Origin of the sequence: Stenotrophomonas sp. SMYL86 (genome assembly GCF_036320025.1) — a bacterium.
Lineage (GTDB): Bacteria > Pseudomonadota > Gammaproteobacteria > Xanthomonadales > Xanthomonadaceae > Stenotrophomonas > Stenotrophomonas maltophilia_A.
Genome location: NZ_JAWIRU010000001.1, coordinates 496,798 through 553,227, shown reverse-complemented (window position 1 = coordinate 553,227; position 56,430 = coordinate 496,798). Strand labels below are relative to the sequence as shown.

Genomic DNA, 56,430 nt, shown 5'->3' with positions numbered 1-56,430 from the left:
CGGTCACTGGCGTCTCCAGCCGGTACATCTCACGTCGCTGCAGATGGACCAGTTCGTCCGGCAGAGGGGCACGGAAGGCGACGTGGCCGTCGTTGTCCACACGCTGCAGTGCCTGCAGGCGGAACCGCACCAGCACACGTTCGAGCTGGGCAAAGCACAGCAGATGGTCGGCCTGTTCGGCGGCGCGGTTGGACGCCTCCTGCGGGCTGCCATCGAGCAGCAGGGTGTCGTCGTCCTCGTCGAGTTCGAGCAGCGCGGTTGGGAACGAGCGGTCGCGGCCGTCGATATGCGCATTGATCAGTGATCGCTGGTCGATCAGCGATCGCAACAGCTGCCGCAGCTGGCGCGGATTACGGACCAGGAAACGTTCGTCAGCGGCATCAGCCGCGTGGACATCATGCACTGCAGTGTCGTTGCCGTCGGACATGGAATCTACGGTCAGGGGCGGGCGCCAGCACGCGTTGGCGCGAGGCTCGAAGGGGATATCGGCCACTGTGCCCGATTATGAAGTGAGAATTGCATCACTTTCCATGCGTCAGGGGTCGGATCCCTTTCCCGAAGGAAAGGGATCCGACCCCGGGTACATCAGAACTCCTGCCAGTCGCCGTCTGCGGCCAGCGCCGGCTGGGCCGTCGCCGTGCGCAGCGTACGCGCCGGGACCGGCTTTGCGGCCGGTGCGGCGGCTGCGACCTGGCGCGGTACCGGTGCCGCCAGTGGGCGTGCCGGGATGGCCGTCGTGCCCTGTGATGCCAGCCGGAAGCGGGCCACGGCTTCACCCAGCTGCACGGCCTGGTCTTCCATTGCACGTGCGGCAGCGGTGGCTTCTTCCACCAGCGCAGCATTCTGCTGGGTGGTCTCGTCCATCTGCACCACGGTCTGGTTGACCTGCTCGATGCCGGCACTCTGTTCCTGCGACGCTGCGGAGATCTCGGCCATGATGTCGGTCACGCGCTGCACCGAGGCGACGATCTCGCCCATGGTGCTGCCGGCCTGGTGCACCAGGCTGGAGCCTTCGGCGACCTTGCCGACGGAGTCGTCGATCAGGCCCTTGATCTCCTTGGCGGCCGCAGCCGAGCGCTGGGCGAGGGTGCGCACTTCGCTGGCGACCACGGCGAAGCCACGGCCCTGTTCACCTGCGCGGGCAGCTTCCACTGCAGCATTCAACGCCAGGATGTTGGTCTGGAAGGCGATTCCGTCGATGACCGAGATGATCTCGGCGATCTTCTTCGACGAGGCTTCGATGGCCGACATGGTCGTGACCACCTGGCCGACCACTTCACCGCCCTGCGAGGCGACGCCATGTGCGCCGATGGCGAGCTGATTGGCCTGGCGGGCGTGCTCGGCGTTCTGGCGCACGGTGGAGGTCAGTTCCTCCATCGACGCGGCGGTTTCTTCCAGATTGGCGGCCTGCTGCTCGGTACGGCGCGACAGGTCGCTGTTGCCTGAGGCGATCTCGCCAGCGGCGAGGGTGATGCTGGACGCGCTGGCCTGGATCTGGCCGACGATCTGCGTCAGCTGCGCGACGGTGGTGTTGGCGTCGTCACGCATGCGTGCGAACACGCCGTTGAACTGGCCGTCCATGCGCGCGGTCAGGTCGCCGGCGGCGATCGACTGCAGCAGCTGCGAGAGCTGGCCGAGGTTGCCGTCGGCGACCTGCATCATGCTGTTGAGCTGCTCGATCATCACGCGGAAATCGTGATCGAAACGCTGCGCATCACCGCGCTGGCTGAAGTCGCCGGCTGCGGCGGCCGAGGCCAGCTGCTGGATCTGCGTGTTGATGGCCAGCAGGCTGGCCTTGGCCGCATCCATCGACTCGTGCAGGATCGCGCGGCTGCCGGGCAGGCGGCGTGCGTCCGGGGTGAGGTTGCCGGTGGCGTACTGGTTGAGCACGTCGATGGCATCGCGGATCGCGTCGAGATGTTCGAAAATGACCGTGTTGATACCGCTGGCCAGCTGCCCATAGACGCCCGGGAAGTCTTCCGGAATACGGTGGCTGATGTCTGGACCGGCGTGCATCTGCGCCATCAGCTGGGTCTGCTCGGAGAAGCGGCGCAGCATCGCGGTCATTTCGGTGGTGGCGGCCAGCATCTTGCCGGCTTCGTCCTTGCTGGTGGCCTGGGTGCTGACGCTGAGATCGCCACGGGCAACTGCCTGGATCGCGTGTAGGGCCTTGCCGAGCGGGCCGGTGACGGCGCGCGAGATGACCGTTGCCAGCGCGGCTGCCACCAGCGACAGCAGCACGATGCAGCCGATGATGGCGATCATGCTGGCGCGGTGGGTGGCATTTGCATCGGCGATCTTGGCATCCATCAGGCCGGCGATATGGGTGCCGAGGGTCTTCATCGCAGCGAACAGGTCACGGCGGGCCGGGCGCGACTGTTCGTCGGAGATCTGCCGTGCCAAGGTGCCGTCGCCTGCCGCGACGGCTTCGCGCATGGCCTTGTTGGCAGCGAAGTAGCGGTCCAGCTGTACGTTGGCCGCAGCGTACAGCTCGCGCTCCCTGGCCAGGGCTGGCAGTGCCGAGTAGGCGGCCAGTTCGTCATGCACGGCCTTGGCGGTGTCGTCCATGCGCTTGTAGTAGTCGGCCACCTTGTCAGGCTGGTCGAGCATGCTCAACAGAGCCAGCTCGTAGGTGCGGAACTCGCCGAGTTGCGAGCGCGCCTCACCGAGATGCTGCACCGAGGGAATATCGTTGCTGGCCATCTCGCCCAGTTGCTTGTTGGCCTCGTTGAGCCGCAGCAGTGCGAATGCGCCGAGGACGAGGGTCATCAAGGTGGTGAGGGTGAACCCCACGGCCAGCTTGCGGGCGATGGGCAGATCGTGGAACCACTTCATGCAGGGTGCTCCAGGTGGGCAGGGCGCCGGCGTCGTTGCGTCGGCTGGGGGTGGTTGCAGAGCGAACGGTGGTGCCCGGTGGGGGTTCGGTGACGGCCGTCAAAGCGAAATAGCGGCGCAGTTCGGATGGACTTTATGGACGCAGATCACATTCGGTTGCGTAGGGATGACGTCGCGAAAGTGGTGCCATGACAGGGCTTTCGCTTGAACGGCAAGGTTGCGCCCGAAACCTTCGTGCAGACGAAGTTCACGGTATGCCTGGCGAAGCGAGCGCGGTCAGATCGTGGCCGTGCGCGCAAACGAAAACCGCCGCCCCGAAGGGCGGCGGCTCAGTGCACGCATTCAACGTGGATCAGGCGGCCTGCGGCATCCGTAGCGAACGCACCAGACCGCCGATGTCGACGATCAGGGCCACGCGGCCATCGCCAAGGATGGTGGCACCGGATACCCCGCCGATGCGGCGGTAGTTGTTCTCGATGTTCTTCACCACCACCTGCTGCTGACCGACCAGCTCGTCCACTTCCAGCGCAATCTTCTGGCCATCACCTTCAACCACCACCACCAGCGATTCGCTGCCCGGTGCGCGGTTGCCGTAGCCGTAGTACTCGCTCAGCGACAGGATCGGCAGATACTCGCCACGCACGCGCAGCACGCGGCCTTCGCCGGCCATGCTGCGGATGTCCTCGGCCTGCGGCTGCAGGGCCTCAAGCACATAAGCCAGCGGCAGGATCAGGGTTTCACCGGCCACCGCCACGGTCATGCCGTCGAGGATAGCCAGGGTCAGCGGCAGCCGGATCAGCGTGCGGGTGCCAGCGCCGAGGCTGCTTTCGATCTGGACCTCGCCCCCCAGCGCCTGGATGTTGCGGCGGACCACGTCCATGCCGACGCCACGGCCGGACAGGTCGGTGACTGCATCGGCGGTGGAGAAACCCGGCTGGAAAATCAGGTCCCAGACCTGCGAATCGGTCGGGTTGTCCGGCACCGCCAGACCGCGTTCGGTGGCCTTGGCCAGGATCTTGGCACGGTCCAGGCCGCGGCCGTCGTCGCTGACTTCGATGACGATATGGCCGCCCTGATGCGAGGCTGCCAGGGTGATCGTGCCGGTCTCGTCCTTGCCCGCACCGCGACGTACGTCGGGCATTTCCAGACCGTGGTCGATCGAGTTGCGCACCAGGTGCACCAGCGGATCGGCGATCTTTTCGATCAGGCCCTTGTCCAGTTCGGTGCCTTCGCCGACGGTGCGCAGGCGGACCTGCTTGCCGAGGCGGCTGGACAGGTCGCGGACCAGGCGCGGGAAGCGGCGGAACACCGCATCGACCGGCAGCATGCGCACGCCGATCACCGCTTCCTGCAGGTCGCGGGTGTTGCGTTCAAGCTGGTCCAGCCCGGCGAACAGGCTCTCGGCGTGGACGGGGTCCAGTGCGTGCGAGACCTGCTTGAGCATGGCCTGGGTGATGACCAGTTCGCCGACCAGGTTGATCAGTGCATCGACCTTGTCGACGCTGACCCGGATCGAGGTTTCGGCTTCCTGGCCGCCAGCGCTGCTGGCAGCGGCGGCGGGTGCCGCCGGTACAACGGCAGCCGGTGTGGAAGGGGCGGGTGTGGCAGGTGCCTCGGTGGCCAGGCTCGGCGGCGCAGCCGGACGGATGTCCAGTTCGCAGTCGTCCAGCACCCAGGCGAAGGTGTCTTCGATCTTGCTGCGCGGCACCTTGCCGACCAGGCCCAGGTCCCACGCCAGGTGGGCCTCCAGCGGGTCGAGCTGGGCGAAGCCGGGCAGGCGTTCCATGCGCGCGGCGACCTGCAGCGAACCCAGGTGCTCAAGTTCGCGGATGATGCGCAGCGGGTCGTTGCCGCTCATGAATAGCGATGGCGCCGGGGTGAAGCCGATCTGCCAGGCTTCCGGCGTATCGTCCACCTTGGCTGCGGCGGCCGCGGGGGCGCTCGCTGCGGCCTCCCCGGAAAGAACCGCCTCCAGGCGCGCCTTCACCGCAGCAACTGCGGCGGGATCGGCGGCCTGGCCGTGTTCGGCTTCGCGCAGCAGGGCGCGCAGCACGTCCACCGAGGACAGCATGGCGTCGACGGCGTGGCCTTCCAGCGCCCGCTTGCCGGCACGCAGCTCATCGAGCAGCGTTTCCAGCACATGGGTCAGGCCGGCGATCGCATCGAAGCCGAAGGTGCCGGCGCCGCCCTTGATCGAGTGGGCGGCGCGGAACACCGAATTGATGATCTCCGCGTCCTGCTGCCCCGATTCCAGGGCCAGCAGGCCAGCCTCCATCGCGTCGAGGCCTTCGCGGCTCTCCTCGAAGAAGGTGGCGTGGAAGCGTTGCAGGTCCATGCTCATGGCAGTGGTGGTCCGGAAGCGAAGAGGGGGAGCGGTGGCGGGCGATCAGCCCAGCACTTTCTGCACGGTGGCGACCAGCTGTTCCGGATTGAACGGCTTGACCAGCCAGCCGGTGGCACCGGCGGCCTTGCCTTCGGACTTCTTGTCGGCGGCCGATTCGGTGGTCAGCATCAGCAGCGGCGTGAACTTGTAGTCCGGCAGCTGGCGCAGTTCGCGGATCAGCGCGATGCCGTCCATGTTCGGCATGTTGACGTCGGTGACCACCGCATTGAAGCGCTGGCCCTTGGCGCGACCGAGCGCGACCGCGCCGTCTTCAGCTTCTTCGACGGCAAAACCGGCCGAGGTGAGGGCGAAGGACACCATCTGGCGCATTGACGCCGAATCGTCCACCACCAAGATACGTGCGCTCATGCAGCGTTCTCCACAGATTTCAGGTTGTCATGGGTTACGTCCAGGCCCAGGGCCTGGGTGACGCCCAGCAGGCGCGCGGCGTCACGGAAGGTTGCAGTGCAACCGTGGAAGCCGGTGCCGAGGCCTGCCTCGCGGCGGGCCTGCACGAACGCACACAGCACCTGCACGGCGGCCGTGTGGATGCGGGCGACCTGGCTGGCATCCAGGGTCAGCTCGCCTGCCTGCGCCACCAGCGGGGCGAGGCGGTTCTTGAGCTCGGTGGTGCTCTCGATGCCGAGATCCCCACCCAGTTCGACAGTGCTCATCGTTGCTCCGGACAAACGGTTCCGTGATCCATAACGGCACCCCGGTGGGGTTCTTTAGGGGAATCGACGCGGTGCGTCGATGCGGTCGCTGTTGAAAAGGGGACGGAGGGGATTAAGTCGCAACTGGCTCGGCGGTTTGCGCCGATGCGGTGCCTGTCGGGGACGCAAGGCGTTGATCCGTTGGATCAATACCTTACGTCCCCACTGCGTGGTCGCGGTTGCCGAGGGTGGCTGCGGGAGAGCCTGGTCGATTGCGACTTAATCCCCTCCGTCCCCTTTTTCCGCTCAGCTCAGCAGCCGGGTGGCATCCAGCAGGATCATCGGGCGCTGGCTGACCCGGGCGACGCCACGGAACAGGTCGTTGGAGATCTGGCAGATGCGCGCGGTATCGGGTGGCTCGATCTGCGAATCGGTGAGGTTGGCGACATCTTCCACTGCCGACACGCGCAGGCCGATGGTCTCGCCGTCTTCCTCCAGCACCACGATGCGGGTCTGTGAGTCGTCTTCGGCGGCCGCAGCGCCCAGGTGCAGGCCAAGGTCCATCACCGGTACCACCTGGCCACGCAGGTTCATGATGCCCAGCATGGCCGGCGCAGTGCCGCGCAACGGCAGCAGCGGCACCGGCAGCACCACTTCCTGCACTTTCAGCAGTTCCAGTGCATAGGCCTGGGTGCCGCAGCGCAGGCGCAGCCAGCGCGAGGTGCGCTCGCCGGCGCGTCGGTTCTGCGGATGCGGGCTGCTGGCGGGCCGATGTGCCTGTGCCTGCAGCTCCTGCCAGCTGCTCGGGCGGTTGCCTGCTGGCGCGTCCACGGCCACGCGCGGGGGCGGTGCGGCATCGGTGCGCGCAACTGGAGCGGGTGCTGTGACCACGGCCGCTGGTGGCGCAGGAACGTCCTCGCCGCCGGCAGCGGCCTCGAACGCGGCCTCCAGGCCGGGGCTGTCGGTGTGGGCGAGTCGATGGCTGTCGGCCGGATCGGTCTCGTAGATCACTTCGTCCGGCAGGTCGTCCCATGTAGGTTCCGGGCCGGACTTGGCGGTGGCGGGAGCAGGGGCCGTCTCGTGGATCACCTCGTCAGGCAGGTCATCCCAGGTCGGTTCGCGCTCGGGGGCGGCGACAGGCATCGCGGCGGCCTCGAAGGCGGCCTCCAGTGCTGCGTCGTCCTCTGCCGCTGCAGCAGCAACAGTCTCCGTTTCGTAGATCACTTCGGCGGGCAGATCGTCCCAGGTGGGTTCGCGCTCAGCCGTTGCGGCCGCGTCGAAGGCGGCTTCGAGTGCGGCGTTGTCGACGGCAGGCGCAGCGGCGACGGTCTCGGTTTCGTAGATCACCTCGGCCGGCAGGTCATCCCAGGTCGGCTCGCGTTCGGCGTCGGCTGCAATTGCTGGGCACGCTTCGTCGCTCGCCGGCGGCGGCGCAGCCGGTGGTGCCACGGCGATCGCTTCGCCCAGCAGTTCGTCCAGGTAGTCGTCCAGTACACCGGTGCTGTTCATGCGGCCTGCTCCAGGGCGCGGGCATCCTCGCCGAGGATCCAGTTCAGCGCGCGGCGATAGGCGGCCAGGCCGCGGCCCGGGTAATCCTCACCAACGCTCGGCAGGGTCAGGCCGGCGGCGTTGCTGATGCGGGTGTCGATCGGAATCGCGTCTTCCCACACACGGGTGCCGTGACGATCCTGCATCGTGCGCAGCGACTCGTTGCCGGCGCGGGTGCGGCGGTCGAACAGGGTCGGCAGGATCGAGATCGGCAGCGGGCGGCGGCGCGAGCGTTCGACCATCTCGCCGGTGCGGACCATGCCATCCAGGCCATGCAGGGCCAGCGGCTCGGCCTGGGTGGGGATGATCAGGCGATCGGCTGCGGCCAGCGCATTGATCATCAACAGGCCGAGGGTGGGCGCGCAATCCAGCAGGATGTAGTCGTGCTGGCCCTGGTGGCGCGCAAGCGCATTCTGCAGTGCCAGGCCAAGGCCAGGCTGGTTGGCGCTGCGGCGTTCCAGCGTGGCCAGCGCGGACTGTGCGCAGACATAGTCCAGGCCATGGATGCTGCTGGCATGGCACAGGCTGGAAAGATCGGCGGGCGGGGCGCCGAACAGTTCCAGCACGCCAGCCGGCGGCGGGTCCACCGGTACGCCGAACGCGCGGCTGAGCGAGGCGTGCGGATCGAGGTCGATCAGCAGCACGCGATGGCCAAGTGCGGCCAGTCCGCGGCCGAGGGCGAGGGTGGTGGTGGTCTTGCCGACTCCGCCCTTCTGGTTGGCGACTGCCCAGATGCGCATCGGATTACTCCTTCATTGCCGGGGGAACGGCGGCGCCGACGCGGCTGCCAGCCGGCACCGGCGGCAACTTCACCGGTGCGATGGGGGAGGTGGGGGCGGTAGCCGGAGTTGCCGCGGCTTGTTCGGTATCGGTGTTCCGGGTGGCACCGGTGGCTGCGTTCAGGCGCTGGCCGAGCGGGTCCACCGAGTGCGAGGTGTCGGCCAGGATTATGACCATCACCCGGCGGTTGCGGTTGCGGCCCTGCGCGCTGTCGTTCTCTTCGCGCGGGCGGAACTGGCCGTAGCCGACCATGGCCAGCCGCGACGGCTGCACGCCCTGGTCGGCGAACAGGTGCACCACGCTGGCCGCGCGCCCGGCCGACAGTTCCCAGTTCGACGGGAAGGTGGCGGTGGCGATCGGTACGTTGTCGGTGTGGCCTTCCACGCGCACGCTGTTGGGTACGTCGCGCAGGACCTCGGCCAGGCTGGCCAGGGTCTGCCGCGCATGCACGTCCAGCGCCGCCGAGCCGGTGGGGAACAGGATGTCGCTGTTGATCTCGACTTCGATCCACAGCTCGGTGCGGCGCACGCTGATCATGCCGCGGTCGATCAGCGGCGCCAGGGCGGCGGTCAGGCGGTCGGCGATGCTGTTGAGCTGGCGCTCGGCGCGCGCGATCTGCTCCTGGTTGTGCACCGAAACAGGCATGCGCATCTGCGAGGCCATCGACGGCAGCAGGGTCGGGTCGTGCGACGGCGCAGGCGCCGAGGGCCCGATCTTGGTGCCGGACTTGATCACCGAGGGGCTGTCCCAGCCGCCACCCTGCACCTGCTTGTTGCCGACCTGTACCGGATTGATCGTGCGCGGCGCGCCCCCGAAGGCATCGGTCAGTGCGTCGGCCATGATCCGGTACTTGCCTTCGTTCACCGAGGAAATCGCGTACATGACCACGAAGAAGGCGAGCAGCAGCGTCATCAGATCGGCATAGGGGATCGCCCATGCTTCGTGGTTGGCGTGCTCTTCGTGGTGCTTGCGGCGGGCCATGTCAGTGCAGGAAGCCGGAGAGATTGGTTTCGATGTTGCGCGGGTTTTCGCCCTGGGCGATCGAGATCAGGCCTTCGATGACCATTTCGCGGTCGCGGGTGTTGTGCGAGATCACACTCTTGAGCTTGGCGGCCACCGGCAGGAACAGCAGGTTGGCCGAGGCGATGCCGTAGATGGTGGCGGTGAACGCTGCGGCGATGCCGTGGCCGAGCTTGCTCGGGTCGGCCAGGTTCTTCATCACTGCGATCAGGCCAAGCACGGCACCGATGATGCCCAGCGTCGGTGCATAGATGCCCATCGCTTCGAAGACCTTGGCACCGGCCTGGTCCTGGTGTTCCTGGCTGCCCAGTTCGATTTCCAGCATGTGCCGCATCGATTCGGGTTCGACGCCGTCCACCAGCAGCTGCAGGCCCTTGCGCAGGAACGGGTCCTGCTGCGCTTCCACCTGCGATTCCAGGCCCAGCAGGCCCTGGCGGCGGGCGATGTTGCTCCACTCGACGATCTGCTGGATCAGTTCGCGGCGATCGCTGTGCGGCGGGCGCACGACCCAGCGCACGATCTTGAAGGCATGCTTGAACACCGCCGGCGAGGTGTGCAGCAGGATCGCGGCGACGGTGCCGACGATGACGATCACGAATGCCGCAGGCGACCACAACGACGCCAGGCCGGCGCCCTTGAGGATGCTGCCGCCGACCAGCGAGGCCAGGGCGAGAAAGAGTCCAATGAGGCTGAGTCTATCCATGGTTCCGGTATCGGCGTGTATGAATGGGACTTGAGACACCGGTAGATCGCGTACAGACGGTGGTCACAGTTTTCGGGGCGCCGGGCATGGCCCGGCGGGGTTCATCGCAGCCCGTCCACGTCCAGGATCAGCGCCATGCGACCATCGCCGATCAAGGTTGCACCGGCATAACCGCGCAGGCCGCGCAGCGCTTTCGGCAGCGGCTTGATGACCACTTCCTCACGCCCGCGTACCTGGTCCACGACCAGCCCGAAGCGCGCTTCGCCAGCCTGCAGCACCACGATGGTCAGCAGCGGCGAGGCGGCCGGCGTCACATCCAGCCACTGGCGCAGATCGACCAGCGGCAGCGTGTGCGAGCGGCGGTCGAGCACGGCACGGCCATCGAACCAGCCCAGCGAGGTGCGCGGCGCGTGCAGCACTTCCATCACGCGGGCCAGCGGCAGCGCATAGACGTCCTCGCCGGCCTGCACCAGCAGGGTCGGCAGGATCGCCAGGGTCAGCGGCACGCGGATCAGGAAGCGGCTGCCACGGCCCAGTTCCGACTGGATCTGGATCTGGCCGCTCAGTTCACGGATGCGTGACTGCACCACGTCCATGCCGACGCCACGACCGGAGATGTCGGTGACCTGCTGCTTGGTCGAGAAGCCGGGCAGGAACACCAGGTGCAGGCACTCCTCGCTGCTCAGGCGCGCGGCGGCTTCCGGATCGATCAGGCCCTTCTCGCGCGCCTTGGCACGCAGCTTTTCCGGGTCGATGCCGGCGCCATCGTCCTGCACCTCGATGCTGACGTAGTCGCCTTCCTGCTGTGCGGACAGGCGCACATGGCCCATCCGTGGCTTGCCCTGTGCCTCGCGCAGGTCGGGCATTTCCACGCCATGGTCGATGGCGTTGCGGACCAGGTGCACCAGCGGGTCGGCCAGCGCTTCGACCAGGTTGCGGTCGAGCTCGGTCTCGGCGCCGATCAGTTCCAGGTCCACTTCCTTCTTCAGCGAGCGGGCGACGTCGCGGGCAACCTTGGGGAAGCGCGAGAACACCTTGCCCACCGGCTGCATGCGGGTGCGCATCACTGCCGACTGCAGGCGGGCGGTGGCGATATCCAGAGTGGACACGGCGCGGTCCAGCTCTTCATCGCGCAGGCGTGCACGCAGGGTCTTGAGCCGATTGCGTGACAGCACCAGTTCGCCGATCAGGTTGACGATCGCGTCCAGGCGCTTGGTGTCCACGCGCACGGTATGTTCGGCCTCGGCCAGCGGCTTGGCGGCCGGCTTCGCCGCCGGTGCCGGTGCGGCGACCGGGCGCGGCGCTGCGATCGGTGCCGGTGCCACCACGGCCGCAGGCTTGGTGCCCGGTGCGGCGCCACCGTGCAGCTGGTCGAGCAGGGCTTCGAACTCGTCTTCGCTGATCAGTCCGTCGTCGGCCTTCTTCGCTGGCGCGACCGCGGTCGGCGCGTTGCCACCATGCAGCTGGTCGAGCAGAGCCTCGAATTCGTCGTCGGTGATCAGGTCGCTGCCGCCCGCGGTGGGTGCTGCTGCGGCGGCGGGTGCAGCCACGGCACCGCCGTGCACGTCGAACTGTGCGATCAGGTCCGGCGGCGCATAGCCCGGCTCGGTGCCGGAGGAAACCGCGTCCAGCATCGATTGCAGGTAGTCCAGCGATTGCTGGGCCGCGTCGAAGTGGTGGGCCTGCAGCACGGCCTGGCCGGCACGTGCTGCGCCCAGCGCCTCTTCAGCGGCATGGCACAGCTCGACCATGGCGGTGACGCCGAGGAAGCCGGCGCCGCCCTTGAGCGTGTGGTAGCCGCGGAACACCGCGTTGAGCTGATCGCTGTCCTGCGGTGCCTGCTCCAGCGACACCAGCTGTTCGCCGAGGCGATCCAGGATCTCCTGCGCCTCGATGATGAAATCGGCAGTGATGTCGTCGGATACCGCGCTCATGCTTACAGCCCCAGATCCGACAACAGGTCGTCGGCGTCGTTCTGCGAGACCGCGTGGCGGTCCAGTCCCTTCAGTGCCGGCCCGGCCAGTTCCGGGTCGGTGCGATGCTGTTCCGGCGGCAGGCCGAGCGCGCCGAAGCCTTCGTGCACGCGGCGGACGATGCCGACCACGCGACGGATGATCTGCCCGGTCAGGTCCTGGTAGCTCTGGGTCAGGGCGATCTCGGTCAGGTTGTGGCGGATGCGCTCGAGCTGCGCGTCCTGGCCCGGCTGCAGGCCTTCGGCGCGCAGCTGTTCGGTCAGGCTGCGGCATTCCTCGGCCAGGTCCAGGGTGCGGTGCGTGGCCTGTTCGGTCATCGCCACCACGTGGTCCAGTCGCGCGCAGGCGTCGTCCAGTTCGCCGGCTTCGCTCGGCACGGTCGGCAGTTCGCCCAGCGCCTGTCCCAGCTCGCGGGCCAGCCGCGAAAGGCCGCTCATCATCGGCTGCGTGCGCAGCGCGACCAGCCCGTCGATGCGCTGCCGCCAGGCGGCCTCGTCACCGGACTCGAGTGCGTCCAGGGCTTCCTGCAGGCGCAGGGCGAGGGCGTTCTTGTCGACCGTGGTATCCATCAGGCGCTGGCCGCCAGGCGTTCGAAGATCTTGCCGAGCTTCTCTTCCAGCGTCTGCGCGGTGAACGGCTTGATGATGTAACCGTTCACGCCGCTCTGGGCGGCTTCGATGATCTGCTCGCGCTTGGCCTCTGCCGTGACCATCAGCACCGGCAGGGTCTTCAGCTTGGCATCGGCACGGATCGCCTTGAGCAGCTCGATGCCGGTCATCACCGGCATGTTCCAGTCGGTGACCACGAAATCGAACGGCTGGCTCTGCAGCAGCGACAGCGCGGCATGCCCGTCCTCGGCTTCGGCGGTATTGGTGAAGCCCAGATCGCCCAGCAGGTTCTTGACGATTCGACGCATGGTCGAGAAGTCGTCGACGATCAGGATGCGCATGTTCTTGTTCAAAGCAGAATTCCTTTGTTGTTCATTCCGGGCGGCCGGGGGCAGCCGCCTCGGGGATGTTCATTCTTCGAGGCCTGCGTCGGCAGCCTCGAACAGCTTCAGCCGGCCACGCAGGCGCAGTACCGCCTGGCCGTGGATCTGGCAGACCCGCGACTCGCTCACGCCGAGCACCGCGCCGATCTCCTTCAGGTTCAGTTCCTGCTCGTAGTACAGCGAGAGCACCAGTTGTTCGCGCTCGGGCAGGTGGCCGATGGCCTTGCCCAGCTCGCGACCGAACTCGCCGCGCTCCAGTACCTGCTGCGGGGTCGGCCCGCCCTGGGCGACGGTGTCCAGCTCGCCCTGGTCCTCGATGCGCGATTCCAGGCTCAGCACCTGGCCACGTGCAGCGTCTTCCATCAGCCGCAGGTACTCGGGCAGCGGCATCTCCATCGCGGCGGCCACTTCAGTGGCGCTGGCGGCACGGCCACTGCTCTGTTCCAGGCGGCGGATGGTGGCGGCGGCATCACGTGCACGGCGGTGCACCGAGCGCGGGACCCAGTCACCACGGCGGATCTCGTCGATCATCGAACCACGGATGCGGATCGAGGCGTAGGTCTCGAAAGAAGCACCCTGGTCGGCGTCATAGCTGCGCGAGGCTTCGATCAGGCCCATCATGCCGGCCTGGATCAGGTCGTCGACCTCGACGCTGGCTGGCAGGCGCGCGGCCAGGTGGTGGGCGATGCGCCGCACCAGGTCCGAATGCTGGGCGATGACTTCGTTCGCCGCCGAGCGCTGCACTTCCCTGTACTGGGCTGCGCCTTTCATGCCGTCACCCCACGCTGCTTGAGGATGCGTTCGAGGAAGAACTCGACGCCGCCACGCGGTTCGGTCGGCGCCTGCCAGCGCGCGGTACGGCGCGCGATCTCGGTGATCGCCAGCGCCGCCGGGCTGGACGGATAGGCCTTCACCACCGGCTGCTGGCGCTGCACCGACAGGCGCAGCCAATCGTCCTGCGGCACGCAGCCCAGGTAGTTCAGCGAGACATCGGCAAGGAACTTCTCGCAGACGCGGGTCAGCTTTTCGTACAGCACGCGGCCCTCGTTGGGGTCGCGCACCATGTTGGCCACCACCTGGATGCGGTCCACGCCACGCTCGCGCGACAGCACCTTGATCAGTGCGTAGGCGTCGGTGATCGAGGCCGGCTCGTCACAGACCACCACCACGGTGTCCTGTGCGGCCTGGCAGAAGGTCAGCACGCCATCGGTGATGCCGGCGGCAGTGTCCACCACCATGATGTCCAGCTCGCGCTCCAGCTCGGAGAACACGTTGACCAGGCCAACGTGCTCAGCCGGGGCCAGCTCGGCCATGTGGCGGCGGCCGGACGCGGCCGGGACCACCAGCACGCCGTTCGGGCCTTCGACGATGACGTCATCCAGCGTGCAGCGGCCGGCGACCAGGTCGGCCAGCGTAAAGGTGGGGTTCAGGCCCAGGATCACGTCGATGTTGGCCAGGCCGAGGTCGGCGTCCAGCAGCAGCGTGCGCTTGCCCATGCCAGCCAGTGCCACGGCCAGGTTGGCCGACACATTCGTCTTGCCCACGCCGCCCTTGCCGCCAGTGACCGCAATGGTGCGCACAGGGCCGAGCGGCTCGCTGCGGGTGGCCGACAGCGGGAAGGTCTTGGTCAGCTTGGCGTACTCACGCGACGGCATGGTTCAACTCCGGGTTGCAGGGCATATCGGCCGCGCGGCGCAAATCTTCAAGGCGAAGTACAAGATTGGCTGCACTGGCCCGGTGCAGGTCCTCCGGGACGTCCTGGCCATCGGTCACCCAGGTGATCGGCAGGGCATGGTCCACGGCCACCGACAGGGCGTTGCCGAAGCGGCCGGTCTCGTCCAGCTTGCTCAGTACCAGGCCCTGCAGGTTGGCCGCGCCGAAGCGACGGACCACCTCGTCCATGTCGCCGAAGCTGGTGTTGGCCGGCAGCACCAGCAGGGTGCGGACCTGGCGGGCGGCACGCAGCCACTGCAGCTGGGCGGCCAGGGCGCGGTCGCGCGGGCCCAGGCCGGCAGTGTCGATCAGCACCAGCTTGTAGTCCTTCAGACGTTCCAGCAGCTGGTCCAGGTCGGTGCCGCTGTTGGCCTCGTGCACCGCGATGCCGAGCTGGCGGCCGTAGCCGTACAGCTGCTCGCGGGCACCGATGCGGGTGGTGTCGGTGGTGACCAGGGCCACGTCACGCGGCGCGTGCTTCTCGGCGAAGCGCGAGGCCAGCTTGGCGATGGTGGTGGTCTTGCCGGCGCCGGTCGGGCCGACCAGTGCGATCACACCACCTTCTTCCAGCGGGTCGACCGGGGCGATCGGCAGCTTGCGCGAAATCAGCCCCAGCATCAGGCCGCGGCCTCGATGGGCCTCGGTCTCCAGCGGGATCTGCATGGCCACGTCGCGGGCCAGGCCGGCATCGAAGCCATACTCGTCCATCAGGTCCAGCGCGGTGGCGCGCACCGGGCAGCCGCGCAGGCGCTCGTCGGTGAAGCGGTTCATCTCGCGCTCGATCACATGGCGCATGCCGGCCACTTCCTGGCGCAGCTGGCGGATCTCGGCGTCGTCCTGGGCCACCAGGGTTAGTGCCGGGGCTGGGGCCAGCACGGGGGCAGCGCTGGTTTCGTCGCTGGCTTCGACCGGTGCCGGTTCGCTGGCAACGATCCCAGGCTGCGCTTCGGTCACGGCAGCGGTCGGCAGCGGCGGCGGCTGCACAGCCGGGGCCGAGTTTTCGTGATGCGTCTCGTGCGGCGGGTCGATCTGGAAGCGGGCGCGGTTGGCCGGTGCGGCGGTGCTGGGCGCCGGTGCGACGATGGCTTCGGCGAACGGAGCGAAGATCTGATCCGGCAGCGCCGGTTCGTTGACGGCGGCGCGTGCCAGGGTGGCGGCGAAGCCGGTGCTGCCGCGGGTCGGCACGATCTCGTCGGCGCTGTCCAGGGTGCGGCCGGTGGCGCCGACCGCAGCGCGGGCGAGGGCAGCCACGGCCGAGGTGGTTGCGGCGACCGGTTCCGGTGCCGGGGTATTGCTGCGGCGGCGGGTGACCGCGGCGATCACCGCGTCGGCGGCGGTGCGCGGCTTCGGCGCCGGCGGCGGAGCGATGTCACGACGCGAGGCTTCCAGTGCACGCTGCACGGCGCTCTCGTCGTAGTTGGCGGCGGCGACGATCTCGATGCCTTCCTCGATCCGGCGGTTGGACAGGATCACGGCGTCAGGACCATGTTCCTTGCGCACCAGGTTCATGGCCGAGCGCATGTCGGCGGCGACGAATCGTTTGATTTTCATGCTGTGGTCACGGGACGAAGACGGCGGGGTGGCGGTCGGAGAACTCGGGTGGTCGGTGGTCTGCACGGTGCGGGTTCCCCTTGGTATCTGTCTGTTGCGTTGGTTCGAAAGTGGTGTCTGTTTTCTGGCGCATCGGAGGGCGGCGTCAGCTGATCGTTCCGACCAGCTTCAGGCGCTTGTCCTCCGGCACCTCGCTGTAGGCCAGGACCGACAGCGACGGAACGCTGTGGCGGACCAGGCGGGCCAGCGCGGCACGCACCGGGCCAGGTACCAGCACGACCGCGGGCTCGTTGCGGGCTTCCTGCTTGCTGACGCATTCGGCCAGGCTCTGGTGCAGTCGCTCAGCGAGTCCGGGTTCCAGCGCGGCGCCGTTGCCCTGCGTGGACTCCTGCAAGACACGTTCCAATTGTGGGTTGAGCGTGAACACCGGCAGCTCCGCCGACATTCCGGCGATCTCCTGCACGATGAAACGACCCAGTGCGGTGCGCACCGCGGCAGTCAGCACGGCCGGGTCCTGGCTGTTCGGAGCGTGTTCGACCAGTGCTTCGGCGATCTTGCGCAGCTGGCGGATCGGAATGCGCTCGATCAGCAGGTTCTGCAGCACGCGTACCACCGCCGACAGGGGCAGTGCCTTCGGCGTCAGATCTTCGACGAGCTTGGGTGCGCTCTTGGCCAGGTTGGCCAGCAGGTGCTGCACTTCTTCGTGGCCGAGCAGTTCCGGCGCGTGTTCGCGGATGAGGTGCGAGAGGTGGGTGGCGACCACGGTGGCTGGATCGACCACGGTATAGCCCAGCGTTTCAGCCTGGGCACGCTGGTGCGGTTGGATCCAGGTGGCATCCAGGCCGAATGCGGGGTCCTTGCCGGCGATGCCTTCCAGCGCGCCGAGCGCGCTGCCCGGGTCCAGCGCCAGTTCGCGGTCGGGGTGGATCTCGGCGGTGGCCACCGGTACGCCGTGCACCAGCACGCGGTAGCCGTTGGCCGGCAGTTCCAGGTTGTCGCGGATGTGCACCGACGGGATCAGGAAACCGACGTCCTGGGTCAACTTGCGGCGCACGCCCTTGATGCGTGCCATCAGTTCGCCGCCCTGGTTGCTGTCCACCAGCGGAATCAGCCGGTAGCCGACCTCCAGGCCCAGCGGATCGACCGGGCGCAGTTCGTCCCAGCTCAGTTCGGCAGTCGGAGCCGGCGCGGCCGGGCGGCCGAGTACGTTGAGCGCGGCAGCGTCATTGCCTGCGGCTGCCGGATCGGTGGCCGCGGCCTTGCCCTTGCGGTAGACCTTCCAGGCGATGAAGCCGAGGATCGCGGACAGTGTCAGGAAAGCGACGTTGGGCATGCCCGGCACCAGGCCGACCACGCCGATGATGCCGGCGGTGATCGCCAGCGCACGGTACTGCCCGAACACCTGGCCGGTCATGGCCTGGGCCATGTCCTGCGAACGCGAGGCGCGGGTGACCAGCATGGCCACGGCGCTGGAGACCAGCAGCGCCGGCAGCTGCGCCACCAGGCCATCACCAATCGACAGCAGGGTGTAGGTGGCAGCGGCATCGCCGAACGGCATGCCATGCTGCAGCACGCCTACGGCCAGGCCGCCGAGCATGTTGATGAACAGGATCAGGATGCCGGCAATGGCATCACCACGGATGAACTTGCTGGCACCGTCCATCGCGCCGTAGAAGTCGGCTTCCTCGCGCACTTCCTCGCGGCGCAGCTTGGCTTCTTCACGCGTCAGCAAACCGGCGTTGAGGTCGGCGTCGATGGCCATCTGCTTGCCGGGCATCGCGTCGAGGATGAAGCGCGCGGTCACTTCCGAGACGCGGCCGGCGCCCTTGGTGATGACCACGAAGTTGATGATGGTCAGGATCGCGAACACCACGATGCCGACCGCGTAGTTGCCGCCGATCACGAACTCGCCGAAGGCGGCAATGACCTTGCCCGCGGCGTCATGGCCGTTCTGGCCGTTCAGCAGGATGACGCGGGTGGAGGCGACGTTCAGCGCCAGCCGCAGCATGGTGGTGATCAGCAGCACGATCGGGAAGATCGTGAAGTCCAGCGGGCGCTTCACGTAGACCACCGCCAGCAGCACCATCAGCGAGATGGCGATGTTGAAGGTGAACAGGGCGTCGAGCACCGGCGCGGCCAGCGGCACCACGACCATGGCCAGCAGGGCCAGCACGATCAGCGGTGCGCCAAGGCCCTGGCGGATCATTTCCAGCGCGCGGCGGGTGTTGAAACCGGTGGAGGGCTGGGCGCTCACGGGCGGCCTCCCTTGCCGAATTCATCCACCTGGATGTGCGGGGCGTCCGGCATCGGGCCAGTGCGCCAGGCGCGCAGCTGGTAGACGTAGGACAGGACCTGGGCGACGGCCGAATACAGTCTCACGGGGATTTCCTTTCCGAGTTGGCCTTCCCGATACAAGGCGCGTGCCAAAGGCGGGGCGGAGACGATCGCCACCTTGTTGCCGTCGGCCACTTCACGGATGCGCAGGGCGGTCTCATCCACACCCAGGGCGACCACTTTGGGGGCGTTCATGGCGCCGCCCTCGTACTTAAGGGCGACCGCGTAGTGGGTGGGGTTGACCACCACCACATCGGCAGTGGGCACCGCCTCCATCATCCGGCGGTTGGCCATCTGCTGCTGCAGCTGGCGGATGCGGCCCTTGACCTCGGGGCTGCCCTCGCTTTCCTTCATTTCCCGGCGCAGCTCTTCACGCGTCATCTTCAGCTTGCGCATCCAGTTCCAGCGCTGGTAGGGCGCATCGATGGCAGCCAGCACCAGCATCGCGCCGGCGGTGGCCAGCAGCAGGCGCAGGGTGAAGCCGAGGCCGTCGGTGATGGCGGTCTCCAGCGGGTGGTGGATCAGCCCGCGCAGGGTGTCGAAGCCGGTCCACACCACCAGCCCGGCGGCAACGCCGACAAAAGCCACGCGCAACAACGACTTGGTGAACTCGGCGATGGCTTCCGGGCCATACAGGCGCTTGAGCCCGCTCATCGGGTTCATGCGGTTGAAGTCGGGCATCATCGCCTTCTGCGACCAGCGCAGGCCGCCCATCACCAGCGGGGCGACGAAGCTGGCCAGCAGGCAGACCAGCACCAGCGGCGCGATCACCAGCATGAACTGCAGCAGCAGGTCGCCGAAGTGGCCGAACAGTTCCTTCGGGTTCTGCCGCAGGCTCTGCTCTGGGCTGAGTGCATGCTTCATCCAGGCGCTTGCACCGCGGCCGATCGAGCCGCTCATGGCCATCACCGCCAGTACGCCGGCGCCGAACACGGCGGCCGTGCCGAGCTCGCGCGAGCGCGGCAGGTTGCCCTGTTCACGGGCGTCGCGCAGGCGTTTTTCGGTAGGTTGTTCGGTCTTTTCGCCGGCGGATTCGTTCTCGGACATCACGGGCACTGCGGCAGGGGATGCCGGGGTGCGTGCAAGAAGTGTTCCGTGATGGGTTCATGTGCCAACCAAGGTTGGCATCTACCAGAGCAGGTGCAGGTGGGAGCGCAGCCTGGATCTACCCCGGCGGGTGCTGCGTCGGCGGGCTCTGCGCCAGCTCCACCCGAGGCCGGGGCAGGTCATGCAGCTGCATGAAGCGCGCCGCATCCACCGGGCGGCCGAGCAGGTAGCCCTGCAGGTAGTCGCAGCCCAGCCGCTCCAGGTAGGCGCGCTGCGCGGCGGTTTCCACGCCTTCGGCCACGATGTCCATGTCCAGCGCGTGGCCCAGCGCCACGATCGCCGAGACGATCACCACGTCCTCGGCGCTGTGCTCCAGGTCGCGTACGAAGGCGTGGTCGATCTTGATTTCGGTGGCCGGCAGCCGCTTGAGGTACAGCAGGCTGGAATAGCCGGTGCCGAAGTCATCGATGGAGATGCCCACGCCCAGTGCCGAGAGCGCCTGCAGCAGGCGCAGGCTGGTATCGGTATCGCGCATCACCGTGCTTTCGGTGATCTCCAGCACCAGGTGACGTGGGGCAATGTCGTAGCGTTCGATCACTTCACGCACATCCTGCAGCAGGTGCGGCGAGCTGAACTGCACCGGCGACAGGTTCACCGACATCGACCAGCCCTCGTGGCCGGCATCGTGCCAGCGGCGCAGCTGCTGGCAGGCCTGGTCCAGCGCCCAGCGCCCGATCTCATTGATCGCACCGCTGCGTTCGGCCAGCCGGATGAAGCGGTCCGGCGGGATCAGGCCATGCTCCGGATGGCGCCAGCGGATCAGCGCTTCGGCACCGGCCACCTTCTGCGTGGCTACCTGGATCTTCGGCTGGTAGTGCAGGAACAGCTGCTCGCTGCCGATGGCCCGGCGCAGGTCGGCCAGCAGCCGGAACTGTTGTTCGGCGCTGTCATTCATCCAGTCGGCGAACAGCACGAAGGCGTTGCGTCCGGATTCCTTGGCCTGGTACATCGCTGCATCGGCAAAGGCCATCAGCTGCCGCTCGCTGGCAGCATGATCCGGACAGATCGCCACGCCGATGCTGGCGGTCACCTGCAGTTCGTTGTCGGACAGCAACGGCCCGCTGCCGACCGCCTGCAGGATGCGCCGGGCCAGCGTCGGCAGGTCCTCGTCGTGCTCGATGCGCACCACCAGCACGAACTCGTCGCCGCCCAGCCGCGCCAGCATGTCGTTGGGCCGAAGCAGCTGGCGCGTGCGTTCGGCCACCGCAACCAACAGTGCATCGCCGGCCTGGTGGCCGTAGGCATCGTTGACCTGCTTGAAGCCATCCAGGTCCATGAACATCACCGCGAAGCGGCTGCCGCCCTGTTCGGCCTCGGCCAGCGCCTGCACGATGCGACGCTGCAGCAACAGGCGGTTGGGCAGGCGGGTAAGCGGGTCGTGCAGTGCGGCCTGGGTCAACTCCTGCTGGGCGTCGGTCAACGAGGTGCTCAGCAGCGAATTGCGCAGGCGGAGCAGCTGCGCCTCCACGCGCTGGTCCAGCCATGACACCACCAGTACCACGGCCAGGATCGCCACGGTCAGCACCACCACCAGCATGGCCAGCCATTCGTTCTGCAGGCCATCGCCCACGGCAGCGCCACACACGCTGCCTTCCGGGAAACGCGCGGCGGCCATGCCGGTGTAGTGCATGCCGACGATGGCCAGGCCGAGCAGGCCCGCCGCCGCCAGGCGATCGCCGATGCGGGTGCGCTGCGCGCGCAGCCGGAATGCCACGTACAGCGCGGTCCAGGAGGCGGCCACCGCCACCATCAGTGAGAACAGCAGCCAACCCGGGTCGTAGTCGATACCCGGCTGCATGCGCATGGCCGCCATGCCGACGTAGTGCATGCCGGCGATGCCGGTGCCCATCAGCAGCGCGCCGCCGGCCAGCCGCGGATGGGGCAGGGTGCGCAGCGAGACCAGCCACAGCGCGAACACTGACGAGGCGATGGCCAGCGCAAGCGAGAGCAGGGTGATCGGAAGGTCGTAGCCCAATGGAATGGGCAGATCGAAGGCCAGCATGCCGATGAAGTGCATCGACCAGATGCCCAGGCCCATGGCGAAGCCACCACCGAGGCGCCACCACCACGCCGCGCCCTTGCCGGGTGCAGTGACCGTGCGCCCGGCCATCGCCAGCGCGGTGTACGAAGCCATCACGGCAACCAGCAGCGAGATCGCCACCAGCCACGGGTTGTACGTGCCTACCAGCATTCGTCAGTCTCCCGGACCTGCCTGTCGACGGAAACCACGGTGGGGCATGCATGAGGCAGGCCGACGCACGGCGCCGGCCACGTGCGGCATCCCCCCGGTTGCCGCGTATTCACTCTAACGCGCAGACCCGGGGGAAGGGCAAGCAGTAAAACGTGATGATCCGGTCAGTGTGTGACCGTGTCCGCAGCCTGGAAGGCGGCATCGAACAGGCGCTGTACCGGCGGACCCATTTCCCCGGCCAGCAGCGCCAGCAGGAACAGGCCCAGCAGCAGCGACACTGGCAGGCCGAGCTGGATCGGGTTCAGCGCTGGGGCCGCACGGGCCAGGACGCCGAACGCAAGGTTCACCGCCAGCATTGCCACGGTCAGCGGGATCGCCAGGGTCAATGCGCCGCGCAGTACGGTCAGCAGGAAGGTTGGGGCGATGCTGAAGAAGGCGTGCGGGTCCGGCAGCGGGGCGCCGATCGGCAGCGCCCGGTAGCTGTCCACCACCAGCGAGATCAGCGCCAGGTGCCCGTTGGCGGTGAAGAACAGCAGGCCGAACAGCAGATAGAACCACTGGCCGATCACGCCGGAGGTGCCGCCACGCAATGGGTCACTCATCTGCGCGAAGGCCAGGCCGGTGCCCTGGGCGATCAGTTCGCCGGCCATCGCGCCGGCCTCGAACACCAGCCGCAGCAGGAAGCCGATGGATACGCCGATGGCCAGTTCACGGGCGATGGTAAGGACCGTGGCGGCATCGAAACCGGTCCAGTCCGGTACCGGCGGCAGCAGCGGCGCCAGCGCAATGGCCAGGGTGCCAGCCAGCACCACGCGCACCCGTGCGGGAACGGCACGGGTACCGACCATCGGCATGGCCATGGCCACTGCGCCGATGCGCAGCATGGTCCACAGCACGGTGCCGATCATGCCGAAGGCCTGCAGGCCGTCGGCAGCCATCTGGGTGGCGGCGTCCATCGAAGCGCGTGTCCTAGCCGATCAGGTGTGGAATGCGCTGGAACAGCAGCGTGGTGAACTCCACCAGGTGGCCGATCAGCAGGCTGCCCAGCGCGAACAGCACCGCGGTCAGCGCCGCCGCCTTGGCAACGAAGGCGATGGTTGGCTCATTGAGCTGGGTCGCGGCCTGCACCACGCCCACCACCACACCGACCACCAGCACGGTGAGCAGCAGCGGGCCGGCCACCCACAACACGGTGATCAGGCCGCCACGCAGTTCGGTCAGGGCAAGTTCGGGAGTCATTCGGGTTCCATCTGCTCATGTAGCGTCGAGCCGCGCTCGACTGTGCTTCTGTAGAGTCGAGTCATGCTCGACTGCCTCTCGATCACGCCGGATTGAAGCTCGCCGCCAAGGTACCGACGGTCAGCACCCAGCCATCCACCAGCACGAACAGCAGGATCTTGAACGGTGCCGACACCAGCATCGGCGACAGCATCATCATGCCCATCGACATCAGCACGCTGGCAACCACCAGGTCGATGATCACGAACGGGATGAAGATCAGGAAGCCGATCTCGAAGGCGGTCTTCAGCTCGCTGGTAACGAACGAGGCGACCAGCACCGGGAACGGGATCGCATCGGGGCTGGCGTAGGTGCCATGCCCGGCGATGCCGGCAAAGGTCATCAGGTCGGTCTCGCGGATCTGCGCCAGCATGAAGCCGCGCAGCGGCGTGGTGGTCAGCGTCCAGGCGGTCTGGAAGTCGATCTCGCCGTTGAGGTAGGGCGCCATGCCGGTGCTCCAGGCCTTGTCCCAGGTCGGCAGCATGATCATCGCGGTGAGGAACAGGGCCAGGCCCAGCAGCACCTGGTTGGACGGCGTCTGCCCGGTACCCAGCGCCTGGCGCAGCAGGCCCAGCACGATGATGATGCGGGTGAACGAGGTCAGCACCAGCAGCATCGACGGGATCAGGGTGATCGCGGTCATCAGCAGCAGGGTCTGCAGCGGCAGGCTGACCGGCGCACCGCCGATCTTGCCGACATTGATGTCCGGCAGCGGCGTGGTCGGGGCACCGGGGGCGGCGAAGGCCAGTGCCGGCAACAGGCACAGGGCGAGCATCAGCAGCCACGGCATCAGGGTGGCAAGACGGTTACGGGTGACACGCATGTCAGGGATCCTTGCGCAGCCGCTGCTGCAGCAGCTGGGCGAAATTCGGCAGGTTCTTGAAGTCCGGCACGCGCACCGGCGCGGGCGGCGGCAGCGGTTCGGGCAGGGTGTGCAGGGTGTTGATACCGCCAGCGGTGACGCCCAGCAGCAGCTGCTGGCCGTTGACCTCGACCACCACCACGCGCTCCTTGGCACCGACACTCAGGCTGGCCACCACCTTCATGCCGTCGGCCGGGCGGAAGCCGCTGCCGGGCAGGCGCTTTAGCAGCCAGCCGAGGCCGATGACCAGCGCCAGCACTGCCAGCAGCGCCAGCACCGCGCCGAACAGGCTCGGTGCGGCGGCTGCGTGCTGGCCGATCTGCGGGCCGACCGGAGCGGCGGTCTTGCCGACCGCCAGCAGTGTGGAGGCCAGCAGGCTCAACGCAGTCTCCGGATCCGCTCGCTCGGGCTGACCACGTCGGTCAGGCGAACGCCGAAGCGGTCGTTGATCACCACCACCTCGCCGTGGGCGATCAGGGTGCCGTTGACGAACACATCCAGCGATTCGCCGGCGCCGCGTTCCAGTTCCACCACCGAGCCCTGGTTGAGCTGCAGCAGGTTGCGGATCGGCAGGCGGGCACGACCGACTTCCAGGGACAGGGTCACCGGCACGTCGAGGATCACGTCCAGGTTGAGGTCGGCGCCGGCCCCTTCTTCGGCCTGCAGGGTGCCGAACTGGGCCGGGGTCGGTTCGAGGGCGTCGATATCGTTCATTGCGGGTCTTCCTGGATGACGGGTGCGCGCGGGCGGGTGCCCGGCGGATGGGTAGCGGTGATCTTCACGGCGTTCATGCCGTTGGCGATGCCGAACTCGCCGGTGAACACCGGGATGTTCTCCACGCACAGCGGCACCTGCGGGCTGAGCTCGATCGGCAGGATGTCGCCGACCTTCAGCTGGGTCAGGTCACGCAGGGTCATGCGCTTGCTGGCCAGTACGCTGGACAGGGTCACCTCGGCGATGTTGAGCTGTTCGCGCAGGGTCTGGCCCCAGCTTTCGTCGCGATCATTGCGGTCGCTCTGGATGCCAGCGTCGAGCAGCTCGCGGATCGGCTCCAGCATCGAATACGGCAGGGTGACGTGGATGTCGCCGCCACCGCCGTCGAGCTCGACGTGCAGCCGGCACACCACCACGTACTCGCGCGGCGTCACGATGTTGGCGAAGTGCGGGTTGATCTCCGAGTTGATGTATTCGAAGTCGACGTCCATCACCGGTGCCCAGGCCTCGCGCAGGTCGGCGAAGGTCTGCTTCAGCAGCAGGTGGATCACCCGCATTTCGGTGGCGGTGAATTCGCGGCCTTCGATGCGGGTGGGGTAGCGCCCGTCGCCGCCGAAGAAGTTGTCGACGATGGCGAACACCAGGGTCGGTTCGAACACGATCAGGCCGGTACCGCGCAGCGGCTTGAAGCGGATCAGGTTCAGGTTGGTCGGCACATACAGCGAGTGCATGTAGTCGTTGAACTTGATCAGCTCGATGCCGCGCACCGACAGTTCGGCCGAACGGCGGATCAGGTTGAACAGGCCGATCCGCCACAGGCGCGCGAAGCGCTCGTGGACCATTTCCAGGGTCGGCATGCGACCACGGATGATGCGGTCCTGGCTGGCGAAGTCGTACGAACGTGCTTCGCCTGACGGCGGTTCCGCATCGGTCTCGACCGCGCCACTGTCCACGCCGTGGAGCAGGGCATCGATCTCGTCCTGGGACAGCAGATCATTCATCGGTGGGCCCTTACTGGGTCACGAAGCTGGTGAACAGCAGATCGTCGGCGCCGTTGCTGCCGGTCTCGGCCTTGAGCACTTTCTGCACTTCGGCCAGCGAAGCGGCCTGCAGCTTCTGCTTGCCGGCGATGTCGGCGATCTGGTCGGGGCTGACCTGCGAGAACAGCATCAGCAGGCGTGCGCGGATGGCCGGGGCATGCGTCTTGATCGCTTCCAGTGCGGCCGGGTCGCGGGTCATCAGCTGCACTTCCAGCTGCAGGTAGCGCGGGCCGTCGACCGGGCCGTTGAGATTGACCACGAAGGCCGGGTCCAGCGCGAAGTACTGCGCCGGTGCCGGAGTACTGGCCTTCTTCGGGGCCTGCGCGGTCTTCTCTTCGTGCTTGGACTGGGTGAAGAACCAGACGCCGCCACCGGCGGCAGCGGCGGCGAGCACGGCCACCAATGCGGTGATCAGGATCGGACTGCGCGGCTTGGCGGCCTTGTCCTTCTCGGCGGTCTTCTTGGTTTTGTCAGCGGCTGCGGCCACGGGGTGAAGCTCCTGAGGGTTGCTTCACCGGGATATGCAAGGGGTGTGCCGGAGCCGGGGCAGAGGGGTGCGACGGAATTCCGTCGGGGTGCCGGTGGGGCCGTGCGGAGCACGCTCCGCACCCACCAACGCGATACGGGTAGCTGCTGCTCTATTGCCCCGGTGCCCTGGTGGGTGCCAACCGTCCCGATCTGGTGGGTGCCAACCTTGGTTGGCACGTCTGTCAGGCGTATGCGTCCAGCAACCCGCGCTGGCGGATCAACTGCGCGGACGACACGCTGGCCTCGCCCGGCGACGGTTCTCCGTCACCCGCGATGCCGCCGCCACTGGCCTGGCCTGACGCATTGCCGTCACCACCGGGCGCCTGATGACCAACATCAGCATGAGCCAGCTGGAAGCCCTGCTCGCCGAGGAGTTCGCGCAGGCGCGGCAGGCTGCTTTCCAGTGCCTGGCGCACATCCACGTGTGGGCTGCTGAAGCTGGCATGCACCTTGTCGCCGTTCAACTGCAGGCGCACATCGACCGGGCCCATGTCGTCCGGACTCAACCGGATGTGGGCGTGGCCGATCTTCTGGTCGGCCAGCCAGCCAAGGCGCGCGCCGACGGCCTGGTCGAAACCATCGTCACCGAGCACCGGCTTCGGAGTCGGCTCGCCATTGAAGATGGCGTTGCCGGTAGCGAGTGCAGCTTTCAGATCCTGCACAGCCGCGTTGCCCGGCGCATGCAGCAGCGGCGCTGCGGCACGGTCGCCGATGTGGGGTGCGTCGCTGCCTTCGCCACGCTCGTTGCGCTTGCCGGGCAGCACCAGTTCAGGCAACGGCAGCGTGGCTGTCTGGTCGGTGCCGCTGCTGGTGGTGGACGATGTGGCAGCCGCCGCTGTGGATGGCAGGGCTGCGGCGGCCGGCAGTGCGGCGGGGGCGGGTAGTGCGTTGCCGTCTGCGTCGGTAGCCGTTGCAGCCATTGTTGGCAGAGCGGCGGCAGGATCGGCAGGCGCCGGTACCGCCAGCACCAGCCCAGCCAGGCCGAGTGGCGGCCACGGGGCTTCCTCGGTCGCCGCCGGGGTGTCCTTTTCGGCAACCGGCTTGGCCGGTGATGTGGGCACCGTGGCGGCGGTCTCTTCGGGGGCGGCAGCGCTGTCCGGCCTGCGCTCGGCGCCGGCCTGGCCAGTACTGTCCGATGCCGGTCCCTGCGTGGACGGCATGGGCGAGTTCGAGGGTTTCGAGGGTGCATCGGCACCCGGCGAGCCACCCTGCAGCAGTTGACTGAACCCCTTGTTGCCATCACCGCGTGGTGCGCGTGGTGCGCTGCTGCCGGAATGCTGTGGCTGCGCGTTGGCGCTGCTGGCCAATGGCGCGGGCATCACGAGCGGCCTCCCTGCTCGGCGCCGTCCTGATCTTCGGCCTGTACCAGGCGGGCGCGACGCGCGCCAATGTCGTCCATCTCGCGCTGGTCGCGGCGGTCCGTCACCACCTTTTCCTGTGCGCGGTAGCTGGCGGCCAGCTGTTCCAGCACAGCTTTGTCACGGCTGGCCAGGATCAGGCGGGCGCGCTCGGCTTCCACCTTTTCGCGGTTGCCGTTGACCGTGGCCTGCTGCTGCTCCACCGCACTGTCGAGACGGTCGAGGAAGGCGCGCCGGTTCAGCAGCTGCGCCGGGCTGGTCGCTGCCATCTGCGCGTTCGCATATTCCTCGGCATAGCGGCGCAATTCGTCCAGTCGCGATAGATGGGTATCGAGCACGCGCTGGCGTTCGGCCAGATCGCGGGCGACTGCGTCCTCGTGTTCCTGGGCCCGCTTGAGCAGGGGATCGATGCGCTTGGACTGGTTCATGGCTTAACTCTCTTGTTCCACCAGGCGCTGCAGTGCCGCCTGGCTGTGCGGGAGATCTGCGGCCTTGGCGACGTCCTGGCCGAGGAACTCCATGATTTCCGGCCAGCGTTCCAGGGCTTCGTCGGTGGCCGCGTCGTTGCCGCGCTGGTAGGCACCGATGGCGATCAGGTCGCGGTTGGCCGAATAGGCCGAGACCAGCCGCTTCAGCTTGCGGATGCGCAGGCGCCACGGTTCGTCGGCGATTTCCGTGACCACGCGGCTGACCGACGATTCAACGTCGATGGCCGGGTACAGGCCACTGTCGGCCACGCGCCGCGACAGCAGGATGTGGCCGTCGAGGATCGCGCGCGCTGCATCGGCGATTGGATCCTGCGGATCGTCGCCTTCGGTCAGCACCGTGTAGAACGCGGTGATCGAGCCACGGCCCTTGGCACCATTGCCGGCACGCTCGACCAGCGCCGGCAGCTTGGCGAACACCGACGGCGGATAGCCGCGGGTGGTCGGCGGTTCGCCCACCGACAGGCCGATCTCGCGCTGGGCCTGGGCGAAGCGGGTCAGCGAGTCCATCAGCAGCAGCACGTTCAGGCCCTGGTCGCGGAACCATTCGGCGATGGCGGTAGCGCGATAGGCACCATGCAGGCGCGCCAGCGGCGGCCGGTCGGCGGGACTGGCCACCACCACGGCGCGGCGCAGCCCTTCCTCGCCCAGCGTGGTCTCGACGAAGTCGCGTACTTCGCGGCCACGTTCACCGATCAGGCCGACCACGATCACGTCGGCGGCGGTATAGCGGGTCATCATGCCCAGCAGCGTCGACTTGCCGACGCCGGAACCGGCGAACAGGCCGACACGCTGGCCGCGGCCGATCGGCAGCAGCGCGTTGATCGCGCGCACGCCCACGTCCAGCGGCTGGGTGATCGGTTCACGCGCCAACGGATTGATCGAGACGCCGGCCATGCCGACATGGCCCTCGGCGCGGATCGGGCCCTTGCCATCCAGCGGCACGCCGTCGCTGTCGATGACGCGGCCGAGCAGGCCTTCGCCCACTTCCACGCCGCCACGGCGCGCGGACGGCACCACCCGGGCATTGGGCAGAAGGCCGTGCAGTTCGGCGCTGGGCATCAGGTAGGTGCGCTCGCCGGCGAAGCCGACCACTTCGGCATCGACCCAGCCACCATCGACCACTTCCACCTTGCAGCTTGCGCCCAGCGGTGCCTCGCAGCCGACCGCTTCCAGCGTGAGCCCGACCGCGCGGCGCAGCACGCCTTCGCGGATCAGGCCGCGGCCATGGGCGGTATCCACACGCAGGCCATCGAGGCGACGGGCCAGGCGCAGGTTGCGGGCCATGGCCCAGTCGGCCGGTGGCGGAGACGGCTGCTGATCGGGGTTCATGCATTGGCTCCGGTCTGGCGGATCACCGCGTCCAGCGCGCCGCGCAGGCGGGCTTCCAGGGTGCCGTCGATGCGCACGGCTTCGGCGTGCACGCGAAGATCGCCGCGGCTGAGGCTGGTGTCTGGCACCAGGCGCTGTTGTGGCGGCAGGTTCAACAGCGGGGCGAGGGCGGCGATGTCGTCCGGGTGCAGTCGCACTTCCACTTCCCGGGTGCTGCCACCCACCGCGTCGATGGCCTCACCGACCAGCTGTGCCAGCAGTGCCGGGTCGGCTTCATAGGCGCGGCCGACCAGCGCACCGGCGATGCGTACCGCCAGCTCGCCCAGTGCGCCGACCACTTCGTTCTCCAGCCGCACCAGCGGTCGGCTGAAGTTGTCCAGGATGCCTTCGATCTGCGCGGCGAGGCGACGCACCTCCGCCTGGCCCTGGCCGTAGCCTTCGGTATGGCCGTGCTGGAAGCCTTCCTTCTCTGCGCTGTCCTGGATGGCCTGGATTTCCTCCAGGGTCGGCAGCTGCAGCGGCGGCTCCGGCTCGTGTTCCGGGTCCGGCTCGGTGAGTTCGAACGCATCCGCCTGATCCAGCACCGGTTCGGGCTGGGCCAGCAGGTCCGGGGCAAGCCAGCGCACGACGTTGCTCACAGCATGGCCTCCGCGCTGCCACCGATGGTGACCGTGCCTTCATCGGCCATGCGCTTGACGATGGCCAGGATCTCGCGCTGCGCGCCTTCCACGTCGGACAGGCGCACCGGGCCACGGGCTTCCATGTCTTCCAGCAGGATTTCGGCCGCGCGCTGCGACATGTTGCGGGTGATCTTGTCGCGCACCTTGATGTCGGCACCGCGCAGGGCCAGGCCCAGGCGCTCGCCGCTCACTTCGCGCAGCACCAGCTGCATTTCGCGGTCGTCGAGGTCGACCAGGTCGTCGAACACGAACATCAGGTCCTGGATGCGGTTGCTCAACGGCGCATCGATGCGGGCGATCTCGCCCAGGATCGCCTGGTCCTGGCCGCTGTCCATGAAGTTCAGGATGTTGGCCGCGCACTGCACGCCGCCGATGTTGGACGACTTCAGGTTCTGGTTGCCGGCGAACTGGCGCTCCATGATCTCGTTGAGTTCATTGAGTGCGTTCGGCGGAATGCCGTCGAGGGTGGCGATGCGCAGCAGCACGTCCACGCGGGTACGGTCGGGCAGCAGCTTCAGCGCGTCGGCGGCCTGGTCGGTCTCCAGGTGCGCCATCACGATGGCGATGATCTGCGGGTGCTCGTTGCGCACCAGGTCGGCCACAGCACGCGGGTCCATCCACTTCAGCGCGTCCAGGCCGGTGGTGTTGCGGCCGAGCAGGATGCGGTCGATCAGGTTCCCGGCCTTCTCGCTGCCCAGTGCCTGCACCAGCATGTTGCGGATGTAATCGTCCGAGCCCACGCCCAGCGAGGTCTTCGAGCCCAGCTCCTGGCCGAACTGGTCCATCACCCGTTCCACCTGCTCGCGGGTGATGTCGGTCATGGTGGCCATGGCGATGCCGATTTTCTGCACTTCCTTGGGTTCCATGTGACGCAGCACTTCGGCCGCATCCAGCTCCCCCAGCGAAAGCAGCAGTACGGCGGCGCGCTGCACGCCAGTCAGTGCGGCCTCAGTCATTGGCCACCCAGCCCTTGACCACCTGGGCCACGCGCTTGGAGTCGGTCTTCACGGCTTCACGCGCCATCCGCAGTCGTTCCTCATATGAATCCACCGGCAGGGCCAATGCATCCGGCCCGCCCAGGCTGGCCCGGTCGGCGCCCAGCGCCGGCAGCGGCATGCCATCGTCATCGACCAGCTGCACGTCCGCGGTATGCGGCTCCAGTGCCTGTTCGTCGTTCCTCTTGTTCTGGCCGGTGATCGCGCGCAGTGCAGGGCGCAGCACACCGAACAGCAATGCCAGCACCACCACGGCACCCAGCAGCATGCGACCGGCGTCGTGCACCCACGGCAGCTCCCACCATGCCGGGCCTTCGACCGGCGTGGTGTCACGCACGAACGGGGCATTCATCACCGACACGGTGTCGCCACGCTCGGCGTTGAAGCCGACGGCCTGCTTGACCAGCGCCTCGACGCGGGTCAGTTCGGCGGCCGACAGCGGCTGCGGGCTCATCTTGCCGTTGGCACCGGCGCGCGGGACGTTGTCCACCAGCACCGCCACCGAGACGCGCTTGATGCGGCCAGCCGGCTGGCGGGTGTGCTGCAGGGTGCGGTCCAGCTCGTAGTTGCGGGTCGCATTCTTGCTGCTTTCGGTCGGGGCCTGCGCAGTGGCCGGTGCGGCCTGCTGGCCCGGCGGGCTGTTGCTGGTCGCGCCCGGCACGCCCTGCGGGCCCGGGGTGCTGGTGGTGTTCTCGCTCATCTGCTCGCTGCGCAGCTTCTGCGGTTCACCGTTGTAGAGCTCACGGGCTTCCTCGGTTACCGAGAAGTCCATGTCCACGCTCACTTCCGGATTGACGCGGCCAGGACCGGTCATCGGCTCCAGCAGCTCGCGGATGCGCTGGTTGAACGAGGTTTCCTGGCGGCGGACCTGCTCGAACTGGGCCGCATTGACCGCCGCTTCGCTGTTCGGGTCGGTGATGCTGAGCATGCGTCCGCTCTGGTCGACCACCGTCACCCGTTCCGGAGCGAGGTCCGGAATGCTGGCCGCGACCATGTGCACGATGGCGTCGACCTGGCTGCGTTCCAGCTGCTGGCCGCCACGCAGTTCCAGGGTGACCGAGGCGCTGGCCACGTCACGCTGCCGGGTGAAGGCGCTGGGCTTGGGAATGGCCAGGTGCACGCGCGAATCGCGCACCGGGCGCAGCGTGTTGATGGTGCGCGACAGCTCGGTTTCCAGCGCGTGCTGGTAGCGTGCGCTTTCCACGAACTGGCTGACGCCGAAGCCCGGGTCGCGTTCCATCAGCTCGAAGCCGAGCTTGCCGCTGTCGGTCAGGCCGGAGCCGGCCAGCTTCAGGCGGGCGTCGTGCAGGTTCTTTTCCGGCACGGTGATGCCACCGGTGGCCGGGTCGAGCGCGAACGGGATCTGCGCGGCGCGCAGCAGGTCGGTCGCTTCAGCGGTGGCCTTCTGGTCCAGGCCGGTATACAGCGGGACCATGCCGGGCTTCTGCGACCAGAAGAACACGGACAGCCCGGCCGCTACGGCCACGGCGATCATCGCCATCAGTCCGAGCCGACGGGTGATCTGCAGGCTTTGCAGCCGATCGAACCACTGGCCCGCCTTTTCGGCGTTCAGGGATTCCTTGGAGAGCGACAGGGCCATGCGGTTCTATCCTTACAGCGGCATGTTCATCACGTCCTGGTAGGCCTGGACGAGACGGTTGCGGACTTCCACGGTGGCGCGGAAGGCGATCTGGGACTGCTGCGAGGCGACCATGACCTTGGCGAGGTCGGCGCTGGGGTCGCCCATTTCGAAGGCTTTTGCCAGGGCGCCGGATTTCTGTTGCGCGTCGTTGACGCCGGCAATCGCACCACGCAGGGTTTCGGTGAAGCTGGCCGGCTGGGCCTGCGGTGCATCCAGCACCGTGCCCGGCAGGGCGTTGCTGCGCGGCGTTTCGCCCAGCGGGTTGAGCGCCGGCTGTCCCATCTGGGTCTGATAGGAGCGGATCTGCGAAAGGATCGACGTGACGGAGTGGGACATCTGCAACGGTTCCAGAAACAGGGGATGGGGTTGTCTGCTGGAGCAGGTGCAAGTGCCGTGCCGAAACCGGTTTTCGATTCAGTGAAGTGAGGGTTTTGGGTGTGCTGGCAGGGCTGCGCCCTGCACCCGCAGAGGCCACGTCAACATCAACGTCAAAATCGGGCTATCCGTGGGGTGGCGGGGTGGGTCCGGTTACGGGGGACGCTGCAAGTACGTCCATGTAAGCTCGGTCGCCGCATCCATGCGGCTCACGCCCCCGCAACCGGACCCACCCCGCCTTCGACAATGTCCTGCGATCTGACGGACGAGCATGGACTGCCCATGGTGGGTGTCGACCTTGGTCGACACGTTCTGGTCGGCACGGGCTCTTACCCCATTGAAGGCGCCATTTAACCGGCGTCGGTTTTCTGGCCTATGGCTGCAGGGTCCAGCGGCCGGAATTCTGGCGCTGGCGGGGTGCGATGGGGCCGTCGTGCTGGGTGTAGATGAAACGGCCCTGGTGATTGGTTTGGCAGGTCAGCAGCAGGGTGTAGTGGGCCGGTCCTGCGGGGTGGGCTTCAGTCATCTCGATTTCCGCGATATGCGGGGCCAGGCGCTGGTAGCGGTAGCTGCCGCCGATGCGGAGGTCGGTGCCGAGGATGTCCAGCACGTACTGGCTGCCGGCAAAGCTGACCTGCACCATGCGTCCGGCATTGGGGTTGTCCGGTGCGTACAGCGGGTCGCTGAGGTTGGTGAACTGGCGCTGGTCCAGTGTGGTGGGCAGGGTGCAGTCGGCGGCGCTGGCCAGGGGCGGGCAGAGCAAGGCGGCGAGCAGGGTGAGGCGATGCATGGTGGGACCTCGTTGGGGTGTCCTTGCCATGCTCCGCACTGCGGCGGTGATGTCTTTAGGAAAACGTGCAAATGCAATGGGGCCAGATCTCTTTCCGCAGGAAAGGGATCTGACCCCAGGTACTGGAAACACCAACGCCCGGGCAAGCCCAGGCGTTCGTGCCCCCTTCATGCTGGTCGCGAGGTTCAGCCGGCCAGTTCGGCCTGCTCGCGTTCGATGCCGTACTTGCGCAGCTTTTCCACCAGGGTGGTGCGGCGCAGGCCGAGCAGCTGGGCGGCGTGGGCGACGACGCCCTGGGTGCGTTCCAGTGCTTCGTTGATCAGGCCCAGTTCGATGTTGGCCATGTGGTTGCGCAGGTCCATGCCTTCATCGGGCAGCGCCGCCGGTGCTGCGGCGCGATTGACGGCAATGCCGTGCTCCAGCGCCGGTTGGTTGCCGCCGCCCGGGGTGTGGAACGAGAAGCTGCGCAGGTCGAGGCGTTCTTCGCTGGCCGTCGGCTGTACCGGTGCCGGTGCGGCCACCGCTGCCAGTGCAGCGTCGCCACGGTAGCGGGCCGGCAGGTCCTGCACGCGCACCGATCCGCCCGGGTGCAGCACCGCCAGGCGCTCGACCAGGTTGGTCAGTTCGCGCACGTTGCCAGGCCACTCGTAGCCGGCCAGGGCCTGCAGGGCTTCCGGGGTGAAGCGCACTTCGCCACGGCCGGTGCGGGCCAGCTGTGCGGCGATGGTTTCCACCAGCGCCGGCAGGTCTTCGCGACGCTCGCGCAGGGCGGGCACGTCGATCGGGAACACGTTGAGGCGGTAGAACAGGTCCTCGCGGAACTTGCCTTCGGCGATGCGGGTTTCCAGGTCGCGATGGGTCGCGGCCACAACGCGTACGTTGCAGCGGATGGTCTGGTTGCCACCGACACGCTCGAAACTGCGTTCCTGCAGCACGCGCAGCAGCTTCACCTGCATCGGCAGGCTCATGTCGCCGATTTCGTCGAGCAGCAGGGTACCGCCTTCGGCCATTTCGAAACGGCCCTTGCGCGCGGTCAGTGCGCCGGTGAAGGCACCCTTTTCGTGGCCGAACAGTTCGCTTTCCAGCAGGTCGGCCGGAATGGCGCCGCAGTTGATCGCCACGAACGGGCCGTCGCGGCGCGGCGAGCGCTGATGGATTGCGCGCGACACGACTTCCTTGCCGGTGCCGGATTCGCCCAGCACGAGCACGGTGGTGTCGAATGCGGCCACCTGTTCGATCATCGTGCGCAACGCAGTCACCGCCGGACCGTTGCCGGTCGGGCCCTGGTCCTGCGCGGCGCCGGCCTGGTGCTCGGCGTCCAGGCGCTTGAGGCTGGCGCGGCGCAGCAGGGCTTCCATCTGCGCATGGCGCAGCGGCGTTTCCAGCGGCCAGATGTTGGCTTCGTGCAGGCCGTGCTGATGGGCAAAGGCTGCGGCATCACCGTCGGCCAGCAGCACCGGCGGCGGCAGGCTGCTGCCGCCCAGCCAGTTGTACAGCGCGGTGCTGGCAGCGGTGTCGTCCAGGCTGCCGACGATCACGGCCATCCAGTCGTTCTGGCGCTGGCGACCCAGGTCGAAGTCGGCCGCGTCGGAAACCCAGCGCGGGTTGAAATCCATGAATTCCAGCAGGGCAACGGTGCGCTCTGCACGCACGGCGTCGTTGTCCAGCACCAGGATGCGCGATTCGCTCACGATCGATCCTCCCTGAGGCCTTCCAGGATCGGCATGACTTCCTGGATGTAGGACAGCTTGCTGACAAAATTGTCGGCGCCAGCGCGTAGCGCGTGTTCGCGGTGCTCGGCGTCGTCGAAGTGGCTGGCGATCACGATGTACGGTGCATCGTCCTGCGACTTGATCAGGCGGGTGGCCTGCAGGCCGCCCATTTCTGGCATCGCCAGGTCCATCAGCACCACCTGCGGGCGCAGCGTTTCCGAGCGCTCGATCGCTTCCAGGCCGTTGCCGGCGCTGCCGACGATCTGCAGCCAGTCGATCTTGCGGAAATGGCGCATCGCCGCGTTGATGAAGCCCTCGTGGTCATCGACCAGCAGGACCGTGAGCTTGTTCATGTCCAACATCCTTTTCAGCCCACCCGGGCCAGCTGCGGTTGCCTGGCGCCAAGCCGGCGCCGTTCACGGGCCGGGGCGATGTCCAGTTGTTCTCGGTATTTTGCGACGGTTCGGCGGGCAATGTTCACCCCCTGGCGCGACAGCAGGCCGGCGATGGCCTCGTCGGCCAGCGGGCGGCCGGCCGGTTCGGCGTCGATCAGGCGGCGGACCATGGCCTTCACGGCCTGCCCGGAGACGCTGGCGCCTTCCAGGCGCACGGCGAAGAAGTGCTTCAGTTCGAAGGTGCCGCGCGGGGTCTGCAGGAACTTGCCGGTGGTGATGCGCGAGACGGTGGACTCGTGCATGCCGATTTCCTCGGCCACTTCCTTCAACGTCAGCGGCGCCATGGCCTCCTCGCCACGCACCAGGAACGCGGCCTGGCGCTCGACGATCACCCGCGCGGTGCGCAGCAGGGTGTCGTAGCGCATCGACAGGCCGCGGCTGAACCAGCGCGCTTCCTGCAGCATTTCGCGCAGTGCCGGTGCGGCCTCGCTGGTCTCGGCCAGGGCCTGTTCGTACTGGCTGTTGATCGAGACGCGGCGGCTGGTCGCCGGATTCAGCGCCACCTTCCACTGGTCGTCGGCGTGCCAGGCGACCACGTCCGGCACTACCACGGCATTGCGTTCGGGCAGCAGGCTGTCACCCGGGCGCGGCTGCAGCGAGAGGATCAGGCGCACCGCCTCGCGCACGTCGTCGATCTCGGCGTCGTGCAGGCGAGCGAGGGCGGGGTAGTCGTGCGCGGCCAGCGCGTCGAGCGCGCCATCGAGAATGCGTGCCGCCAGGTGGCGGGCGGGGACTACGCCGTGCAGGCTGCGCAGCTGGGCCTGCAGGCCTTCGCGCAGGTCCTGTGCGGCCATGCCGGCCGGCTCGCCATGCAGCAGCTGCTGACGGATGGCTTCCACGCCTTCGGCGGCGATGTCGAACTGGGCGCTGGCCAGCAGCTGCAGCTGGTCCAGCGGTGCCTGCAGGTAGCCTGCCTCATCGCAATGGTCCAGCCAGAAGGCGGCCACGGCCAGCTCGCGGTCATCCATGTCCAGCGACAGGCGCTGCAGCACGCGCAGCTGCGGGTCGCTCGATTCGCCGGCGGCGATGCGCGCCATGCGGTCGTCGTCGCCGTCCTGCCAGCTGGCGCCGGCCACGTCCCACATCGACGACTCGGGCAGCTCGTCGAACGCAGCGGTTTCCAGCGTGGTGGCGCCGGCCTCGGTGGCTTCGGCGGTGGGTGCTTCAGCCTCTTCGATCTCCAGCAGCGGGTTGGAGTCCAGCAGGCGCTGGATTTCCTGTTCCAGGTGCAGGCCATCAAGCTGCAGCAGCCGGATCGACTGCAGCAACTGCGGGGTGAGGTGAAGTTGTTGGCCCAGCTGGGCCGAGAGTGCAGCCTTCATCGTGGTTCCCCGGCACCGCTCTCCGGCGCCTTGTGGAACGCATCTTGCTTTTGATCCGGCGGGGGCGGAATCAGGGGGTTCCTGAGGGGCTTCGTGAATGTCCTGACAGGGTGTAGGGGTATTCCCTACATTGTCGCGGAATGTTGACGATGATTGCCGCTAAGTTGCTGATTTCCGGTGTGGGTGCCGGGTTAAGCGGGCTGCGCCGTGTACGGATTCCTGTCGGGGCGTGTCGGGGTGACGGGAATTCGTCGTCAGTGCGGATCTGGCCTCCTTCGCGGAGGATCACTCCAGCTCGTGCTGGTGGCGCGCGGCCAGCAGCAGCAGATCGTTGGCGCGGCGACAGCCCAGCGACTCCATCATGCGTGCGCGGTGGGTTTCCACTGTCTTGACGCTGATGCCGAGGTCGGCGGCGATTTCCTTGTTGCTTTCGCCCTTGCCGATGCGGCGCAGGATCTCGCGCTGGCGCGGCGACAGTGCGGCGATGCCGGTGGGTTTCTCGCGACCGAGCATCGGTGCCAGCATCTTGGCGGAGATCTGCGGGCTCAGGAACACCTGGCCGGCGTGCGCGGCACGCAGCGCCAGTTCAAGCTCCTGCGGTGCGGCATCCTTGACCAGGAACCCGACCGCACCGCGATCGAGTGCATCGCGCACGTGTGCGGCGTCGTCGTGCATGGTCATCATCACCACCCGCGTGCCGGGGGCGCGCAGGCGGATGTCGCTGAGGGCTTCCAGGCCGGTGCGGCCGGGCAGTGACAGGTCCATCAGGATCACGTCCGGGGCGTGCTGCAGGGCCAGCTGCAGTGCCTGCTCGGCATTGCTGGCCTCGGCGACGAGCTGCACGTCGGCAAACCCCTGCAGCAGCCGCGCCAGGCCGGCGCGGACCAGGGTGTGATCGTCGACGATGAGAACTCGCACAGGCACGTTGGAGGTCCGTGAGGGGAGTCCACCTTAACTTAGCTGAACGGGCGCGCCAAGGGTTGCCCATCCGGCGTCATGGTGGCAGGTTTCAGCGGGCGCGGCGTGCTTCGGCCACCTGGCGGCGATGCAGGCGGAACAGATGCCGCTCCATTGCCATCTCCAGGCCATCGCCAAGACGCTGGAAACGCAGCCACAGGTAGTGACCACCGCCACCGTCCGCCGCTTCGGCGATCACTTCCACGGGCAGGTCGATATGGTCAGGCAGCCAGTCGCTGGGCTGCAGGCGCACCAGGCCGGCCTGGCCGGGGCTGGCGCCGCTGCGCGGCCCCAGCTGCAGGCGGATGCCGCGGCGTGACCAGCGCACGGGGCGCAGCGTCAGTTCCTGGCCCTGCTGGCGTACCAGACGGCCGAGCAGCACCATCGCCAGATCCAGCTTGGCTTCCAGCCGCTGCAGCTGCAGGCTGGACTCATTGCGGTCGTCGTGCTCGTCAACGCGGCTGTCCTCGACCAGGGCCAGGCTGCGCAGCAGACCTTCGGCACTGCTCGTGCGACCGGCGGCGCTGCCTGCCTGGAACTCGGCCGGCAAGGCCAGCTCGCAGCTGAGCGTTTCGTCGAACAGCTCGCTTTCGGCGGGGTGGTGCAGCGACGTGGTCGGCAGTTGGGTCATGCGAGTGATTCTGCCTGTAGATAGGCATGCGCCGCGCGAAGGGAGCGGCCGGTGTGCTTCAGGTGAGCTGCGGCTTCATCGCGGAGGGAGATCATGCGCGCCAGTACGCGTTGCTGGTGGTCACGCAACGCGAGGATGGCGGCATCACTGGGGCGCTCGACAACCAACGACAGGGCAGCCACGGCTTCCAGGTGTTCGGCCATCAGGCGTTCGCTGGTGTCGTGGTCCTCGCCCTGGAGGCTGGTTTCCAGCGTATCAAGGGCGTCGTGCATAGTTTGAAGGTTCATGGCGCCACCGCTTTGGTGACCTGGCGCTGGTCTGCAGGAATCGCGTTCCAGGCCGAGTCGATCTCCACCATCAAGCCCAGGGCTTCCTTCAGTGCGGTCGGATCGTTGTGCAGGTTGCCCTCGGTCAGGCGCATGATGACGAAGTCGTACAGTGCCGACAGATTGCCGGCAATCTCGCCGCCGGCTTCGTGATCGAGCGAGCCGTTGAGGTGGCCGACGATGGCGCAGGCTTCGCCGATGGCCTTGCCCTTGCGCGCCTGGTCATTCTGCTGCAAAGAGGCTTCAGCGGTGCGGATGCGCTCGCAGGCACCGGCAAGCAGCAGCGCTACCAACTTGTGTGGATCGGCATCGACGACCGAGGTGGTCACGCCGACTTTTCGGTACTGCTCGGCGAACTGCCGATTGGAACCGTACATAGGGGAAGTCTCCTGGAATGCCTGCCCATCCGCGTGGGTTGAGGGGTTCGGCACGGGTCTAACGGGTTATCGGCGCAGCCGGGGCTCTACTTGAGTACCGACTGCGCCGGAAAAATGCCTGGAAATCAGTTGCCGAGCTGCTGGATGAGCGAGCCGCCGGCCGATTGCATCTGCGTGACCATCTTTTCCATCGCGGTGAACTGCTTGGTGTAGCGGTCGGCCACCTTTTCCATGTTCTTGTCCAGCTCGTCCAGCTGCTTTTCCAGTGCCTTGATCTGCTTGTTCAAGGTCGCCGTACGCTGGGTGATCGTGCCGGTGGTCGCGTCCAGGCTGCTCTTCAGCAGTTCGGTCATCGGCTTGCCCAGCGCGCCCTCTGCACCGAACAGCTTGGTGGCGGCCTCCGGGTTCTTCGCCAGCGCGGTGTCGAGTTTGGCGCCATCAAGGCTCATGCTGCCGTCGGCGGCAATGGTGATGCCCAGATCCTTGAGGTCGTTGACGTTGGCACTCAGCTGGGCGCGCAGCTGCTGCTGCAGGCCACGGACCATGGCGTCGCCGGTCATGGTCGAGGCCGTGCGCGTCTCAGCGTTGTAAGCGCTGGAATTCTTCAACGTGGTCTGGATGCCGTTGTAGGCGGTGATGAAGGCCGTGAGATTGGTCTTCAGCGTGCTGTTGTCCGGAGTGACGGTCAGCGTCTGCGTCTCGCCTTCCTTCGCCTTGGTCAGGGTGAGGCTGATGCCGGGTACCAGGTCGGTGATCGTGTTGGAGCTGCTGGTGCGGGTGAAACCATCCACCACCACCACCGCATCCTTGGCGGGCACCATTTCGGTCATCTTCGATGCGGATGTGCCGTCATAGGCCAGCTCGGAGAGTCCGCCATTGCCGCCACTGGCGCTGACCTTCAACGCGCCCTTGCTGCCGGAATCAACGGCGGTCAATACCAGGTGCATGCCATCGTCGGCGGTCACCACGGCCGCGGTGACGCCCTTGCTCTCGGCGGCGGAATTGATCTCGGCTGCGATCTTCTCCATCGTCGCGCCGGGTTCGATGTTCACGCTGATGGACTTGTCGCCGTATGCGATCGTCAGCGTTCCGTCGCCAACCACGGCGTCCTTTGTATACGCCTTGGAGCTGAGCTTCTGGTTCTGTGCCAGGGATTTGACTTCCACCTGGTGGCTGCCCGCAGCGGCCTTGCCGGCGGTCGTGCTGGTGTCCAGGGTCGCAGTGAAGTTCGACTCGGTCGGCGTGCTGACTTTCAGGCCGGGGGTGGCCACACCCTTGACCAGGGTCTTCAGCGCGCTCTGCAGACCTGTCATTCCGCTTTTGATGGTGCCAAGCGCCGAAAGCTTGGCGCTGGCGGCAACACCCGCCGAGTTGATCTGCTTTTCCCGGGGCTCGCGTTCCTTGGCGGTCAGCTGTGCAACCAGGCTGGGAATGTCGAGGCCGGAACCAATCGTGCCGATGGCCATGAGGGGAATCCTTTTTCTTGGACGGGCCGGGCGGGTGTCCTGCACCTGCTATCGGCCTGGGAGGGGCGAGCTTGAGCGTGGAAACGCTCTCCAGCCTTCTGCAAGGCCCATGCCAATCCGCCACCGGGCACGAAGAAGGGGGCTTGCGCCCCCTTCCCGTTGTTGCCTTGTACTACCGCTGGATCAGCGCAGCAGGCTCAGCACGTTCTGGCTGGACTGGTTGGCCTGGGCCAGCATGGCGGTACCGGCCTGCTGCAGGATCTGGTTGCGGGTCAGCTCGGCGGTTTCCGAAGCGTAGTCCACGTCGCGGATGCGGCTGCGGGCAGCCGACATGTTCTCCGACGAGGTGTTCAGGTTCGCAACCACCGAGGTGAAGCGGTTCTGGATCGCACCCAGGTCGGCGCGGGCGGAGTTGATCGAGTTCAGGGCTGCCTCCATCGCCAGGATGGCGTTGTCGGCACCCTTGACCGAGGAGATGTCCAGGTCAGCAAACCCAGTAGCGGCCTTGCCTGCTGCGTAGTTCGCCGACGAGCCTTCGGACAGGCCGGTTTCCTTGGTCAGCGTTGCAGCGTCGGTAGTGCCGGCCACCGCGATGGTCACATTGCCGGCCTTGTCGGTCAGCTGCATCTTGCCCTCGACCAGTGCTGCGGTAACGCCGGTATTGTGGGTCTGGGCATTGACTGCGTTGACCATCTGGGTCGCACGATCACCGGCGTTGCCAACGGCGGTCAGGTCAATCTGAGCGCTGCCGGTGCTGCCGGAGAGCGTGAAGCTCGCCTTGCCGAAACCACCGGAAGTGTGCGTGCCCTGTACCGTGTTCCCGTTGACAAATGCCCCTGCAGCATCAGCGCTGAGCTTGACCTCCATCTTCTGCCCGTCGGCCTTGGTGAAGGTCAGATCGCCATCTGCAGCCTTACCCGATGCAACGATCCCCTTGGCGGCGAGTTCAGCGGTCTTACCGGCAATGGCGGTGTCGATTGCGGCAGCGGTGGCAGTAGAGGCGTCAGCATTGGTGTACACATTCACGCCACCGACATCGATCGTGAAGGCGCCGTTAGCAGTCGGAGCGGCGAAGGCGCCAAAGCTGCCGGAGGTGGTGGCGGTGCCGGTGTTCGGGACGCCGCCGGTCAAGGAGCCATCCGTCGAGGCGGTCGTCCAGTTCCCCAGCTTGCTGATGTTGGCATTGGTAACCTGGGAGATGTTGATCGTCTGGCCCTGGTTGGCGCCGATCTGGAAGGCCTGGTTGGTGAAGGTGCCGTCCAGCAGGTTGGTGCCGTTGAAGTTGGTCTGTTCGGCGACGCGCTGGATTTCCTGCTTCAGCAGCTGTACTTCAGCATTCAGGGCCTGGCGATCCGAGGCCGAGTTGGTGGCGCTGCGCGACTGCACAGCCAGCTCGCGGACGCGCTGCAGGTTGTTGCCGATCTCACCCAGTGCACCTTCGGCGGTCTGGGCCAGCGAGATGCCGTCGTTGGCGTTGCGGGCGGCCTGGTTGGCGCCGCGGATCTGGGTGGTGAAGCGCTCGGAGATCGCCAGGCCGGCGGCATCGTCCTTGGCGCTGTTGATGCGCATGCCCGAGGACAGGCGCTGAATGGTGGTGGCCATGTTGGCGCCGCTGGTGCCCAGGTTGCGCTGGGCGTTCAGCGACATGGTGTTGGTGTTGATGACTTGTGCCATGGTGCGGTTTCCTTGTAGGCAGTGTGTCCGGCAGAGCAGCCTGACCGGTTTCGGGGGGCAGTGGCTGGCTTCCCCCCAAGGGGTGTGCTACCGCTGCTGAAATCAATAACGGCACTACCCCTCCGGCCTTTAGCGGAGTTTCGATCCTTTTTTCTCTGGTCAAACGAAAAGGCCCCGCCATCTGCATGGCGGGGCCCGGCTCCAGCTCGAGTGGTGCAGGTATTACGACTGCAGCAGGCGCAGTACGTTCTGCGGCACCTGGTTGGCCTGGGCCAGCATGGCCGTGCCGGCCTGCTGCAGAATCTGCCCACGGGTCAGTTCGGCGGTTTCCTGTGCGTAGTCAACGTCACGGATGCGGCTGCGCGCAGCAGACAGGTTTTCCGAATTGGTGTTCAGATTGGCGATGGTCGAGGTGAAGCGGTTCTGGATTGCACCGAGGTCGGCACGCGCCGAATTGACGGACTGCAGCGCGGCATCCATCGCAAGGATGGCGTTGTCGGCGTTGGCCTGTGACGAAATATCCAGATCAGCGAATCCAACGGTTGCCTTGCCGGCAGCGTAGGTCGTGGAGCTGCCAGGGGCGAGGCCAGTTTCCTTCAGAAGTGCAGGCGCGTCCGTGGTACCGGCCAAGCCTACAGTGACATTGCCTTCCTTGTCGGTCAGTTGCAGCTTGCCATCCACCAGTGCCGCGCTCACGCCGGTGGCGTGGGTCTTTGCGTTCACCGCGTTGACCATCTGAGTGGCACGATCACTTGCGTTCTTTGCCGGATCCAGATCGATGGTTACCGAACCCTTGGAGCCTGAAAGCTGGAAGCTGGTCGGGCTGTACCCGCCAGCGGTATGCGGACCCTTGACCTTGTCGCTGTTGCCGAAGGTTGCCGCCGCAGCGGTGCTCATGTTCACCTGGAGGGTCTGTCCATCGGACTTGGTGAACGTAAGGTCGCCGGTGGCGACATCGCCTGAGACGGAAATACCAGCTGCCGTGAGCGCCGCTGCTTTGCCATCGATCGCGGCCTGAAGATTCGTTTCCGTCACACCAGACGCGTCGGCGACGTTGACGATATTGATGCCGCCCACGTCAATGGTGAAGGCTGCAGTGCTGGTTGTCGGGGTAAATGCGCCAAATGCTCCCGTAGAGGCGACGTTGCCGGTATTCGGCACGGCACCGGTCAGCGAGCCATCAGTTGACGCACTGGTCCAGCTGCCCAGCATGTGCACATTCGCATTGGTGATCTGCGAGATGTTGATGGTCTGGCCCTGGTCGGCGCCGATCTGGAAGGCCTGGTTGGTGAAGCTGCCGTCCAGCAGGCTGGTGCCGTTGAAGTTGGTCTGCTCGGCAACACGCTGGATTTCCTGCTTCAGCAGCTGCACTTCGGCGTTCAGCGCCTGGCGGTCCGAGGCGGAGTTGGTTGCGCTGCGGGCCTGAACGGCCAGTTCGCGGATGCGCTGCAGATTGTTGCCGACTTCGCCCAGTGCGCCTTCAGCGGTCTGTGCCAGCGAGATGCCGTCGTTGGCGTTGCGCGCGGCCTGGTTGATGCCACGGATCTGGGTGGTGAACCGCTCGGAGATCGCCAGACCGGCGGCGTCGTCCTTGGCACTGTTGATACGCATGCCCGAGGACAGGCGCTGGATCGAGGTGGCCAGCGAGCTGCTGCTGGTGGACAGGTTGCGCTGAGCGTTCAGCGACATGGTGTTGGTGTTGATGATCTGTGCCATGGTGCTTCTCCGTGGTTGCTCGGTTGTTTCGGTGTGGAAGGCGCGGGACGCGCCGTGCTGGAAGACGGATGGAACGGGGAAAGGGACTAGCGGATCTTGTTGAACAGGGACATCGCCTGCATCTGGCTGAAGATCGTCTGGGCGGCTTGAAGGGCGGCGGTCTCCAGCTTGTATTGGCCGATGGCATCGGCGTAATCGAGGTCGCGCATCGTCGAGAGCGTGCTCTTGACGGTGACGGCAGTGGCTTCGCGGGCGCTGGCCGCGGTATCGATGGCGGCCAGCTGGGCGCCGCCCTTGGCGCGGGCGTCGATCATCGTTTCCGAGGCCCTGTTGAGGTCGCGGATGCTGGACTGCAGCGTGTTCTGCAGCGCCGTGCGCTGGCTTTCGGTGGACGGGTCGGTTTCCAGTGCAGCGACCAGTTTGTCCAGGGTGGAGAAGATGTCGCGGCTACCCGCGTCGCTGACGTTGAACTGATCACCGGCGGCTGGCTTGCCCTCGATGCGCATGCGCACGCCGCCAACGACAATGTCCTCGCCGGGTTTGTGGGTTCCGCTGCCGACCACCGTGCCGGTGCCATCAACCACCTCATAGGCACCTTCGGCAGTGCCGGTGAAGCGGACATTGAGCGTGCCGCCGGCCCAGCTGCCGCTGCCGTCACGGCTGACTGAGGTCAACAGGCCACTGCCGGTGTTGCCGGCGGCCGCGCTGGCATCCACACGGCCATCGCCGGTGGGGATGCGCATGAAGATCTCGCTGCCGGGCAGGGCGTCGGAGACCAGTTGGCCCGGTGCCACCTCCACCTGCCGCTGGTTCTGGTCACCGCTGTAGGTCACGGTGCCGCCGCTTCGCTGGAACGGGGCGTCAGCGTCGTTGCTGCCGCCGAACAGGTAGCGTCCGCTGCCATCCCGGGAATTGGCCAGCGACAGCAGGCTTTCCTGGATGGTCTTCAGCTCGCTGACGATGGCCTTGAGGTCACTGGCCTTGGGCACCGGACTGTTGGCCTGGATACTCAACTCCACGGCGCGCGACATGAGCTCATTGACCTGAGCCAAGGCGTTTTCCTGCAGGCCCAGGCGGTTCTGCACGCTGTTGGCGTTCTTGCCGAGCTGCTCGAGCCCGGCCACGACACGGTCCAGGCCAACGGCCGTACCTGCAGCGACCGGGTCGTCCTTGGCGGAGGTGATCTTGCTGCCAGTCGCGATCTGCTGCTCGAGGTGGCTGATTTTCGACTGCTTGGCGAGCATCAGCGACACGGACTGGTTGAACATCATCCCGGTGGAAATTCGGCTGCTCATCGACGGACGGCTCCCAGGATGGTCTGGAACATGTTGTCGGCGGTGGAGATCAGCTGTGAGGCGGCCTGATAGGCCTGCTGCAACCGCAGCATGTCGGCTGCTTCCTCATCCAGGTTGACGCCGGAGATCTCGTCGCGGGCTGCCTGCGCCTTGTCCGTGATGACCTGCTGCGCGTCCAGCGAGTACTCGGCCGAACGTGCCGCCGCGCCGACCTGCGTGGTCAACCCCCCCAGCGCACCGTTGAGGGTGACGGTGCCGCCGTTGAAGGCCTTGGCGTCCTCGACCTTGGCCAGCTTTGCCGCGTTGCTGTTGTCCGACGAGCCTGCCGGAGTAGGGCTGATATTGAAGGTGTCGCCGACCTTCGGTGCACCGTCCAGCACGAAGCTCCAGCCATTGGCGCTGATGGTCTGGCCCGGTGTGTAGGTCTGCGGCGGCCCACCGTTGATGGTGTAGGTGGTCGCCGACGTGAACACGATTGCGGCAGGATCGCGCAGGTTCGGATTGGATACATCGTTGACGGTGACGCCGGTCAGCTTCCCGGTGCCGGTGTTGGCCAGTGCAGCCGTACCCTTGACCGCTGCCGCTGCGGCGATGCGGGAGGGATCGGTGATGGCGGTTTCCAGGCTTCCGGCGACGCCCGCAGTCGGCTGCAGGAGGAAACGGTCGTTGGTGGCCGGGGTGCCGCCGACCACCAGCTTGACGCCATTGATCACCAGCGGATCGGCGGTCGTGCCGGTACCGGTCAACGCAACGGTGGCGCCAGTGTCGGCGCGGGTGGCCTGCCACTGGGTGCCGTCGAACTTGAGGACGATGTTCTGTGCCTCCAGCTTGGACAGGTCACCATAGGTCGCAGTGAGGCTGCCAGTACCGGTATTGCTCGCGTTGGGCGTGACGCGTGGGTTGCCGATGGTGAAGAAGTCGCCGCCCATCTTGCCGTACAGGTCCACGCCCTGGTGGTGCGCCTGGTTGAAGCTCTCGGCCAGGCCGACGGCGAGCTTGCCCAGTTCGGCCTGGGCCGGTGTCAGCACGGTATCGCGGAACTCGAGCATGCCGCCGATCTTTCCGCCCACTGCCTTGGGATCGAGCGTGATCGTGTTGCCCTGGGTTTCCAGCGCCAGTTGCAGGCGTTCGGGCTGATATGGATCGGTCACCGTAGTGACCTTGGACGCGGTCGTGCCCACCACCAGCGCATTGCCGCCTGCGGTATAGACGTTCATCACGCCGCCATCCTGGACGACGGCAGTGCCACCGGTGTAACCGATCAGCTGCGAGATCAGCTGGTCGCGACGGTCGAGCAGGTCCGGCGCCGCGTTGGCCACGTTGCTGCCAATGGCGCCGTTGATCTGCGCAATCTCCTGCGCCAGGCGATTGACTTCCGTGGCGCCGGCAATGAGCCCGTTGTTGACCTCGCTGCTCAGGTTGTTCATCTGCGTGTTGAGCTGCACGAAGCGGCTCGCCAGGGCCTTGCCGCCATCGAGCAGGCTCTGCCGGTCGGCCGTGCCGGCCGCGTTGGACGAAAGGCCACTGACGGCGTCGAAGAAGTTGGACCAGGAGCCGGCGACATTCGTGGCCGGGTCCGAGAACAGGGCATTCACCCGGTCGGCCATGCCCGAAAGCTGCTTCAGGCGTGCCAGCTCGCCGCTGCTGTCGAGCAGGCGCGAGATGGCCAGCTGGTCGGCAGCACGGCGGATATCGGTGATGCGGGTGCCGCTGCCAACGTCCCCAAAGCCGTAGTTCTGCGGATCAGACGTGGCGAAGTCGACCTTCTGCCGGCTGTAGCCAGGGGTGTTGATGTTGGCGACGTTGTGGCTGGTGGTCGCCAACGCACGCTGGAAGGCGAGCAGGGCACCAGTACCGGTGGAAAGTACGCTGGACATGGGGTTCCTCAACGACGAGTGATACCCAGCGCCGCGGTTGCGGTGCTGGCGAAGGTCTGGCCAAGGCGCGAGCCGGCATCGGCGACGGCGCTGACGGCACGCTCGATGGTCGGTCCGCCGGCGATCGCGGCGATCTTGGCCGCGTAACGCGGATCGGTGGCGTAGCCGGCGCGCTGCAAGCCGCGGGCGAAGCCCTGCACGTCGGTGCCGGCCTGCAGGGCCTGCTGGTAACGCGGGCTGGTCTTCAGCAGGCGCACGTAGTCGGCGAAGCTCTCGGCCGGCGAACTGTAGGCGCGGAAGCTGGCGGTCTCGTTGCGGCGCACGCCATCGACATATTCGTGCGTGCCGGCCACGGCGCGCTGGCCGTTCCAGCCATTGGCCTTGATGCCGAACAGGTTGTGCGAGGTGCTACCGTCGGCATGCTTGATGTGGCGCTTGCCCCAGCCGGTTTCCAGCGCCGCCTGGGCGACCAGGGCGCGGGCATCCACGCCCAGTTCCTTGGCGGCACTCTGCGCGTGCTGCCAGATGCTGGCAACGAAGCCTTCCGGGGTGTGCTCGCCCAGCTGGGCGACGGCGGTACGGGTGGCCATCGCATCGGCCGGGCTGATCGCGGTGCCGCGATTGCTGGCGGTGGCCGACCACTGGTCGCTGTTGGCGGCCCAGTTCTCGCCCTGCAGGCTGCCGATGTACGGATCGTCGGTGCCCAGCGAGCGGTGCATGCTGCTGCTCTCGCGGCCGGCGATCAGGTCCAGGGCCTGTTCCATCGGTGCGACCGCCGCCTGCGCACCGTGCTGTGCACCGGCGGCCATCTGCTGCAGCAGGCGCACGGCCTGGCTGCCGTCTTCCAGCGGCAGCGACGGTGCCGGCTTGGCCGGTGCATTGAGCTGGTAGGCACGACTGGCCTTGGCCGGGTCCACGCGGGTATCCAGCGCCGGGCCGTCGGCGGCCTGGCCGGACAGCTGCCGGCTGATCATGCCCGACAGGCCCAGGCCCTTGCCGCGGGTCATCGCCTCGGCAATCTTCTGGTCGTACATCTCGCGGAACATCTTGTTTTCGCCGGGGAACAGCGAATCGCCGAAGCTGGCGTCACGCATGCTCTTGACCAGCATCTGCGCGAACTGGCCTTCCAGCTGGCGCGCGACCTTGTCGATCTTGGCCGGATCGTTCTGTTGCGCCGGGTGCAGATCGAATGCGGGAGTGATACGCATATCAGATCACCTCGAGCTCGGCACTCAGTGCGCCGGCCTGCTTCAGGGCTTCCAGGATCGCGATGAGATCGCCCGGTGCCGCGCCCACGGCGTTCACCGCGTGCACGATCTCGTCCAGGGTGGTGCCGCCGCTGAACTTGAACATGCGGCTACCGTCGTTGGTGGCGGTGATGGTCGACTGCGGGCTGGCCACGGTGCGGCCGCCGGACAGCGCATTGGGCTGGCTGACGTTGGTGTTTTCCTGGATCGTCACGGTCAGCGAACCATGCGAGATCGCCGCCGGTCCCACGCGCACCTGCTGGCCGATGACCACGGTGCCGGTACGCGAATTGACCACCACCTTGGCCGGGGCGCTGCCGGGGGTGAGTTCCAGGTTCTCGATGCGTGCCAGCAGGCCGATGCGCGCGCCTGGGTCGGTCGGCGCGGTGACCGCCACGGTCACGCCATCGACCGCACGCGCCGCACCTTCGCCGAAGGCGTTGTTGAGCGCGGCAACCATGCGCGAGACCGTGGTGAAGTCGTTGTTGTGCAGGTTCAGGGTGATGTCGCCGCCGTTGGCCAGCGGGTCGGGCAGGGCGCGTTCAACGGTGGCACCGTTGGGAATGCGGCCGACGCTGGGCACGTTCACCGAGACACGGGAACCGTCTTTGCCCTGCGCACCAAAGCCGCCGACGATCAGGTTGCCCTGGGCGATGGCATAGATCTGGCCGTCAGCACCGCGCAGCGGCGCCATCAGCAGCGAACCGCCCCGCAGCGAGACCGCGTTGCCGATCGAGGACACGGTGATGTCGATCGGCTGGCCCGGCTTGGCGAACGGCGGCAGTTCGGCGTGGATCGCCACGGCGGCCACGTTCTTCAGCTGCGGGTTGACGTTCGGCGGCACGTTGACGCCCAGTTCGCCGAGCAGGTTCTTCAGGCTCTGCACGGTGAAGGGTGCCTGGCTGGTGCGGTCGCCGCTGCCATCCAGGCCGACCACCAGGCCATAACCCACCAGCGCATTGCCGCGCACGCCGCCGACCTGGGCCAGGTCCTTGATGCGCTCGGCGCTGGCCGGGGCAGCCACGACCAGCAGCATCAGCGCGACGAACGACGCCATGCGTCGCTGCCAGGAAGAAGAGGAGAAGAGTTTCATGGCCATACTCAGAACGGCGTCAGGCCGGAGTTGAAGAAGCGGCTCAGCCAGCCCATCGCGTTGGACTGCGCGACGGGACCGCGGCCGCCGTAGACGATGCGGGCCTCGGCCACGCGGCTGGACGGAATGGTGTTGTCCTGGCTGATGTCGCCCGGGCGCACGATGCCCTGCACCTGCACCAGTTCATCGCCCTGGTTGAGCCGCAGGTTCTTCTGCCCCTGCACCACCAGGTTGCCGTTGGGCAGGCGTTGGACCACGGTGACGGTGACGCTGCCCTGCAGGCGGTTGCTCTGCGCGCTGTTGCCCTTGCCGGTGAAGTCACGCGCGCCCTTGGCTGTGGCACTCAGGATGTCCTTGCCGCCGAGGGTGACCGGAGCGCCGAGAATGGACGGCGTTCCCAGGCTCAGGTTCGATTCCTTGTTGGTGGCCGTGTTGGCGCTGGTCTGCGCGGTGGTGTTTTCCAGCAGGGTGATGGTCAACAGGTCGCCAACATCGCGCGCGCGCCGGTCCGAATACAGCTGCAGGGTCGGGCCGGCAGCGTAGATCGCACCGGCGGTCGGCTGTGCCTGCGGCGGCATGATCGGCTGGATCGGTGCCATCGTCGGGTAGGGGCGCACGTCGCCCGCGATCACGCAGCCACCGAGCAGGGCGGCCACGGCGCAGGCGAGAGCAGTGCGGGCGAAGTTGGAAATGGGCGACATGGCAGTTTCCCGGTTTGGCCGGTCAGAGCTTGTTGTTGAGATAACCGAGCATCGAGTCGGTGGTGGAGATCGCCTTGGCGTTCATCTCGTAGGCGCGCTGGGTTTCGATCATCGACACCAGCTCTTCCACCACGTTGACGTTGCTGCCTTCCAGCGCGCCCTGCACCACAGTGCCGAGGCCGTTGAGGCCGGGGTTGCCGTTCTGTGCCGGGCCGGACGCAGTGGTCTCCAGGAACAGGTTCTCGCCACGTGCCTGCAGGCCAGCGGGATTGACGAAGTCGGTCAGGGTCAGTGCGCCGACTTCCACCGAGGCGGCGCCGTCGGCCATCTTCACGCTGATGGTGCCATCGGTGCCGATGGTCACCGACTGCGCGCCTTCGGGAATCTGGATGCCCGGCTGCACCGGGTAGCCGCTGTTGGTGACCAGCTCGCTGTCCTGGTTGATCTTGAACGAGCCATCACGGGTGTAGGCCGAGCTGCCATCAGGCATCTGAACTTCGAAGAAGCCGCGGCCATTGACCATCACGTCCAGGGCGCGGCCGGTCTGCTGCTGGCCACCCTGTTCAAAGTTCTTGGCGGTGGCTACCACGCGCACGCCGGTACCCAGCTGCAGGCCGGTGGGCAGCTGCGTCTGCGCCGACGAGGAGCCGCCGGGCTGGCGCACCTGCTGGTACAGCAGGTCTTCAAAACTGGCACGGTCCTGCTTGAAGCCGGTGGTGTTGGTGTTGGCGAGGTTGTTGGAAACCACCGACATGCGCATCTGCTGCGCATCCAGTCCGGTTTTCGCGATCCACAATGCCTGGTTCATCTTCGATGTCCTGTCTGCTGAAGCCGGCCGCGTGGTGCGGCCCTTGGTATCGGGTGTGCAAGCGGTGTGCCAGCGCCGGCATCAACCGGCGCCGGAATTCCGTCAGCTGCCCAGGCGCAGCATGCTGTTGGCGCTGCGCGCGTTTTCGTCGCCGTGCTTGATCACCTGCACCTGCATTTCGTACTGGCGCTGCAGCTGGATCATCTGCACCAGCGCGCCAGCGGCATCCACGTTGCTGCCTTCCAGCTGGCCGCTGTGCACGGCCGTGCCCTGTGCCGGTGCGAACGGCTGTAGCGGGTCGGTGTTGCGGAACAGGCCATCCAGGCCACGCTCCAGGCGTTCATCCGGTGCCTGTACCACTTTGATGCGACCGATCTGCGCCATGGTCTGCGGACCTTCGCCCTGCGGGATGATCGAGAGCGTGCCGTCGGCGCCGATCTCCATCGCCTGGTAGGGCGGAATGGCGATCGGGTTGTTGTTGTCATCCAGTACCGGGCGGCCGCTGGAGGTCACCAGCTGGCCGTTCGGCGTCACCGACAACGCCGCGCCGCGCGTGTACGCCTCGCTGCCGTCACTGGACTGCACGGCCAGCCAGGTGCCGGTCTGCAGGGACAGGTCCAGCGGCTTGCCGGTGATGTGCTGCGAACCGGGCGTGCGGTTGAATCCGGCGTCGACATGCAGCGCATCCACCCGCGAGGCAAAGCCCGGGCCACGGATCGGGAAGGCTTCGGTGTTGGCCAGCGCTTCCTTGAAGCCGGGGGTGTCGGAGTTGGCGAGGTTGTGGCTGAGCGTACCCTGCGCCTGCAGGGAGGCGCGGGCACCGGTCATCGCCACGTAAAGGGCTTTATCCATGCGGGGAGTTCCGTGACGGGGTCAGCAGGTCATCAACGGATGTTGATGACGGTCTGGGTGATCTGGTCCTGCGTGGTGATCATCTGCGCGTTGGCCTGGAAGTTGCGCTGCGCGGTGATCATGTTGACCAGCTGCTCGGTGAGGTCGACGGTGGACGCTTCCAGCGAGCCGGCCTGAATCTTGCCGAGGTTGGAGGTGTCCGGCATGCCGGTGCGCGGGGTGCCCGACTCGAACGTCTCCACCCACAGGTTGTTGCCCTTCTGCTCCAGACCCTGCGTGTTGTTGAACGTGGTCAGTGCGACCTGGCCGAGGGGCTTGTCGTCGCCGTTGGAGTAGCGGGCATAGACCACGCCGGTTTCCGACACGGTGATCTCGTTGAGCTTGCCAGCGGCATAGCCGTCCTGCTGGGTGTTGCGCAGCGCGAACTTCTCGCCGTACTGGGTCGAGCCGCTGATATCCAGCGTCATGTTCAGCTGGCCCGCGCCGGTGGTCGGGGTGAAAGTACCGAGGCTGACCTTGCCGTTGGCAGGATTGGTCAGCTTGCCGCTGTTGTCGAACGTCACCGGGGTCGGTGCGCCGGCCGGCTGGCCATCCACGTAGTTGCGCACGGTCCACTCGTTGGGGTTGGCGCCCTTCACGAAGTACGAGACCTGGATGTGGCTCACGCCCAGCGAGTCGTACACGGTGATGCCGCCGCTGGAGTGGTTGTAGCTGTTCGAGTCGGTCGGATCGAAATTGGTGACCGTCGGTTGCTTGGCGTTGGCGGGCAGGGTGAAACCGACCTTCACTTCGCTGGTCTGCTTCGGCGCGCTGTCGGTAGTCAGCAGCTGCAGGTCCACGAGGCGGCCGGCATCGAAGTTGGTGCCATCGGCGTTCGGCGCGAACACCTGCAGGCGCGCGCCCTGCGGGTTGATCACATAGCCGGCGGAATCGGTCTGGAAGTTGCCGGCACGCGAGTACACGCGCGAGCCGTTCATGTTCATGGTGAAGAAACCCTCACCGGAGATCGCCATGTCCAGGCTGCGGCCGGTCTGCTCGTTGTGGCCCTGGATGAATTGTTGGGCCACGTTGGAAACACGCACGCCCGAGCCGGTCTGGTTCTTCGACAGGCCGTAGCTGGTGGAGGCGAACAGGTCAGCGAACTCGGCGCGTGATTGCTTGAAGCCGGCGGTATTGACGTTGGCGACGTTGTTGGCGGTGACGCTCAGGTCGGTATTGGCGGCATTGATGCCGGACAGGGAGACGTTGAAGCCCATGGGATGCTCCTGGTAGATGCGGAATGTGCGGCTCAGCTGACGCGGAGCACGTAGTCGATCGGGGCCGTGCCCAGGCCCTTGAGATTCAGGTACAGGCCGTCGGAGCCGACGGTCACGCTCTCCACCGGGGCCTGCACGAAGGTGGACAGCTTGGTGCTCTTGCCGGCGGTGTCGACGTGGTTGGCGACGATGGAGTACTTGCCCGGTTCCATGCGCTTGCCGTTGGCGTCCTTGCCGTCCCACTGAAACGCGGTTTCGCCAGCGGCCTTGGCTTCTACGCTCAGCGAGGTGACCTTGGTGCCGTTGGCATCGGTGATGTCGACGGTCACGATGCCGGCCGAGGGCGCAGCCACCGTGCCTTCGACGCTGCCTTCCTTTTCCAGTACCAGCTTTTCCGACGGCACCAGTACCTGGTGGCCAACCAGAGCGGCACCGCGCAGCACCTGGTCGCTGGCCATCGATTCCTGGAAACCCTTCACCGTCTTGTTCAGATCGGTGATGCCCTGCACGGTGGACATCTGCGCCATCTGCGCAACCATCTGCGTGTTGTCCATCGGCTTCAGCGGATCCTGGTGCTGCAGCTGCTCGGTCATCAGGCGCAGGAAATCGGCCTGGTCCAGCGTGTTCTTCTTCTTGGTGGCGTTGCTGTTCGGGGCGTTCAGGCCGAGCGCGGCGTAGACGTCCTGGTTGGTCTGGTTGTTGACGGCGGTGGTCATGGTGGTATCCGGTGCTGCGGGCCTCAGCGGCCCATGGTCAAGGTCGCCAGGGCCAGTTCCTTGGCGGTGGTCAGCATCTCCACGCCAGCCTGGTAATTGCGCGAAGTCGAGATCAGGTTGACCATCTGCGCCACCGGATCGACATCGGGCTGGTAGATGTAGCCATCACCGTCGGCCAGCGGGTGGCCCGGTTCATAGCGCTTGATCGGCGCGGCTTCGCTCTGGGTGATCTCCTTGACCTTCACCGACGTGATGTTCGGATCGTTCTTGCTGGTCACGGCCTGGAAGATCGGTTCCAGCGGCTTGTACACGGCATCGGCGGAACCGGCGACGGTGTCGGCGTTGGAGAGGTTGGAGGCGATGGTGCTCATGCGCACCGACTGCGCCTGCAGCGCGGAGCCGGCGATATCGAAGATCGGCAGGTTGCTCATGGCTTATTGCCCCGTGATCGCGGTCAGCATGGAACGCACCTTGCTCTCGACGAAGCTGAGCGAGGCGCGGTATTCGAGTGCGGCGCGGCCATAGGCGGCACGCTCGGCATCGGGATCGACGGTGTTGCCGTCCAGGCTGGGTTGCACGCCTTCGCGCGCGATCTGGAACGGGTTCAGGCCACTACTGATCTCGTAGTGCTGCTCGTGGGTGGTGGCCATCAGGCCATTGGCATCCTGCCCCTGGGCGTGGCGCAGGGCGGCATCGAAGTCCAGATCCTGGGCCTTGTAGCCGGGAGTGTCGGCATTGCCGAGGTTGCTGGCGATCAGCTTCATCCGCTGTTCGCGCAACGGCATGGCCTGGGCGTGGACGCCCAGGTAGTCGGTAATCAGGTTGCGCACGGTGCACTCCCACAGGAACGTTGCCCGGGAAGCTGCAAGGGGTGTGCCAAATTCGAGAGGGTAGCGGCGGGGGGGGGGCGGCGGGGCGCGGCCGGGGGGGGGGGGGGGGGCCCCGGCCCCCCCCCCCCCCCCCCCCCACTACCGGATCAGAGGCCTCAGGCCGCCATCGCGACCTTGCGCAGGCGATCCAGCACGAAGTCGGCCAGTTCGTGCGGCGAGTACTTGGCGACGAAGGCGTTGGCGCCGACGCGCTCGACCATCGCATTGTTGAATACGCCCGACAGCGAGGTATGCAGCAGGACGTAAAGGCCGGACAGGCCCGGATGGCGCCGGATTTCCGTCGTCAGCGTATAGCCGTCCATGGCCGGCATTTCGATGTCCGAGATGACCATGGCGTAGCGCTCGGCGGGGTTCTCGCCCGAGGCCTGGATCTGCAGCAGGTGGTCCAGCGCCTGCTTGCCGTCGGAAAGCAGGGTGGCGCCGACCCCAAGCTGGTCCAGCACGCTGCGGATCTGCTGGCGGGCTACACGAGAGTCGTCCACCACCAGCACTTGCAGCTGCGGGCCGTCGGCGGGCATTGCCATCGCCGGGTCGAGTACTGCTTCACCGCGCACCTGGGCGATATCGGCCAGCACGCTTTCAACGTCGATCACCTGGATCAACTCACCCTGGAAGCGGGTCACCGCCGTCAGGTAGCTTGATTCGGCGCCCAGTTCCGGTGGCGGGTGAATGTCTTCCACCGCGATGTTGACGATGCGCTCCACGCCGCTGACCAGGAAGCCCTGGATCGAGCGGTTGAACTCGGTCACGACCAGGTAGCCGGGCGAGGTGTCCGCATCGGGCTCACGCTCGGGGTGGCCGATGGCCAGGCCCAGGTCCAGCACCGGCACCGAGCGGCCACGGACGTCGGCCACGCCGGCGAACTGGCTGGGCAGTCCGGGCACCTGGAACAGCTCCGGGCGGCGCAGGACTTCCTGCACCTTGAAGACATTGACGCCAAAAAGCTGACGTCCGCCGAGGCGGAACAGCAGCAGCGCCAGGCGATTGTGGCCGGCCAGTCGGGTCCGCTGGTCGATCCGGTTGAGCAGGTCATGGGACATGGCTGCTGTATCGGCGGGGTAGGCGCCGAACTTGAGCGCTTTTGTAGAGTCGAGCGATGCTCGACCCTGCCTCTGTAGAGTCGAGCTTGCTCGACTGGTCATGAAAGCAGTCGAGGCGGCCCGCCTAAACACACCCCCCACTGGGCCGCCCCATGCGC

Annotated in this window: 55 protein-coding genes (1 of these 55 only partly in view); all 55 read right to left on the bottom strand. The window is 66.9% G+C overall.

From position 1 onward, the window contains the following. Nucleotides 1–427, bottom strand: partial view of a flagellar brake protein gene (locus tag V3B64_RS02580; RefSeq protein WP_032129226.1) — the 5' portion only. The gene continues 347 nt to the left of window position 1, outside the view; the window shows 427 of its 774 coding nt (coding positions 1–427); it begins with the start codon at nucleotides 425–427; its stop codon lies beyond the left edge, outside the window. Nucleotides 428–585: 158 nt separating this feature from the next. Continuing rightward, on the bottom strand, nucleotides 586–2,835 hold the full coding sequence (locus V3B64_RS02575; protein ID WP_329913560.1) for a methyl-accepting chemotaxis protein: 2,250 nt from the start codon (nucleotides 2,833–2,835) through the stop codon (nucleotides 586–588). Between the two features lie 352 nt (nucleotides 2,836–3,187). Continuing rightward, entirely contained in the window at nucleotides 3,188–5,176 is a 1,989-nt protein-coding gene (locus V3B64_RS02570) for a chemotaxis protein CheA (RefSeq protein ID WP_032129224.1), read from the bottom strand. A 45-nt stretch (nucleotides 5,177–5,221) separates the two neighbouring features. Next, a complete protein-coding gene (locus V3B64_RS02565) occupies nucleotides 5,222–5,587 on the bottom strand; it encodes a response regulator (RefSeq protein WP_005409521.1) in 366 nt (121 codons plus the stop codon). Then, on the bottom strand, nucleotides 5,584–5,892 hold the full coding sequence (locus V3B64_RS02560; protein ID WP_014037092.1) for an STAS domain-containing protein: 309 nt from the start codon (nucleotides 5,890–5,892) through the stop codon (nucleotides 5,584–5,586). Before V3B64_RS02560 ends, V3B64_RS02565 begins: the two co-directional genes overlap by 4 nt. Nucleotides 5,893–6,177: 285 nt before the next feature. Then, nucleotides 6,178–7,380 carry a chemotaxis protein CheW gene (locus V3B64_RS02555; RefSeq protein ID WP_329913559.1) on the bottom strand — a complete coding sequence of 401 codons (1,203 nt, stop codon included), beginning with the start codon at nucleotides 7,378–7,380 and terminating at the stop codon, nucleotides 6,178–6,180. Continuing rightward, nucleotides 7,377–8,159: a ParA family protein gene (locus V3B64_RS02550; RefSeq protein WP_005413243.1), complete on the bottom strand. Its 783-nt coding sequence runs from the start codon at nucleotides 8,157–8,159 to the stop codon at nucleotides 7,377–7,379. The genes V3B64_RS02555 and V3B64_RS02550 overlap by 4 nt, the downstream gene beginning before the upstream one ends. Before the next feature lie 4 nt (nucleotides 8,160–8,163). Further along, complete coding sequence (gene motD, locus V3B64_RS02545; RefSeq protein WP_032129222.1) at nucleotides 8,164–9,180, bottom strand: flagellar motor protein MotD; 1,017 nt, start codon at nucleotides 9,178–9,180, stop codon at nucleotides 8,164–8,166. 1 nt (nucleotide 9,181) lies between these two features. Then, on the bottom strand, nucleotides 9,182–9,922 hold the full coding sequence (locus tag V3B64_RS02540; protein WP_010482457.1) for a flagellar motor protein: 741 nt from the start codon (nucleotides 9,920–9,922) through the stop codon (nucleotides 9,182–9,184). A 101-nt stretch (nucleotides 9,923–10,023) separates the two neighbouring features. Continuing rightward, a complete protein-coding gene (locus V3B64_RS02535; protein WP_049401174.1) occupies nucleotides 10,024–11,856 on the bottom strand; it encodes a chemotaxis protein CheA in 1,833 nt (610 codons plus the stop codon). Nucleotides 11,857–11,858: 2 nt separating this feature from the next. Beyond that, on the bottom strand, nucleotides 11,859–12,464 hold the full coding sequence (locus V3B64_RS02530; protein ID WP_006442968.1) for a protein phosphatase CheZ: 606 nt from the start codon (nucleotides 12,462–12,464) through the stop codon (nucleotides 11,859–11,861). After that, entirely contained in the window at nucleotides 12,464–12,856 is a 393-nt protein-coding gene (gene cheY / locus V3B64_RS02525) for a chemotaxis response regulator CheY (RefSeq protein ID WP_006365466.1), read from the bottom strand. Before cheY ends, V3B64_RS02530 begins: the two co-directional genes overlap by 1 nt. A 57-nt stretch (nucleotides 12,857–12,913) precedes the next feature. Next, the gene (locus V3B64_RS02520) at nucleotides 12,914–13,657 is read right to left on the bottom strand and encodes an RNA polymerase sigma factor FliA (RefSeq protein ID WP_049401180.1); all 744 of its coding nucleotides are present in this window, start codon (nucleotides 13,655–13,657) and stop codon (nucleotides 12,914–12,916) included. After that, on the bottom strand, nucleotides 13,654–14,541 hold the full coding sequence (locus V3B64_RS02515) for a P-loop NTPase (protein WP_049401182.1): 888 nt from the start codon (nucleotides 14,539–14,541) through the stop codon (nucleotides 13,654–13,656). Before V3B64_RS02515 ends, V3B64_RS02520 begins: the two co-directional genes overlap by 4 nt. Further along, a complete protein-coding gene (flhF, locus tag V3B64_RS02510) occupies nucleotides 14,528–16,150 on the bottom strand; it encodes a flagellar biosynthesis protein FlhF (RefSeq protein ID WP_329913558.1) in 1,623 nt (540 codons plus the stop codon). The genes V3B64_RS02515 and flhF overlap by 14 nt, the downstream gene beginning before the upstream one ends. A gap of 145 nt (nucleotides 16,151–16,295) precedes the next feature. After that, complete coding sequence (gene flhA / locus V3B64_RS02505; protein ID WP_329913567.1) at nucleotides 16,296–18,356, bottom strand: flagellar biosynthesis protein FlhA; 2,061 nt, start codon at nucleotides 18,354–18,356, stop codon at nucleotides 16,296–16,298. Between the two features lie 44 nt (nucleotides 18,357–18,400). Next, a complete protein-coding gene (gene flhB, locus V3B64_RS02500; protein WP_107432403.1) occupies nucleotides 18,401–19,531 on the bottom strand; it encodes a flagellar biosynthesis protein FlhB in 1,131 nt (376 codons plus the stop codon). 118 nt (nucleotides 19,532–19,649) lie between these two features. After that, complete coding sequence (locus tag V3B64_RS02495; RefSeq protein WP_329913557.1) at nucleotides 19,650–21,782, bottom strand: EAL domain-containing protein; 2,133 nt, start codon at nucleotides 21,780–21,782, stop codon at nucleotides 19,650–19,652. A gap of 164 nt (nucleotides 21,783–21,946) precedes the next feature. After that, the gene (gene fliR, locus V3B64_RS02490; protein ID WP_012510964.1) at nucleotides 21,947–22,738 is read right to left on the bottom strand and encodes a flagellar biosynthetic protein FliR; all 792 of its coding nucleotides are present in this window, start codon (nucleotides 22,736–22,738) and stop codon (nucleotides 21,947–21,949) included. A 13-nt stretch (nucleotides 22,739–22,751) separates the two neighbouring features. Further along, on the bottom strand, nucleotides 22,752–23,021 hold the full coding sequence (locus tag V3B64_RS02485) for a flagellar biosynthetic protein FliQ (RefSeq protein WP_012510965.1): 270 nt from the start codon (nucleotides 23,019–23,021) through the stop codon (nucleotides 22,752–22,754). An 82-nt stretch (nucleotides 23,022–23,103) separates the two neighbouring features. Continuing rightward, nucleotides 23,104–23,883 (bottom strand): flagellar type III secretion system pore protein FliP, encoded by a 780-nt coding sequence (gene fliP / locus V3B64_RS02480; RefSeq protein WP_329913556.1) that lies wholly within the window; start codon nucleotides 23,881–23,883, stop codon nucleotides 23,104–23,106. Nucleotide 23,884: 1 nt separating this feature from the next. Beyond that, entirely contained in the window at nucleotides 23,885–24,304 is a 420-nt protein-coding gene (gene fliO, locus V3B64_RS02475; protein ID WP_032129212.1) for a flagellar biosynthetic protein FliO, read from the bottom strand. Beyond that, on the bottom strand, nucleotides 24,301–24,636 hold the full coding sequence (fliN, locus tag V3B64_RS02470) for a flagellar motor switch protein FliN (protein ID WP_012510967.1): 336 nt from the start codon (nucleotides 24,634–24,636) through the stop codon (nucleotides 24,301–24,303). Before fliN ends, fliO begins: the two co-directional genes overlap by 4 nt. Then, nucleotides 24,633–25,637, bottom strand: coding sequence for a flagellar motor switch protein FliM (gene fliM, locus V3B64_RS02465; RefSeq protein ID WP_032129211.1), 1,005 nt, complete (start codon nucleotides 25,635–25,637; stop codon nucleotides 24,633–24,635). Before fliM ends, fliN begins: the two co-directional genes overlap by 4 nt. Before the next feature lie 10 nt (nucleotides 25,638–25,647). Further along, nucleotides 25,648–26,163, bottom strand: a complete 516-nt coding sequence (locus V3B64_RS02460; protein WP_049421892.1) for a flagellar basal body-associated FliL family protein — start codon at nucleotides 26,161–26,163, stop codon at nucleotides 25,648–25,650. Nucleotides 26,164–26,386: 223 nt separating this feature from the next. Next, a complete protein-coding gene (locus V3B64_RS02455) occupies nucleotides 26,387–27,523 on the bottom strand; it encodes a flagellar hook-length control protein FliK (protein WP_329913555.1) in 1,137 nt (378 codons plus the stop codon). Continuing rightward, nucleotides 27,523–27,990, bottom strand: a complete 468-nt coding sequence (fliJ, locus tag V3B64_RS02450; protein WP_005416437.1) for a flagellar export protein FliJ — start codon at nucleotides 27,988–27,990, stop codon at nucleotides 27,523–27,525. The genes V3B64_RS02455 and fliJ overlap by 1 nt, the downstream gene beginning before the upstream one ends. 3 nt (nucleotides 27,991–27,993) lie before the next feature. Further along, entirely contained in the window at nucleotides 27,994–29,379 is a 1,386-nt protein-coding gene (locus V3B64_RS02445) for a FliI/YscN family ATPase (RefSeq protein WP_149909297.1), read from the bottom strand. After that, nucleotides 29,376–30,017, bottom strand: coding sequence for a FliH/SctL family protein (locus V3B64_RS02440; protein WP_049461528.1), 642 nt, complete (start codon nucleotides 30,015–30,017; stop codon nucleotides 29,376–29,378). Before V3B64_RS02440 ends, V3B64_RS02445 begins: the two co-directional genes overlap by 4 nt. Further along, on the bottom strand, nucleotides 30,014–31,000 hold the full coding sequence (gene fliG / locus V3B64_RS02435; protein WP_024958226.1) for a flagellar motor switch protein FliG: 987 nt from the start codon (nucleotides 30,998–31,000) through the stop codon (nucleotides 30,014–30,016). The genes V3B64_RS02440 and fliG overlap by 4 nt, the downstream gene beginning before the upstream one ends. A 7-nt stretch (nucleotides 31,001–31,007) precedes the next feature. After that, on the bottom strand, nucleotides 31,008–32,654 hold the full coding sequence (fliF, locus tag V3B64_RS02430; RefSeq protein ID WP_329913554.1) for a flagellar basal-body MS-ring/collar protein FliF: 1,647 nt from the start codon (nucleotides 32,652–32,654) through the stop codon (nucleotides 31,008–31,010). Between the two features lie 12 nt (nucleotides 32,655–32,666). Continuing rightward, nucleotides 32,667–33,032, bottom strand: coding sequence for a flagellar hook-basal body complex protein FliE (fliE, locus tag V3B64_RS02425; RefSeq protein ID WP_005409552.1), 366 nt, complete (start codon nucleotides 33,030–33,032; stop codon nucleotides 32,667–32,669). Between the two features lie 412 nt (nucleotides 33,033–33,444). Next, on the bottom strand, nucleotides 33,445–33,861 hold the full coding sequence (locus tag V3B64_RS02420) for a hypothetical protein (protein WP_121503210.1): 417 nt from the start codon (nucleotides 33,859–33,861) through the stop codon (nucleotides 33,445–33,447). Between the two features lie 185 nt (nucleotides 33,862–34,046). Continuing rightward, nucleotides 34,047–35,552: a sigma-54 dependent transcriptional regulator gene (locus tag V3B64_RS02415; protein WP_049421906.1), complete on the bottom strand. Its 1,506-nt coding sequence runs from the start codon at nucleotides 35,550–35,552 to the stop codon at nucleotides 34,047–34,049. Then, nucleotides 35,549–35,926, bottom strand: coding sequence for a response regulator transcription factor (locus tag V3B64_RS02410; protein WP_010485922.1), 378 nt, complete (start codon nucleotides 35,924–35,926; stop codon nucleotides 35,549–35,551). Before V3B64_RS02410 ends, V3B64_RS02415 begins: the two co-directional genes overlap by 4 nt. Before the next feature lie 14 nt (nucleotides 35,927–35,940). Further along, complete coding sequence (gene rpoN / locus V3B64_RS02405) at nucleotides 35,941–37,350, bottom strand: RNA polymerase factor sigma-54 (RefSeq protein ID WP_329913553.1); 1,410 nt, start codon at nucleotides 37,348–37,350, stop codon at nucleotides 35,941–35,943. A 285-nt stretch (nucleotides 37,351–37,635) separates the two neighbouring features. Beyond that, the gene (locus tag V3B64_RS02400) at nucleotides 37,636–38,268 is read right to left on the bottom strand and encodes a response regulator transcription factor (RefSeq protein WP_032970105.1); all 633 of its coding nucleotides are present in this window, start codon (nucleotides 38,266–38,268) and stop codon (nucleotides 37,636–37,638) included. Nucleotides 38,269–38,359: 91 nt separating this feature from the next. Then, complete coding sequence (locus V3B64_RS02395) at nucleotides 38,360–38,938, bottom strand: PilZ domain-containing protein (protein ID WP_010485910.1); 579 nt, start codon at nucleotides 38,936–38,938, stop codon at nucleotides 38,360–38,362. Beyond that, nucleotides 38,935–39,225: a hypothetical protein gene (locus tag V3B64_RS02390; RefSeq protein WP_125429337.1), complete on the bottom strand. Its 291-nt coding sequence runs from the start codon at nucleotides 39,223–39,225 to the stop codon at nucleotides 38,935–38,937. The genes V3B64_RS02395 and V3B64_RS02390 overlap by 4 nt, the downstream gene beginning before the upstream one ends. After that, nucleotides 39,222–39,641 carry a flagellar export chaperone FliS gene (fliS, locus tag V3B64_RS02385; RefSeq protein WP_049398118.1) on the bottom strand — a complete coding sequence of 140 codons (420 nt, stop codon included), beginning with the start codon at nucleotides 39,639–39,641 and terminating at the stop codon, nucleotides 39,222–39,224. Before fliS ends, V3B64_RS02390 begins: the two co-directional genes overlap by 4 nt. A 125-nt stretch (nucleotides 39,642–39,766) precedes the next feature. Then, nucleotides 39,767–41,107, bottom strand: coding sequence for a flagellar filament capping protein FliD (gene fliD / locus V3B64_RS02380; RefSeq protein ID WP_049421909.1), 1,341 nt, complete (start codon nucleotides 41,105–41,107; stop codon nucleotides 39,767–39,769). A gap of 183 nt (nucleotides 41,108–41,290) precedes the next feature. Next, nucleotides 41,291–42,781 (bottom strand): flagellin, encoded by a 1,491-nt coding sequence (locus V3B64_RS02375; RefSeq protein WP_107431890.1) that lies wholly within the window; start codon nucleotides 42,779–42,781, stop codon nucleotides 41,291–41,293. Nucleotides 42,782–43,003: 222 nt separating this feature from the next. Further along, a complete protein-coding gene (locus V3B64_RS02370) occupies nucleotides 43,004–44,497 on the bottom strand; it encodes a flagellin (protein WP_197612176.1) in 1,494 nt (497 codons plus the stop codon). 86 nt (nucleotides 44,498–44,583) lie between these two features. Continuing rightward, nucleotides 44,584–45,792 (bottom strand): flagellar hook-associated protein FlgL, encoded by a 1,209-nt coding sequence (gene flgL, locus V3B64_RS02365; protein ID WP_049398114.1) that lies wholly within the window; start codon nucleotides 45,790–45,792, stop codon nucleotides 44,584–44,586. Then, a complete protein-coding gene (gene flgK / locus V3B64_RS02360) occupies nucleotides 45,789–47,669 on the bottom strand; it encodes a flagellar hook-associated protein FlgK (protein ID WP_049398113.1) in 1,881 nt (626 codons plus the stop codon). The genes flgL and flgK overlap by 4 nt, the downstream gene beginning before the upstream one ends. Before the next feature lie 8 nt (nucleotides 47,670–47,677). Next, complete coding sequence (gene flgJ / locus V3B64_RS02355) at nucleotides 47,678–48,877, bottom strand: flagellar assembly peptidoglycan hydrolase FlgJ (protein ID WP_329913552.1); 1,200 nt, start codon at nucleotides 48,875–48,877, stop codon at nucleotides 47,678–47,680. A gap of 1 nt (nucleotide 48,878) precedes the next feature. Continuing rightward, complete coding sequence (locus V3B64_RS02350) at nucleotides 48,879–50,015, bottom strand: flagellar basal body P-ring protein FlgI (RefSeq protein WP_049421917.1); 1,137 nt, start codon at nucleotides 50,013–50,015, stop codon at nucleotides 48,879–48,881. 2 nt (nucleotides 50,016–50,017) lie between these two features. After that, on the bottom strand, nucleotides 50,018–50,710 hold the full coding sequence (gene flgH / locus V3B64_RS02345) for a flagellar basal body L-ring protein FlgH (protein WP_010485899.1): 693 nt from the start codon (nucleotides 50,708–50,710) through the stop codon (nucleotides 50,018–50,020). Between the two features lie 22 nt (nucleotides 50,711–50,732). Beyond that, entirely contained in the window at nucleotides 50,733–51,518 is a 786-nt protein-coding gene (gene flgG, locus V3B64_RS02340) for a flagellar basal-body rod protein FlgG (RefSeq protein WP_005409571.1), read from the bottom strand. A 102-nt stretch (nucleotides 51,519–51,620) separates the two neighbouring features. After that, nucleotides 51,621–52,370, bottom strand: coding sequence for a flagellar basal body rod protein FlgF (locus V3B64_RS02335; protein WP_032127377.1), 750 nt, complete (start codon nucleotides 52,368–52,370; stop codon nucleotides 51,621–51,623). A gap of 32 nt (nucleotides 52,371–52,402) precedes the next feature. Then, nucleotides 52,403–53,626, bottom strand: a complete 1,224-nt coding sequence (flgE, locus tag V3B64_RS02330) for a flagellar hook protein FlgE (RefSeq protein WP_107431886.1) — start codon at nucleotides 53,624–53,626, stop codon at nucleotides 52,403–52,405. 32 nt (nucleotides 53,627–53,658) lie between these two features. Further along, nucleotides 53,659–54,342, bottom strand: coding sequence for a flagellar hook capping FlgD N-terminal domain-containing protein (locus tag V3B64_RS02325; RefSeq protein ID WP_049421924.1), 684 nt, complete (start codon nucleotides 54,340–54,342; stop codon nucleotides 53,659–53,661). A 23-nt stretch (nucleotides 54,343–54,365) separates the two neighbouring features. Further along, a complete protein-coding gene (flgC, locus tag V3B64_RS02320) occupies nucleotides 54,366–54,773 on the bottom strand; it encodes a flagellar basal body rod protein FlgC (RefSeq protein WP_010485892.1) in 408 nt (135 codons plus the stop codon). Nucleotides 54,774–54,776: 3 nt separating this feature from the next. Further along, nucleotides 54,777–55,172, bottom strand: a complete 396-nt coding sequence (gene flgB, locus V3B64_RS02315) for a flagellar basal body rod protein FlgB (protein ID WP_005409576.1) — start codon at nucleotides 55,170–55,172, stop codon at nucleotides 54,777–54,779. 155 nt (nucleotides 55,173–55,327) lie between these two features. Beyond that, nucleotides 55,328–56,272 (bottom strand): chemotaxis protein, encoded by a 945-nt coding sequence (locus V3B64_RS02310; RefSeq protein ID WP_049421926.1) that lies wholly within the window; start codon nucleotides 56,270–56,272, stop codon nucleotides 55,328–55,330. Between the last annotated feature and the right edge of the window lie 158 nt (nucleotides 56,273–56,430).

Bases quoted from the DNA above. Each gene is read 5' to 3' on its own strand.
- V3B64_RS02575 (WP_329913560.1), bottom strand. From the start codon at position 2,835: ATGAAGTGGTTCCACGATCTGCCCATCGCCCGCAAGCTGGCCGTGGGG.
- V3B64_RS02570 (WP_032129224.1), bottom strand. From the start codon at position 5,176: ATGAGCATGGACCTGCAACGCTTCCACGCCACCTTCTTCGAGGAGAGC.
- V3B64_RS02565 (WP_005409521.1), bottom strand. From the start codon at position 5,587: ATGAGCGCACGTATCTTGGTGGTGGACGATTCGGCGTCAATGCGCCAG.
- V3B64_RS02560 (WP_014037092.1), bottom strand. From the start codon at position 5,892: ATGAGCACTGTCGAACTGGGTGGGGATCTCGGCATCGAGAGCACCACC.
- V3B64_RS02555 (WP_329913559.1), bottom strand. From the start codon at position 7,380: ATGAACAGCACCGGTGTACTGGACGACTACCTGGACGAACTGCTGGGC.
- V3B64_RS02550 (WP_005413243.1), bottom strand. From the start codon at position 8,159: ATGCGCATCTGGGCAGTCGCCAACCAGAAGGGCGGAGTCGGCAAGACC.
- motD (WP_032129222.1), bottom strand. From the start codon at position 9,180: ATGGCCCGCCGCAAGCACCACGAAGAGCACGCCAACCACGAAGCATGG.
- V3B64_RS02540 (WP_010482457.1), bottom strand. From the start codon at position 9,922: ATGGATAGACTCAGCCTCATTGGACTCTTTCTCGCCCTGGCCTCGCTG.
- V3B64_RS02535 (WP_049401174.1), bottom strand. From the start codon at position 11,856: ATGAGCGCGGTATCCGACGACATCACTGCCGATTTCATCATCGAGGCG.
- V3B64_RS02530 (WP_006442968.1), bottom strand. From the start codon at position 12,464: ATGGATACCACGGTCGACAAGAACGCCCTCGCCCTGCGCCTGCAGGAA.
- V3B64_RS02520 (WP_049401180.1), bottom strand. From the start codon at position 13,657: ATGAAAGGCGCAGCCCAGTACAGGGAAGTGCAGCGCTCGGCGGCGAAC.
- V3B64_RS02515 (WP_049401182.1), bottom strand. From the start codon at position 14,541: ATGCCGTCGCGTGAGTACGCCAAGCTGACCAAGACCTTCCCGCTGTCG.
- flhF (WP_329913558.1), bottom strand. From the start codon at position 16,150: ATGAAAATCAAACGATTCGTCGCCGCCGACATGCGCTCGGCCATGAAC.
- flhA (WP_329913567.1), bottom strand. From the start codon at position 18,356: ATGATCCGCCAGGGCCTTGGCGCACCGCTGATCGTGCTGGCCCTGCTG.
- flhB (WP_107432403.1), bottom strand. From the start codon at position 19,531: ATGTCCGAGAACGAATCCGCCGGCGAAAAGACCGAACAACCTACCGAA.
- V3B64_RS02495 (WP_329913557.1), bottom strand. From the start codon at position 21,782: ATGCTGGTAGGCACGTACAACCCGTGGCTGGTGGCGATCTCGCTGCTG.
- fliR (WP_012510964.1), bottom strand. From the start codon at position 22,738: ATGGACGCCGCCACCCAGATGGCTGCCGACGGCCTGCAGGCCTTCGGC.
- V3B64_RS02485 (WP_012510965.1), bottom strand. From the start codon at position 23,021: ATGACTCCCGAACTTGCCCTGACCGAACTGCGTGGCGGCCTGATCACC.
- fliP (WP_329913556.1), bottom strand. From the start codon at position 23,883: ATGCGTGTCACCCGTAACCGTCTTGCCACCCTGATGCCGTGGCTGCTG.
- fliN (WP_012510967.1), bottom strand. From the start codon at position 24,636: ATGAACGATATCGACGCCCTCGAACCGACCCCGGCCCAGTTCGGCACC.
- fliM (WP_032129211.1), bottom strand. From the start codon at position 25,637: ATGAATGATCTGCTGTCCCAGGACGAGATCGATGCCCTGCTCCACGGC.
- V3B64_RS02455 (WP_329913555.1), bottom strand. From the start codon at position 27,523: ATGCCCGCGCCATTGGCCAGCAGCGCCAACGCGCAGCCACAGCATTCC.
- fliJ (WP_005416437.1), bottom strand. From the start codon at position 27,990: ATGAACCAGTCCAAGCGCATCGATCCCCTGCTCAAGCGGGCCCAGGAA.
- V3B64_RS02445 (WP_149909297.1), bottom strand. From the start codon at position 29,379: ATGAACCCCGATCAGCAGCCGTCTCCGCCACCGGCCGACTGGGCCATG.
- fliF (WP_329913554.1), bottom strand. From the start codon at position 32,654: ATGGCCCTGTCGCTCTCCAAGGAATCCCTGAACGCCGAAAAGGCGGGC.
- fliE (WP_005409552.1), bottom strand. From the start codon at position 33,032: ATGTCCCACTCCGTCACGTCGATCCTTTCGCAGATCCGCTCCTATCAG.
- V3B64_RS02420 (WP_121503210.1), bottom strand. From the start codon at position 33,861: ATGCATCGCCTCACCCTGCTCGCCGCCTTGCTCTGCCCGCCCCTGGCC.
- V3B64_RS02410 (WP_010485922.1), bottom strand. From the start codon at position 35,926: ATGAACAAGCTCACGGTCCTGCTGGTCGATGACCACGAGGGCTTCATC.
- rpoN (WP_329913553.1), bottom strand. From the start codon at position 37,350: ATGAAGGCTGCACTCTCGGCCCAGCTGGGCCAACAACTTCACCTCACC.
- V3B64_RS02395 (WP_010485910.1), bottom strand. From the start codon at position 38,938: ATGACCCAACTGCCGACCACGTCGCTGCACCACCCCGCCGAAAGCGAG.
- V3B64_RS02390 (WP_125429337.1), bottom strand. From the start codon at position 39,225: ATGAACCTTCAAACTATGCACGACGCCCTTGATACGCTGGAAACCAGC.
- fliS (WP_049398118.1), bottom strand. From the start codon at position 39,641: ATGTACGGTTCCAATCGGCAGTTCGCCGAGCAGTACCGAAAAGTCGGC.
- fliD (WP_049421909.1), bottom strand. From the start codon at position 41,107: ATGGCCATCGGCACGATTGGTTCCGGCCTCGACATTCCCAGCCTGGTT.
- V3B64_RS02375 (WP_107431890.1), bottom strand. From the start codon at position 42,781: ATGGCACAAGTCATCAACACCAACACCATGTCGCTGAACGCCCAGCGC.
- V3B64_RS02370 (WP_197612176.1), bottom strand. From the start codon at position 44,497: ATGGCACAGATCATCAACACCAACACCATGTCGCTGAACGCTCAGCGC.
- flgL (WP_049398114.1), bottom strand. From the start codon at position 45,792: ATGAGCAGCCGAATTTCCACCGGGATGATGTTCAACCAGTCCGTGTCG.
- flgK (WP_049398113.1), bottom strand. From the start codon at position 47,669: ATGTCCAGCGTACTTTCCACCGGTACTGGTGCCCTGCTCGCCTTCCAG.
- flgJ (WP_329913552.1), bottom strand. From the start codon at position 48,877: ATGCGTATCACTCCCGCATTCGATCTGCACCCGGCGCAACAGAACGAT.
- V3B64_RS02350 (WP_049421917.1), bottom strand. From the start codon at position 50,015: ATGGCCATGAAACTCTTCTCCTCTTCTTCCTGGCAGCGACGCATGGCG.
- flgH (WP_010485899.1), bottom strand. From the start codon at position 50,710: ATGTCGCCCATTTCCAACTTCGCCCGCACTGCTCTCGCCTGCGCCGTG.
- flgG (WP_005409571.1), bottom strand. From the start codon at position 51,518: ATGAACCAGGCATTGTGGATCGCGAAAACCGGACTGGATGCGCAGCAG.
- V3B64_RS02335 (WP_032127377.1), bottom strand. From the start codon at position 52,370: ATGGATAAAGCCCTTTACGTGGCGATGACCGGTGCCCGCGCCTCCCTG.
- flgE (WP_107431886.1), bottom strand. From the start codon at position 53,626: ATGGGCTTCAACGTCTCCCTGTCCGGCATCAATGCCGCCAATACCGAC.
- V3B64_RS02325 (WP_049421924.1), bottom strand. From the start codon at position 54,342: ATGACCACCGCCGTCAACAACCAGACCAACCAGGACGTCTACGCCGCG.
- flgC (WP_010485892.1), bottom strand. From the start codon at position 54,773: ATGAGCAACCTGCCGATCTTCGATATCGCCGGCTCCGCGCTGCAGGCG.
- V3B64_RS02310 (WP_049421926.1), bottom strand. From the start codon at position 56,272: ATGTCCCATGACCTGCTCAACCGGATCGACCAGCGGACCCGACTGGCC.